A 49,844-nucleotide genomic window follows, 5' to 3' on the forward strand; every position below is an offset into this window, starting at 1 on the left:
GGCGCGCAGCGGCAGCACGGGGTCGCGCTCGGGGCGGGCGGCACGGGCGAGCACGGCCTCGCCCTCCTGCTCGACCACGCCCTCGGCGAGCGGCGAGCGCTCGGCGACCGGCTTCCCGCCGCCCAACATGGCGCGCAGCCGCGGCCGCACGGCCCGCGCCTTGAGCACCCGCCCCACCTCGCGCCAGGTGACATCGCTGGCGTACGCGATGACGCGTGCCGCCTCGTACACCTCCCGCAGCAGGGTGTCGGCGTCGAGCAGGCCGAGCTCGGCGGCGACCTGGTCCTGCTCCTGGAGGGCGAGCCGGTCGGTGGCGCGGCCCGTCGCCAGATGCAGCGCGTCGCGTACGTCGAGCAGCCGGCGCCGGGCCTCGGTCAGGCCCTCGCGGGGGGCGTCGGCCAGCCAGGAGGCGGCGACGGCGCGCAGGATGGTGGCGTCCCGCAGCCCGCCGCGGGCCTCCTTGAGGTCCGGCTCCAGCAGGTACTGCAGCTCGCCCTGGCGCTCGGCGCGCTCGGCGCCCAGCTCCTTCAGCTCGGGCAGCCGTTTGGGTGCCTGGTTGCGCCAGTCGGCGAGCACCGCGGTGCGCAGCGCGGCGGTGAGGCCGCGGTCGCCCGCGATGTGCCGGGCGTCGAGCAGGCCGAGCTGGACCTTGAGGTCCTCGCCGGCCGTTCTGCGGGCCTCGGCGGGGGTGCGGACCGAGTGGTCGAGGGCGAGGCCGAGGTCCCAGACGGGGTACCAGATGCGGTCGGCCAGCGCGGCGACCGTCTTGGTGTCGCCGCCGTCGTGCAGCAGGAGCAGGTCCAGGTCGCTGCGCGGGGAGAGCTCACCGCGGCCGTAGCCGCCGACGGCGACCAGGGAGACGCCCCGCGATCCCTCGGCGCCCGCGTCGAAGAGCCCCGAGAGCCAGTCGTCCGTGAGCCGGGACAGGGCCTCACGGCGCGGCGGCCCGGACTGCTTCCCCTCGGTGAGGAGATGCAGCCGGGCCGCCGCGTAGCCGCTGGGTCCCGAGTCCTCTGCTTCCTTGCGCACGTCCGTACCCGTCACCCAGCGACTCCTGTTCTTCCTCGGTCAGAGCGCGTCCGGGCCGCGCTCGCCGGTCCGGACCCGGACGGCCGTCTCCACCGGGAGCGACCAGACCTTGCCGTCACCGATCTTGCCGGTCCGGGCCGCCTTGACGATGACGTCGATCAACTGCTCGGCGTCGTCGTCCTCGGCGAGGACCTCGATACGGATCTTGGGCACCAGGTCGACGGTGTACTCGGCACCGCGGTAGACCTCGGTGTGGCCCCGCTGACGACCGTAACCGCTCGCCTCGGTGACCGTCAGGCCGTGGACTCCGAAGGCCTGCAGGGCCTCCTTGATCTCGTCGAGCCGGTGCGGCTTGACGACGGCGGTGATGAGCTTCATGCGTCCACCTTCTTGCTCTGGGCGGCTGCTGCACCGGCGGGCACGGTGCTGCGGGCGGCGCCGCCGCCCGCGCCGCTGAAGTCGTACGCGGTCTCGGCGTGTTCGGCCTGGTCGATGCCGGAGATCTCCTCGTCCTCGCTGACCCGCATCCCGATGGTCCGGTCGAGCAGGAAGGCGAGGATCGCGGAGGCGATCAGGGAGTAGGCGAGGACGGCGAAGACACCGGCGCACTGCTTCCAGAACTGGTCCAGGCCGCCGCCGTAGAACAGGCCCTTCACATCGGACTGGCCCTTGCCGCTGGCGAAGAAGCCGATCAGCAGGGAGCCGAGGATGCCGCCGACCATGTGGACGCCGACGACGTCGAGGGAGTCGTCGTAGCCGAACCGGTACTTCAGGCCGACGGCCGCGGCGCAGCCGACACCGGCGATGGCACCGACCGCCATCGCGCCCAGCGGGGAGACCGCGCCGCCGGACGGGGTGATGGCGACCAGGCCCGCTACGGCGCCGGAGGCGGCGCCCAGCGTGGTGAACGCGCCGTGGCGGATCTTCTCGTAGGCGAGCCAGGCGCACATGGCGGCGGCGGTGGCGATCTGGGTGTTGACGAACATCAGCGGGCCGACGCCGTCGTCGTTGCCGAGCCAGGAGCCGGCGTTGAAGCCGAACCAGCCGAACCACAGCAGACCGGCGCCGAGCATCACCAGCGGCAGGCTGTGCGGGCGCATCGGGTCCTTCTTGAAGCCGACGCGCTTGCCGATGACCAGGATCACGCCGAGCGCCGCGGCACCCGCGTTGATGTGGACGGCCGTACCGCCGGCGAAGTCGATCACGCCCAGTTCGTAGGCCCAGCCGCCGGTGCCCCAGACCCAGTGGGCGACCGGGAAGTACACGACCGTGGCCCACAGGATGAGGAACAGCGTCCAGGCCGTGAACTTGACGCGGTCCGCGATGGCGCCGCTTATCAGCGCGGGCGTGATGATCGCGAACATCATCTGGAAGACGGCGAACACGAAGACCGGGATCGTGTAGCCGGACCAGATGTCCATCTTGTCGATGCCGGCCCAGCCGACGTAGTCGCCGGTCCAGCCGATCAGCGAGCCGTGGTCCGTACCGAATGCCATGGAGAAGCCGTACAGCACCCACAGGATGGTGATGACGCCCATGCTGATGAAGCTCATCATCAGCATGTTGAGGGTGCTCTTGACCCGGACCATGCCTCCGTAGAAGAAGGCGAGGCCGGGGGTCATGATCAGCACCAGAGCGGAAGCAATGAGCATGAAGCCTGTGTTGGCGGCAGACAGCTTGTCTGCGGCAAGCGTGATGGCTGGTGCCATCGGCGTCTCCTCGTCGTTGGTACGGCCCCGTGCGGGCGAAGCCTGAAGCGGGCATGAGGGGTGGGCCGGTTATGCGCCATGAGATTGGCGCAGCACGGTTTCGGTGGAAGCCCCTCGTTGTTTCGCCGCCGTGACGAAGGCGCTGTGTGTGTTACGCCTCGATGAACTGCCGGATGCCGGACAGGTAGATCGTTATCCTGGCGCAACCTTCGAAGAAGGAAAGGAACCGGCCGCGGACGGCCTTCCGATGACCTGGCATGGGGGAGCCGAGTCGGGCAGTTCGGGAGGGCCGGCCGCGGCCGGGGTCTTGGGGTTCAGACCGCCTCGGCGGTCTCCGGGAGTTCGATCGCGAGCTTCTCGGTGAGGTCCACGACCTCGGCCAGCCCGCCGAAGTCCCGTACGGCGGTGTCGACGGTCTTTCGGATACGGGTGTTGACCCGCTCGGAGCGGACCTTCTTGGCGATGTGCATCGCCCGCTCGGCCAGCACCGCGCTCTGTTCGGGCTCGCGCTGCAGCAGGTGCACGGTGGCCAGGCCGATCAGGTTCAGTGCGTACGAACGCTGGTGCTCGGTGTCCTTGGAGAACAGCTCGACGGCCCGCTGCATCACGGGGTCGGCCAGCGAGGCGTAGGTCGGGCTGCGGCCGGCGACATAGGCGAGGTCGCGGTAGGAGTGGCTGTTCTCGCCGTGCAGTTCGGCCTCGGAGAAGAAGCGGATCCAGTCGGGGTCCGGCTCGTCCCACTCGTCGACGTCGGCGAAGGTGTCCTCGGCCATCCGCACCGCGCGCTTGCACTTGCCGGGCTGGCCCATGTTGGCGTAGGCGCGGGCCTCCATCGCATACAGCATCGACTGGGTGCGCGGGCTCGCGCAGTCCCGGCTGCCGTACTGCGCGAGGTGGATCAGCTCCAGGGCGTCCTCGGGCCGGCCGAGGTGGATCATCTGGCGGCTCATGCTGGACAGGACGTACGAACCGAGCGGCTTGTCGCCGGCCTCCTTGGCGGCGTGCAGGGCGAGGACGAAGTACTTCTGGGCAGTGGGCTGGAGCCCCACGTCGTACGACATCCAGCCGGCGAGCTCGGCCAGTTCGGCGGCGACCTTGAACAGCTTTCTGGTGGTCTCCTCGGGCTGGGGCTCCTGGAGGAGGTCGGTCACCTCGTGCAGCTGGCCGACGACCGCCTTGCGGCGCAGGCCGCCGCCGCACTGGGCGTCCCACTGGCGGAACATGACCGTCGTCGACTCCAGGAGGTCCAGCTCGGGCCGGGAGAGCCGGCCGGGGCGGCGGGACGCGGCCGACGGCTCGGGCTGGGGCTGTGCCGCCTGGGAGGAGGGCACCAGCCAGCGCTGCATGGGCTCGATGAGGGACGGGCCCGCGGACAGGACCAGCGAGGTCCCGAGGAAGCCGCGCCGCGCCAGCATCAGGTCGCTGCGCGAGAACTCGCTCAGCAGCGCCACCGTCTGCGGGCCCGTCCAGGGCAGGTCGACGCCGGTCGCGGAGGGTGACTGGCGTGCGGTGCGCAAACCGAGGTCGTCGACGGAGACCACACAGCCGAAGCGCTCGGAGAACAGCTCGGAGAGGATCTTGGGGATGGGCTCGCGGGGGTTCTCGCCGTCCAGCCAGCGGCGCACCCGGGAGGTGTCCGTGGAGATGTGGTTGGCCCCCAACTGGCGGGCCCTGCGGTTGACTTGACGGGCCAGCTCGCCCTTCGACCAGCCGCTGCGGACGAACCACGAGGTGAGCAGCTCATTGGGGCGCTTGTCCGTGCACGTCGCGGTCGTCCCGCTTCCGTCGCTGCCGCTCACTGGAACGCCCCCATCCCTGAGACCACTTGTCGCCGAGTGCGCCAAGCCCTATCAGAATGCCGGTAAATACGGTCCTCCGTCCGCCAGTTCTCACCCTTCGAACGGGATACCGACTTGCCCCCGGCATACCCACGAGTGCATGTGCCCCCAGGACTCGTGCACTCAAAGTAATCCTACGATCACCCGTCCAGCCATGGCGATCCCGGAAACGCCACCATTCGCCACCCCTTCGAATGAACTCACGGTGGCCTCCACGCGATTCACTTGACATAGACCGATCGGGAGTAGGCGGAGCGATGCACACAGGGGCGCGCGCCGTCGAGTTCACCACCCGGGGCACCTCCGGCGCCGCCCGGGACAGGCGGAGGGGATGGCTCCGCGGACACACAGGGTCACGATCCGCATCCGCGTCGTAACCACCGACGCGTCGGACCCGTTGGAGGGGGTATGGGCTTCACGATCGGCGGCATCCGCGAGATCCGCTCCGGCTCGCGTCGGCGCGGCCGCTCCTCGGAGTGCACCGCCGTCGCCGAGTTCACCGGGCTCTGGGGCTGGGACGTCGTAGCAGGCGCACGGGCCGCGCAAGGAGCCTGTTCGTGCGGCCGGGTGGACTGCGGCGAACCGGGGGCGCATCCGCTGGAGTTCGCGCCCAGGGTCGGGGCGGGCGCCACGCTCGACGAGGTGGTCAGGACGTGGAGCGGGTGCCCCGGCGCCTCGATCATGCTCGCCGTCGGCCGCACCTTCGACGTCATCGACGTGGCCGGGCCCACCGGCCGCCGGGCGCTGGTCCGCCTGGAGCGCATGGGGCTGCCGCTCGGCCCGGTCAGCGCGATCCCCGAGGGCCGCGTCCAGTTCTTCGTCGCCCCCGGCGCCGCCGCCGAACTGCCCGAGCTGCTCTACCGCATGGGCTGGGACGACCCGGACGCACTCGACCTGCGCGGCCTCGGCCCCGGCGCGTACATCACGGCCCCGCCGTCCGACCGGGGCGGCCTCGGCCCGGCCCGCTGGCTGCGCCCGCCCGCCCTCGACTCGGCCTCGAAGCCACCGGCGGCCCGGCTGCTGCTGGGGACACTGGCCTACGTCGCCCATCGGTCACGGCCGTAGACCCGCGCCGCAGCCGCGCACAGCGAAGCGCCCGCTCCCAACTGCACCTTGGAGGCGGGCGCTTCTTCGAGCACGTACCAGGACCGGGGGTCGGCCCTACTCTCCGATAAGGGCGTCAACGAACGCCTCCGGCTCGAACGGCGCCAGATCGTCCGCGCCCTCCCCGAGGCCGACCAGCTTGACCGGCACGCCCAGTTCCCGCTGGACCGCGACCACGATGCCGCCCTTGGCCGTGCCGTCCAGCTTGGTGAGCACGATGCCGGTGATGTCGACGACCTCGGCGAACACCCGCGCCTGCACCAGGCCGTTCTGCCCGGTCGTGGCGTCCAGGACGAGCAGGACCTCGTCCAGCGGGGCGTGCTTCTCGACGACGCGCTTGACCTTGCCGAGCTCGTCCATCAGCCCGGTCTTGGTGTGCAGGCGTCCGGCGGTGTCGATGAGGACGACGTCGGTGCCCATCTCCTTGCCCTCCTTCACCGCGTCGAAGGCGACGGAGGCGGGGTCGCCGCCCTCGGGCCCGCGCACGGTGTAGGCGCCCACGCGCTCGCCCCAGGTCTGCAGCTGGTCGGCGGCGGCGGCACGGAAGGTGTCGGCGGCGCCCAGGACGACGGTGCGGCCGTCGGCCACCAGGACACGGGCGAGCTTGCCGGTGGTGGTGGTCTTTCCGGTGCCGTTGACACCGACGACCATCACGATGCCGGGCTTGCTGGTCTCGGGCTCGGTCCTGACCGTGCGGTCGAGATCGGCGCCGACCAGCTTCAGCAGCTCCTCGCGCAGCAGGTTGCGCAGCTCGGCGGGGGTGCGGGTGCCGAGGACCTTGACGCGCTCGCGCAGGTTGTCGACCAGCTCCTGGGTGGGGGCCACCCCGACGTCGGCGGTGAGCAGCGTGTCCTCGATCTCCTCCCAGGTGTCGTCGTCCAGGTGCTCGCGCGACAGGAGCGTGAGCAGCCCCTTGCCCAGCGCGTTCTGGGAGCGGGAGAGGCGGGCACGGAGGCGTACGAGGCGGCCGGCGGCCGGCTCGGGGACCTCGATCTCGGGGACTTCGAGGGAGGGCGGCTCCTCGACGGTGACGGGCGCCGAGCCGTCCGGAAGATCCACCTCCTCTATCGTCCGGCGTGGTTCGTCGCGGGGCGTCTCGGCCTCGTCGCCGATGTGCGGCTCGGCGGGAGGGGTGGTGATGTCGGGCGCGGCGGGCGGGGGCGGGGGCAGCGGCTTCTTGCGCCGGGTGCCGATGACGAGCCCGCCGATCGCGCCGAGCACGACCACGGCGATGACTACAGCAAGGATGACGGTTTCCATAACCCGTCCAGTATCAGTCATGGAGTCCGGCGACACCCCTCTGGATGTCTGACACTCCGTCAGCTAACGTCCCCCTCCACACCCGCCCGGTGGAGGGGAGCCCCCATGCCCGTCTCGGTCGTCCGCTTCAACCTCGTCGAACCCGACGCCACCCCCGCCTCCCTCGGCGCCCGCTACCGGGCGGCCCTGGAGATGGCGGCCTACGCCGATGAGCACGGCATCACCACCGTGCAGACCGAGGAGCACCACGGAGTCGCCAACAACTGGCTGCCCTCACCCTTCGCCTTCGCGGGCGCCGTCTTCGGCGCGACCAGCCAGGTCGCGGTGACCGTCTCGGCGGTGATCGGCCCGCTGCACGACCCGCTGCGGCTGGCCGAGGAGATCGCCGTGCTGGACCTGCTCAGCGGCGGGCGGCTGGTGACGGTCGCGGGGATCGGGTACCGGCCCGAGGAGTACGAGATCTTCGACGTGGAGTGGAAGCGGCGCGGGAAGCTGCAGGACGAGGTGCTGGAGACGCTGCTGAAGGCCTGGACGGGCGAGCCCTTCGAGTACCGGGGCCGCACGGTCCGCATCACCCCGCGCCCGCAGACCGAGCCGCATCCGCTGCTGCTGGTCGGCGGCTCCTCCAAGGCCGCCGCCCGCCGCGCCGCCCGCCTCGGCCTGCCCTTCTTCCCCAGCGCCCACCTGCCGGAGCTGGAGGCGTACTACAAGGAGCGGCTCGTCGAGTACGGCACCGAGGGCTGGACCATGATGCCGGGTGCCGAGACCCCGCTGCTGCACATCGCCGAGGACCCGGACCGCACCTGGGCCGAGCACGGCCGGCACTTCCTGCACGAGGCCCGCACCTACGCCTCCTGGCAGTCCGGCGACATCCGCTCCGCCGTGAAGTCGACCGCGACAACCGTGCCCGAACTACGCGCCGAGGGCATCTACCGCATCCTCACCCCCGACCAGTGCGTACAGCAGGGCCTCGACAACCTCGTACTGCACCCCCTGGCCGGAGGAATGCCCCTCGACGAGGGCTGGCGCAGCCTGCGCTTGTTCGCGGAACAGGTACTCCCTCAACTGCCCGCCTGAGCCAGCGCCCCAAAGGGGCGCGGGGAACGGCGCGACCAGCCACAACACCGCCGCACACAACCACGGACCGCAGCACCCCAAAGGGGCGCGGGGAACGGCGCGCCCAGCCACGACGCCGCTGCAGACGACCCACGACCACGAACGCGCCCCCTGCGGAGCAGCTACCCCATCTCCTCCAACGCCTTCCCCTTCGTCTCCTTCACGAACTTCAGCACGAACGGGATGGAGAGCGCCGCGAACGCCGTGTAGATCACGTAGGTCGCGGACAGGTTCCAGTCGGACAGCGACGGGAAGCTCGCGGTGATCGCCCAGTTGGCGATCCACTGCGCGGAGGCGGCCACACCCAGGGCGGCGGCGCGGATCTTGTTCGGGAACATCTCACCGAGCATGACCCAGACGACCACACCCCAGGACAGGGCGAAGAAGAGGACGAAGATGTGCGCGGCGATCAGGGCGGTCCAGCCCTGCGCGGCAGGAAGCTTCCCGTCGACGAGGTGGTACGAGAACGCCCACGCCTCCAGCGCGAGACCGACGACCATGCCGACCGAGCCGATCAGGGCCAGCGGCTTACGGCCGATGCGGTCCACGAAGACCATGGCGATCACGGTGCCGACGATGTTGATGATCGACGTCGTGAAGGAGTAGAAGAACGAGTCCGACGGGTCGACGCCGACCGACTGCCACAGCGTCGAGGAGTAGTAGAACGCGACGTTGATGCCGACGAACTGCTGGAAGACCGACAGGCCGATGCCGACCCAGACGATCGGCTTGAAGAAGAAGCCGCCGCCGAGCAGGTCCTTGAAGGAGGACTTCTCTTCGCTCCTCATCGCGTGCTCGATCTCGCCGACGCGGGCGTCCAGGCGCTCGGCGCCGCCGCCCTCGACCTGGCCGAGGATCTCGCGGGCATGCTCGCGCCTGCCGACGGAGATGAGGAAGCGCGGGGACTCGGGGATGGCGAAGGAGAGCAGGCCGTAGACGATGGCCGGGATCACCATCACGCCGAGCATGACCTGCCAGGCCTCCAGGCCCAGCAGGGTGCCGCGCTGGTCGCCGCCCGCGGCGTTGAGCAGACCCCAGTTGACCAGCTGCGACACGGCGATGCCGACGACGATCGCGGCCTGCTGGAAGGAGCCGAGCCGGCCCCGGTACGCCGGCGGGGCGACCTCGGCGATGTAGGCCGGGCCGATGACCGAGGCCATGCCGATGGCGAAGCCGCCGACGATGCGCCAGAAGGCGAGGTCCCACAGGGCGAAGGGCAGCGCCGAGCCGACGGCGCTGATGGTGAAGAGCACGGCGGAGATCTGCATGCACCGGATGCGGCCGATGCGGTCGGCTATCCGGCCCGCGGTCGCGGCGCCGATGGCGCAGCCGATCAGGGCGACGGCGATGACCTGCGCGAGGGCGGCGGAGCCGATGTCGTAGCGGCTCCGGATCGCTTCGACGGCGCCGTTGATCACGGAGCTGTCGTAGCCGAAGAGGAAACCGCCCATGGCGGCTGCCGCCGCGATGAAGACGACGCGCCCGAGGTGCTCGGGATGAGCCGAACCGGCTCCTGACTTGGGTGCCTGCTCAGTGCTGGTCACGTGGGAACTCCTCGGGCCACCGGCGTCGCTGCCGGAGTGGGGGGCGCCTGTCAGGTTCAAGTGGCGCACAGGTACGCGCCACTCACACCTGAAGGTCAAAAGCAACTTTCCCGAGACTATGCCTTCAAGTTTCGAAGTCAATAGGGGGTCGAGTGTGAGCTTCTAGATACCTGCCAGGCACGGCCGTGTTCACTTCTTGAAGAAAACGTGACGGCGTCCGTGACCTCGTCAGCGGAGCCGCTGCGAGATGACCTTGGACACGCCGTCGCCCTGCATGGAGACGCCGTAGAGCGCGTCCGCGACCTCCATGGTCCGCTTCTGGTGCGTGATCACGATGAGCTGCGAGGCTTCCTGCAGCTCCTGCATGATGCGGATCAGCCGCTGGAGGTTGGTGTCGTCGAGGGCGGCCTCGACCTCGTCCATGACGTAGAACGGGCTCGGCCGGGCCTTGAAGATCGACACCAGCAGCGCGACGGCCGTCAGCGACCGCTCGCCGCCCGAGAGCAGCGACAGCCGCTTGACCTTCTTGCCCGGAGGACGCGCCTCGACGTCGACACCCGTGGTGAGCATGTTGTCGGGGTCGGTGAGGATCAGCCGTCCGTCGCCGCCGGGGAAGAGCCGGCTGAAGACTCCCTCGAACTCCCGGGCGGTGTCCCGGTAGGCGTCCGTGAAGACCTGCTCGACACGCTCGTCGACCTCCTTGACGACCTGCAGCAGATCGGCGCGCGTCTTCTTCAGGTCCTCCAGCTGCTCGCTGAGGAACTTGTGGCGCTCCTCCAGCGCCGCGAACTCCTCCAGCGCCAGCGGGTTGACCTTGCCGAGCTGCTGGTACGCACGCTCGGCGGCCTTGAGCCGCCTCTCCTGCTCGGCGCGGTGGAAGGTCTTCGGCCGGTTGCGCGGGTGCTCCGGGTCCTCCGGCAGCTCCTCGCCCTCGGCGGGGGGCGAGGGCGGCACCAGCTGGTGCGGGCCGTACTCGGACACGAGTCCCGCGGGTTCCACACCGAGTTCCTCCAGCGCCTTGGTCTCCAGCTGCTCGATGCGCAGCCGCTTCTCGGCGCCGAGTACCTCACCCCGGTGGACTGAATCCGTCAACTTGTCGAGCTCGGCCTTCAGGTCGCGGCCCGTGGTGCGGGCGGCCGTCAGCTCCTGCTCGCGCCGGGCCTTGGCGGCCTCGGCGGCGGTGCGCTCCTCGTCGGCCCGGGCGAGCGAGACCTCGACGTGCGCGAGGAGTTGCCGGGCAGCGGAGGCGACGGCCTCCGCCACGGCAGCCTCGTGCCTCAGACGCGCCCGGCGCTGTTCGGCACGCGCGCGTGCCTCGCGTTCCGCGCGCGCGGCCCGGTCCAGCGAATCGGCCCGTCCGGCCAGTCCCTTGACCCGCTCCTCGTGCGTACGGACCTGGAGCCGGGCCTCCATCTCGGTCTGGCGGGCGTTGGCGCCGTCCGCGGCGAGCCGGTCCCGTACCGAGGTGTCGGGCTCCTCCTCGACCGGCATCTCCTCGGCGACGGCGAGGCGTTCCGCGAGTTCCTCGACCTCCTGCAGCGCCTTGTCGAGCGACTCCTGCGCCCGGGCGGCGGCCGCGACGGAACGTTCCGCTTCTCCTGCCGCGCCCCGCGCCTGACCCGCGAGCCGCCCGAGCTGCTGGGCGACGGTCGACTTCTCCCGGTCGGCGGCGCGGCGGCGCTCCCCCAGCTCCTCGACACTCGCGGCGCATGCCCTACGGCGCTCCTGTGCCGTCTGCTGCGCCTGCGTCAGCTCCTCGCACCGCACCGCCAGCTCCTCCAGCTCGGCGGCGGCCTCGTCCACGGAGGCCTGCACCTCCAGCAGGCTGGGGGCGCCCGCGGAACCGCCGTGGGCGAAGTGGGCGCCGAGGAGGTCGCCTTCGGCGGTCACCGCTGTGAGCTGGGGGTGGGTGTAGACGAGGTCCTCTGCGTCTTCGAGGGTGTTGACCACGACGATGCCGTGGAGGATGCGGCGGATGGCGGGGAGGAGGTCGGAGGGGGCGCGGACGAAGTCTGCGGCTTGTGGGAGTTCGGCGGCTGCGGGTTCGTTGTGGCTGGGCGCGCCGTTCCCCGCGCCCCTGGGGTCGGCTGCCGCACCGGTGTCTTCAGGAGTTCCCGCCAAGAGCAGTGCCGCCCGGCCGCCGTCCTGTTTGCGGAGCATGCGGATGGCGTCGGCCGCCGACGATGGGGAGGTGACCGCCAGGGCGTCCGCCGCCGCGCCGAAGGCGGCGGCCAGCGGGACCTCGTAGCCGGGCGTGATCGTCAGCAGCTCGGCGGCCGGGCCCAGCAGGCCGGTGAGGCGGTCCTTGGCGCCGAGCAGTATGCCCGTGCCGTCCTTGCGGCGCAGTCCCAGCGCCAGCGCCTCGTGCCGTGCCTGGGTCGCCGCGCGCTTGCGTTCCGCCGCCGTGGTCGCCTCCCGGGCCGCCGTCAACGCGGCCTCGGCGTCGGCCAGTTGGCGTTTCGCCTCCTCGTGCCGCTCGCCGAGTTCGGCGTCGCCGGCGTCCAGGCCGTCGACCTCGGCCTGCAGCGCCTCGTACTCCTCCTGGGCGGCGACCGCACGCTCCTGCGCCTCGTCACGGGCGGCGGCCAGGCGGTCGATCTCGGCCTGGGCGGAGGCGGCGCGCGAACGGGCGGCGTTGACCTGGCCGTTCAGCCGGGCAAGCCCCTCACGGCGGTCGGCGATGGCACGGGCGACGTCCTTCAGGCGCCGTTCCTCGTGGGCGAGTTCGCGCTCCAGCTCGGCCCGGTGCGCAACGGTGTCCTCCAGGGCCCGCTCGGCCGCCTCCAGGGCCGCTTCGAGTTCGGCCTCCTGCTCCCGGACCCGCGCGGCCTCGCGCTCCATGTCCTCGGGGTCACGGCCGCGCCGCTCCTCGGGCGGCACCGAGGTCGCGCTCTTCACGCGCGCGTCCGCCAGCGAGATCGTGCCGCGCACCCGCTCGGCCAGCTGCGAGAGTTCGTACCAGGTCTGCTGGGCGCGCTGGAGCCGCGGGGTGAGCCGGCGTACCTCGTCCTCCAGGAGCGCCTCGCGCTGCTGGGCCCTCTTCAGCTCCTGCTCGGCGGATTCCTTGCGCTCCTTCAGTGCGGCCTCGTCGGCGACCTCGGCGTTCAGGGCCTCCCGCAGCCGTACGAGGTCGTCGGCGAGCAGGCGCAGGCGGGCGTCGCGCAGGTCGGCCTGGATGACGGCGGCCCGGCGCGCGACGGCGGCCTGGCGGCCCAGCGGCTTGAGCTGGCGGCGCAGTTCGTCGGTCAGGTCCTGCACGCGTGCGAGGTTGGCCTGCATCGCGTCGAGCTTGCGGAGGGCCTTCTCCTTGCGCTTCCTGTGCTTGAGGACACCGGCCGCCTCCTCGATGAAGGCGCGGCGGCCCATCGGGTCGGCGTGCAGGACGGAGTCGAGCTGGCCCTGGCCGACGATGACGTGCATCTCGCGGCCGATGCCGGAGTCCGAGAGGAGTTCCTGGATGTCGAGGAGGCGGCAGGTGTCGCCGTTGATCTGGTACTCGCTGCCGCCGTTGCGGAACATGATCCGCGTGATGGTGACCTCGGCGTACTCGATGGGCAGGGCACCGTCGGAGTTGTCGATGGTCAGGGACACCTCGGCGCGGCCCAGCGGGGGGCGCCCTGTGGTGCCGGCGAAGATGACGTCCTCCATCTTGCCGCCGCGCAGGGACTTGGCGCCCTGCTCACCCATGACCCAGCTCAGGGCGTCCACCACATTGGACTTGCCCGAGCCGTTCGGTCCCACGACACACGTGATGCCCGGCTCGAACCGGAGCGTGGTCGCCGAGGCGAACGACTTGAACCCGCGGAGGGTCAGGGCCTTGAGGTGCACGCCGCCGGACTCTACCTTCCGGCGCCGTCCCGCACGATGAACCCGGGCCACCTCGCGGTTTCACGCAGGTTTGTGCAGGGCACACCAGATGTTGAAGAGAGTGAAAGGATGCGCGGGGGAAAGAAAGAAGGGACGCCGAAGCGTCCCTTGCAAACTCTGACAACTTAGCGGTTGATACGGGCGGCCCAACCACTGCTGTCGCGGTTCGATGCAGTGATCAGGTGAGCGCAGGCTCCGCCTGGTGTGCGTCGATGCTCTCCATGATCCTGTCGTGAGAAGCGGCAGCCGCGAGCGCGTCGTTCTCCGCCTGGATCCGTACGAGCTCGGATTCCAGGTCCTGGACACGCTGCTGGAGCCGTCGCATCTCGGCGAGGAGTCGAGGGTCGGAGCCGCCGACGTAACCGAGAAGCGCCTTTGCCATGATGGATGGTCCTCCACACTGAGTGACCGACCGAAGCGGTGTGGGTCGTGAGGGAATCGCACCCGCGGTGCTTGACACTCTTGAGTTCGTGCTGCCGTTCATCCATGCCAAACAGCTAAGGTGCGCGGGGTGCTTTCAGCGTCTCACCAAAAAGTTTGACGGTCAACACGATCACGCCCCGTATTGGCGGGCAACCGGGGGTGCGCGGCCGGAAAGCGGCGGCGCTACGACTCCTGCGGGGCCCTCGGGGCGTGGCGATCTCTCTTACGTGCGGAGCCTGCCACGACAAGTGGTTCTTGGCAACCACCAGGCAGTTTCTGCTCCCGGCAGCTGCTGTTGGCACGTTCCGGCGCCCCCGCCTGGGCCGATTTACACAATGGGGTCAGCGGATGGCGAAGCCGTCGTAGCCCCCGCGGGGTGTGTCCCAGATCTCGGTGACACCGTCGACCCGGCCGGGCGTGTCGTCGCCCCGGAGCCAGCCGAGCAGTCCTTCGCACCGCTCCCGGGGGCCCTCCGCGACCACCTGGACCCGTCCGTCCCCCAAATTGAGAGCAAAACCACTCAGGCCCCCGAGTTCGAGGGCCTTGGCCCGGGTGAACCAGCGGAAACCCACACCTTGGACGCGTCCCCGCACCCAGGCGACCAGTCGCACATCCTCGCTCATGAGTGCAACCTAACCGGCCAATGTCTCTCCGGACACTTCCTCCTCTTGCGCCATGCGGTACCGTCCCCACCCAGTGAATCTCATATGAAACTCACTCGATCGAGTGAGTTGGGTCACTCGCGGGCCTGTTGGGGCGCGAGACGGCCACGGAACGAGGAAGGCCAGAACATGGGACGCCACCGACGCTCAGCCGCCGGCCGCGCCGCCACGGGACGCGCCACGGGGGTCACGGGAAGGGACGGCTCGTACTCGAGCGGCTACGACCCCCGGAAGTACTCGTACAGCTACGAACCGCCGGAGACCTACGCGGGTGAGGCGGAGCCGACCATCGGCATCGCCCCGTATCTGCGCTCCGACGAGTACGCCACCGAGGCCGGCAGCGACGCCCCCGCGGAGGTCGCCGCCGGGGTCGCCACCGACAGCTACGGCGAGATACGCACCGAGCAGTACGCGGAGGCCGAGGCGCGCAGTGCCGCCTACCTCTTCGCCTCCGAGGAGGACTTCACCACCGTCTTCCCGGAGCACGGGCTCGCGCCCCGCAAGGGCTCGGGGCGCGGTGGGTCGCGGCGCAAGAAGAAGGCCGTGACGCCGGTGCGCAGCGGACTGCTCGGCGTCTCCGCCGCGGTCGCCATCGGCACCGTCGCGGTCGCCACGGGTGCCATGCCCGGCCTCGACAACTACAGGCTCGGCGGCGGGGGTGGCGGCGGCGACAAGGTGCAGGCCGCCGGCACGCCGACCAACTCGGCGGCCGAGCAGGGCGGCACCTCCGGCCATGTCCAGGGCCGCGACGACCAGGGGTCCTCGACGAGCCGCGGCGCCGACCGTTCGGCCTCGCCGTCGCCGGCCCCGTCCACCTCGTCGGCGGCGCCCACCGAGGCGCCGACGAAGAAGCCGAAGGCGCCCGCCACGAAGCCGACGACCGCGCCGCCGAAGAAGGAGACCCAGCCGCCCGCGGAAACGACCGCGCCGGTGACGGTCTCCGCGGAGTCCGCCGCCGAGGCGGAGGTGCTCAAGCTGGTCAACGAGGAGCGCGCCAAGGTCGGCTGCAGCGCGGTGTCCGCCAACAGCACGCTCACGGAGCTGGCCGAGACCTTCAGCGCGGCCATGGCCGCGGAGGGCTTCTTCGACCACACGGACCCCACCGGGGCCACTCCGTGGGACCGGGCGTCCGCGCTCGGCATCAGCACCCTCGGCGGCGAGAACATAGCGCGGGGCCAGGCCGACGCGGCCGCGGTGATGGACGCCTGGATGAACAGCCCCGGCCACCGGGCGAACATACTGAACTGCGACTTCAAGACCCTCGGGGTCGGTGTGCACTTCGGGTCGGGCGGCCCGTGGTGGACCCAGGACTTCGGCTACTGAGGACGAGCGGGGCGACCGGAGGGGCGACCCGAGCAGCACTGTCTCCTGGTTAGCGCTGCCTGCTGGGCAGCGCTGTGTTCGCGTACGCTTGGGGGATGGAGACCTCGCAGGAGTTCACGCAGGCGCGTGAGTTCTCGTACGACGTGTTCGCCAGGGCCTGTCCCTCGCGCGGCACGCTGGAGCATGTCACGGGCCGCTGGGGCGGGCTGACCCTGTGCGCGCTGCACGAGCGCACCCTGCGCTTCAACGAACTGCGCCGCCGGGTCGACGGTGTCAGCGAGAAGATGCTCTCCCAGACGCTGCACGCGCTGGAGCGCGACGGCCTGGTGCACCGCGAGGCGCAGCCGACGAACCCGCCCCGCGTGGACTACGAGCTGACCCCGCTCGGCCATGACGTCGCCGAACGGCTGATGAGCCTGGTCTGTCTGGTGGAGGGCCGCATGGACGAGGTCCTCGCCGCCCGCGAGCGTTACGACGCGGTCCGCGGCGCCCGCTGACACTTCGGGCAGAAATAGCTGGAGCGGTTCATCCAGGGGCGCCGGCGCATCGGCGTGCCGCACCTCTTGCAGGGCAGCCCCTCCCGGCCGTACGCGTCCAGCGACCGGTCGAAGTAGCCCGACTCCCCGTTGACGTTGACGTAGAGGCTGTCGAAGCTGGTGCCGCCGACGGCGAGCGCCTCGTTCATCACGTCCCGTACGTGGCCGAGGAGTTCGGCCGTGCGCGGGCGTGTGAAGCCGGACGTGGGGCGCTCGTAGTGGACGCGGGCGCGCCAAAGGGCCTCGTCCGCATAGATGTTGCCGACGCCGCTGATCAACGACTGGTCCAGAAGAGCCCGTTTGACGGTGGTGCGCTTGCGGCGCAGCGCCTGGTGGAAGGCCTCGTCGTCGAAGAGCGGGTCGAGCGGGTCGCGGGCGATGTGCGCGATGACGTCCGGCAGCCCCTCGGGGGTGTTGTCGTGCAACGACAGTCCGCCGAAGGTGCGTTGGTCGACGAAGCGCAGCTGCGTGGCGAGGTCGTCGGCGAAGCGGACGCGGATCCTGAGGTGCTTCTCGTCGGGGGCCGCATCCGGCTGGACCAGGAGCTGGCCGCTCATGCCGAGGTGGGCCAGGACCGACTGGTGGGTGTCCTCCAGGGGCAGCCACAGATACTTGCCGCGGCGGCTGGGCACGCCGACGCGGTGCCCCTTGAGGCGGTGCGTGAAGTCGTCGGCACCGGCCACATGGCGCCGTACGGCACGCGGGTGCAGCACCTCGGCGTCGGCGACGACACGGTGGGCGACCCACCGCTCCAGGCCGCGCCGGACGACCTCGACCTCGGGCAACTCGGGCATGACGGCTCCCGTACCGGACTGTGGACGATCCGAGCGCCCGCCCCGGGCGGGGCGGGCGCTCAGGTTGCGCTGTTCGTCGGACAGGGGCCACGGCGGGCCAGAACCCCTGTCAGGCGGAGACGGACGACGGACCTTGACCGTCCTCGGCGGCCTTCTCGGCCGCCGCCTTTTCGGCTCGCTCGTCCGCCGCGGCCCGGATGGACCTCCAGGCGGACTCGGCGGCCTGCTGTTCCGCCTCCTTCTTGCTGCGGCCGGTGCCGGTGCCGTACGAGACGCCTCCGACGCGGGCGGCAGCAGTGAAGGTCTTCTCGTGGTCGGGGCCGGTCTCCGTGACCAGGTACTCGGGCACGCCGAGCCCCTCGGTCGCGGTGAGCTCCTGGAGGGATGTCTTCCAGTCCAGGCCGGCTCCGAGGTTCGAGGACTTCTCGATCAGCGGGTCGAACAGGCGGTGCACCAGTTCGGAGGCCGCATCGAGGCCCTGGTCGAGATAGACCGCGCCGATCACCGCTTCCAGGGTGTCGGCGAGGATGGACGCCTTGTCCCGGCCTCCCGTGCCCTCTTCGCCCCGGCCGAGCCGGATGAAGGAGCCGAGTTCCAGACCGCGACCGACCTCCGCCAGCGCACGAGAATTGACCACCGCGGCCCGCAGCTTGGCCAGTTGGCCCTCGGGCAGGTCGGGGTGGGTGGTGTACAGCGTGTCCGTGACCACGAGGCCGAGCACGGAGTCCCCGAGGAACTCCAGCCGCTCGTTGGTCGGCAGACCGCCGTTCTCGTACGCGTACGAACGGTGGGTCAGCGCACGCACCAGAAGGGCGGACTCGAGCTTGTACCCGAGCCGCCCTTCCAGAAGCGTGTGGGACGAGGCCGTGTTGTCCGCCTTCTTCTTGGCGGGTGGATCCGCCTTGGCGTCATCCGCCTTCTTGGCAGTGGACACGATGCCTCTCACCAGCCGCTCAGACCTCGAGGACCTGGCGCTTGTTGTAAGTGCCGCAAGACGGGCACGCGATGTGCTGCTGCTTGGGCTCGTGGCAGCGCTCACACGCAACCAGGGTGGGGACCGCAGCCTTCCACTGCGACCGGCGGTGGCGCGTGTTGCTGCGCGACATCTTCCGCTTCGGAACAGCCACGGCTACTTCTCCTGCTTCTCGTCGACGCCCGCTTCCGCGTCAGCGCCGCTCATCTCGTCCTTCTCGCCGTCTTCGAGTGAACCGGCGAGTCCCTGCAGTGCCGCCCAACGGATGTCGACGGCGTCGTGGTGGTGGTCCGGGTCGTCCGCCAGCCGGGCTCCGCACTCGGAGCACAGACCTGGGCAGTCGTCCTGGCACACCGGCTGCATCGGCAGTGCGAGCACCACCGCATCACGCAGCACGGGCTCGAGGTCGAACAAGCCGTCCTCGATGAAGAGCCTGTCCTCGTCTTCCTCGGCGTCGTCGGCCGGCTCCGCCTTGGGGCGGCCCCGGTCATCGGCGTCAGGGTACGAGAACATCTCCTGGAATTCCGCTTCGACGTCGAGTCGAAGAGGCTCCAGACACCTTACGCACTCCCCCTCGGCCTGTGCACGGGCGGTGCCTGTGACAAGCACCCCTTCCATGACCGACTCGAGACGGAGGTCTAGCTCCACCGGGGCGCCTTCCGGCACTCCGACGACCCCCACGAGACCGAGGTCCTTGGGGGCGTCGATCGTGCGGGACAGCCGCTGCAGCGCACCGGGACGCCGTCCCAGCTCGTGCGTGTCGAACACGAGGGGGTTTCGGTGGTCGAGGCGAGCGTTGGGGGCCATTCCTGCTTTCGATCTTCAGAGCTCAGAGGGACGCCGCCCTCCGGTGCCGGTGGGCAGCGCTGATCGCGGACGTGCACGCGACCGAAGAGCCAGGATACCGGTCCTTTCGCTCACGGCCCAATCCGCGGGTTCTTACTGGCCGCGCCCCTGCTCGTACGCCCTCAGCTGCTCGGGCGTGATCATGCCCGTGTCGAAGAGGCTGGTCTCGTCGAGGGCGTAGGCGTCGTGCCCCTGCGGGACCTGGTGGCCCTGCTGCATCTGGCTCTGCTGCAGCTGGCTCTGGTCGTACGCCGCCTGCTGGGGGTCGTAGCCCTGGTATCCGTACGGATCCGCCTGCTGGTAGCCGTAGACGTCCTGCTGGCCGTAGCCCTGCTGCTGGTAGGCGCCGGCGTACGGGTCGGCCTGCTGCTGGTAGCCGTAGGCCGGCTGGGCCTGTGCGTAGTCCTGCTGCTGGACGGGCTGCGGCTGCTCGGCCGGGGCGGTGGCCGCGGCGTCCTGCTCGGCGAGGGCCGTGAGGTCGGCCAGGTAGTCGGCGTCGCTGGAGTGCTGGAAGGACGTGGCGTCGTCGGCGAGGGCGCTGAGGTCGTCGCTGGCGATCCGGCCGTGCAGCTTCTGCCGGCCGCGGCCGACGGCCTCCAGGGTCTTGGCGAGGACCGCCTCGAAGGCGCCGAGCTTGACGTCCACATAGGCGTCGGCGTCCTTGCGGAGGGTCTCCGGGTCGTGGCTGCGCTCGGGGGCGTCCTCGTCCTCGTAGCCCTGTTCGTCGAGGCCCGGGCCGGTGCCGAGGAGCTTCTCGCGGCCGCGGCCGACGGAGCCGAGGGTCTTGGTGAGGACGACCTCGAAGTTGGCGAGCTTGGAGTCGACGTAGTCGTCGGCCTCGGCGCGGATCTCCTCGGCCTCCTGGCGGGCCTCGGCGATGATCCGGTCGGCCTCGTTCTGCGAGCGGCGGGCGACCTCGGTGTCGGAGATCAGCGAGCCGCGCTCGGCGTGCGCCGTCTGGATGATCCGCTCGGCCTCCTGGCGGGCCTGCTCGACCATCTGCTCACGGTCGCCGATCAGCTCCTGCGCCTGCGCGAGGGAACCGGGCAGCGCCGCGCGGACCTCTTCCAACTGGGCGAGCAGCTCCGCGCGGTTGACCACGCACGAGGCCGACATGGGCATGGCCCGGGCACTGGAGACCGCCGCGACGATCTCGTCGAGCTTCTTCTGCACGTCCACCGTGTGCTCGCCACTCTCTACCGATGTGTTGGAGACGGACGGGACGACTGTAGCCCCATCGGTCCGCCGGTCTCATCAGTCCTTGCGCAGGCGCTTGTTGAGGGCCTCCAGGACCACCGGCGGCACCAGGTGCGCAACGTCTCCGCCCCAGGTGGCGACCTCCTTGACGAGGGAGGAGGAAAGGAAGCTGTAGGTGGGGTTGGTCGGCACGAACAGCGTCTCCACGCCCGACAGGCCGTTGTTCATCTGGGCCATCTGCAGCTCGTAGTCGAAGTCGCTGACCGCGCGCAGGCCCTTGACGATGGCGGGGATGTCGCGCTGCTTGCAGTAGTCGACGAGGAGGCCGTGGAACGCCTCGATCCGCACGTTCTCGTACTCGGCGGTGACCTCGCGGATCAGCTCGATCCGCTCGTCGATCTCGAACAGGCCCTTCTTGGCCTTGTTGATCATCACCGCGACGTAGACCTCGTCGTACAGACGGGAGGCGCGGGAAATGATGTCTAGGTGTCCGTTGGTGATCGGGTCGAACGACCCGGGACATACGGCGCGGCGCACTGGTGATCCCTCGCTCTCCGGTCCGGTCATCGTGCGTTTTCGCACGTAGAGGCGGCGCGACCGTACCAAAACGTTCCCTCGCCGTAGCGACGGGACCGGATGGCCTCGAAGCCGTCCGGCCACCCGAATTCGCCGCCTCGGGTGCTGCGCTCCACGGTGACGATCGCCTCCGGCGCGAGCCAGCCCCCCGAGCGGAGTGTGAGCAGGATCTCCCGAAGATCGTGATCCGTGACACGGTACGGAGGGTCCAGGAACACGATGTCGTACGGGTCCGCCGGCGCCGGTGACTGGATGATCTGTTCGGCTTTGCCCGATCTGACCTCGGCGCCCGGGAGGCCGAGGCTCTTGACGTTCTCCCGGATCGTGCGGGCGGCGCGGGCGTCCGCCTCGACCAGGAGGGTGTGGCTCGCGCCGCGTGAGAGGGCTTCCAGGCCGACTGCGCCGGAGCCGGCGTAGAGGTCGAGGACGCGCTCGCCGTCCAGGGGGGCGCCTAGGAGGGACTGCCAGGTGGAGAGGAGGGCCTCTCGGGCGCGGTCCGAGGTGGGGCGGGTGTTGTTGCCTGGGGGCACCTGGAGGCGTCGTCCGCCGGCTTCGCCGGCGATCACGCGGGTCATCTGGGGTCCTTGGATTGTGGGCGGCTTCAGGTTCATTGTGGCTGGTCGCGCCCGCGCGGCGGTAGCCGCAGATGGACTACAGCCCCGCGCCCCTAAAGACACCTCCCCCTCAGCCCTTTTCCAGGTACCCCTCTCTTTCGTCGTCCAAGAGGGCGTTCAGAGCTGTTCGGAGGCCCGGGAGTGAGGTCAGGTCGGGGTCCTGCGCCACCAGGCGGGCTGCCTCCTCTCGGGCTTCTGTGATGACGTCCTCGTCCTCGATGACGGCCAGGACGCGGAGGCTGGAGCGGGCGCCGGACTGGGCCTGGCCCAGGACGTCGCCCTCGCGGCGTTGTTCGAGGTCGATGCGGGAGAGTTCGAAGCCGTCGGTGGTGGAGGCGACGGCGCCCAGGCGCTGGCGGGCGGGGGTGGCCTCGGGCATCTCGGTGACCAGGAGGCAGAGGCCGGGGGCGGAGCCTCGGCCCACGCGGCCGCGGAGCTGGTGGAGCTGGGAGACGCCGAAGCGGTCGGCGTCCATGACGACCATCGCCGTGGCGTTCGGGACGTTGACGCCGACCTCGATGACCGTCGTCGCGACCAGGACGTCGGTGTCGCCGGCGGCGAAGCGGCGCATGACGGCGTCCTTGTCGTCGGGGTGCATCCTGCCGTGCAGCACCTCGACGGCGAGGCCCTGCAGGGGGCCCTTGGCGAGCTGGGCCGCCACATCGAGGACGGCGAGCGGGGGGCGCTTCTCCGCCTCGTCCTCCGGGGACTGCTTCTTGCCGGACTTCTTCGCGTCGGCCTGGTCGATGTCGTCGCCGATGCGGGGGCAGACGACGTACGCCTGATGGCCGTTCTCCACCTCCTCGCGCACGCGCTCCCAGGCGCGGGAGAGGAAGTGCGGCTTGTCGGCGGCCGGGACCACATGGGAGGCGATGGGTGAGCGGCCCGCGGGGAGCTGGTCGAGGACGGAGGTCTCCAGGTCGCCGAAGACGGTCATGGCGACCGTGCGGGGGATGGGGGTGGCCGTCATGACCAGGAGGTGCGGGGGCTGCTTGCCCTTGCCGCGCAGGGCGTCGCGCTGCTCGACCCCGAAGCGGTGCTGTTCGTCCACGACGACGAGTCCGAGGTCGTGGAACTGGACCTTGTCCTCGATCAGTGCGTGGGTGCCGATCACGATGCCGGCCTCGCCGGTGGCCAGGTCCAGCATCGCCTGGCGGCGCGCGGCGGTGCCCATCGAACCGGTGAGCAGCACGACCTTGGTGGCGTGCTCGGAGCCGCCGAGCATGCCGCCCTCTGCAAGCTCGCCCATCATCTCGACGACGGAGCGGTGGTGCTGCTGGGCGAGGACCTCGGTGGGGGCGAGCATGGCGGCCTGTCCGCCGGCGTCGACGGTGGCGAGCATGGCGCGCAGCGCCACCATCGTGTTGTGGGTCACCGTGAAGTTGTCGGTGATGTAGGCATGGCTCGGGTGCGCGACGCTGATGCACTGGACAGGCTTTCGCCCCACATACTCGACCGCCCGGATCCCTCGCCGGAAGGTGTTGTATTTGGGCCGCGAGCGTACGCGTTCTGCCTTACGGGTGAGCCTGAAGGGGGCGTATTCGTCAGGCAGCGCCACCGAGACGTTGAAGGCGGCCTTCTTCGGCAGAACACGCGCCCGACCGCCGAGCGAACGCACCAGCCAAGCTACGTCGTCCGCGAGCCTGCGCGAGGCTGAGCAGAGTGAAATGCTCCAGCCGTCGGCGTCGACGGTGCCATCGGTATCCAGAAGCCCCTGCAACAGCGCGAGACGGTTCTTGATCGAGGTGTTCTTGAACTCGTCGGGAACGAATTTACCGTGCGAAGTCACGCCCCACAGATTCAAGTCCCGCAGAGTTTGGATCACAGGATTGCGGACGCCTCCGGCTCGCCGCGTCAGTTGGATCGTGAAGTCACAGCGCGAACCCCTCACCGGGGCCAGTTGACATTCAGGCGCCACAGTTGTTGCCACAGCGTCGCGGATCTCGTCGTCGATGATGGAAAGGCGCAGGTTGTGACGAAATGAGCCGTCTCCGAGGAGTAGACCGAACAGATACGGATCGAGAGGCAGTCCCGAGTCGCTCCCGAGATCAACCGGCGTGGCCGCCGGGAGGTACCACTTCGAGGACCCGTTGGCCTTGAACGTGTCCAGGCGGATCTCGCGAGTGGTCATGACCTTGGGAGCCTGTCCACGATGCCATCCGCAACTCGTGCCGACGATCCACAGATGCTCGTCGTCGCACTCGACCGAGCTCCCGTCAGACAGAACCAGCCGCCAGACGTCACGCTCTCCTTGCGGAAAGACACCGTCGATCAGCGCGAGCTCGCCGTCCGGCACGACGACTTCGTCCCGCACCTTCAGGTCTCCCATACGGCGGAACCCGGCAGGTGTGAGCACGAGCGAGTCGAGCGGCTGGGCCTTGCCCGAGCCGACCTCGCCCTGCAGCAGCCGGTGCATCGGGTGTTCCGTCGCGAGGTCGTCGAAGATCTCCCGGGAGACCTTCTGCTGGCCCTCGGTGAGGGTGAAGGGGAGGCGGTCGTCGAAGGCGGTGAGCAGGCCGTCGGGCTTGGGTCTGCGGGCCACGGCCGGGAGTTGGGCGTCGGCGTGGCGGCGGCGGGCGAGGGCGACCTGGAGGACGAAGGCCTCGTCCCACTTCAGGCGGGAGCGGGCGTCCTCGATGTCCGCCTTGGTGTGCGGGCGGTGGATCTTGAGGAGGGCCTCGGGGAGGGTGACCAGGCCCCGGCCCTCGCGGAGCGCGGGAGGGAGGGGGTCCACCGCGTCCTGGGCGGCCGGCAGGACCGTCTGGACGGCCTTGCCGATCTTCCAGGACTCCAGTTTGGCCGTGGCCGGGTACAGCGGGATCAGGGCGCCGGCCCAGGTCTCGACGGATTCGGAGGGGTCGTCGCCGCGGAGCAGTTCGTAGGCCGGATGGGCCAGTTGCAGGCGGCGGTTGAAGACCGAGACCTTGCCCGCGAACATCGCGCGGGTGCCCGGCAGGAGTTCCTTGTGGGGTTTGTGAACGCCGTTGCCGAAGAAGACCAGTTGGAGCCGGCCGCTGCCGTCGGTGATCGTGACCTCCAGCCGCTGGCCCTTGCCGCGGGGGGCCCTGGCCGAGGCGAAGGTGTGCAGCCGGGCGTCGGCGACCATCGCGACCACCGTGACGTGCTCGTCCATGGGGAGGTCGGCGAGGTGGGTGAGCTGGCCGCGCTCCTCGTATCTGCGCGGGTAGTGGTGCAGGAGGTCGCCGACGGTGTGCAGGCCGAGGTGCTCGGCCATCACCTTCGCGGTGGCGGGGCCGAGCACCGACTTCAGCGGCTGTTGCAGTGGTTCTTGCAGTGCGGGCACGAGATCCATTGCACACCACGCCACTGACATTGCCGTATACGTCCCGGGAAACCCCTGGTCAGACGGCTGGTTCCGGCCGTAGGATGGCGCGCTCCGGCCATGCCCGCGGTCACCGCCCCACCTGGGACCGCCCGACCCCGCGCCGTGCTACGTCCCCCCACCGGCGCTGCGACGATGGACTTCCAGACCTCACAGTCATCCCAGCCGTCCCAGTCACCTCACACCTTCCAGGTCGATCTGCGCGGCCTGGTGGACCTGCTCTCCCATCACCTCTACTCCAGTCCCCGGGTCTATCTGCGGGAGTTGCTGCAGAACGCCGTGGACGCCATCACGGCCCGCCGTGCGGAGCAGCCCGACGCCCCCGCGCGGGTGCGGCTGCACGTGGACTCCCAGGACGGCGCCGCCCTGCGGGTCGAGGACACGGGCGTGGGCCTCACCGAGGCCGATGTGCACAGCCTGCTGGCCACCATCGGGCGCAGCTCCAAGCGGGCCGACCCGACCGCCGCCGGGATCCAGGAGGTCCGCTCCGACTTCCTCGGGCAGTTCGGCATCGGCCTGTTGGCCTGCTTCGTGGTCGCCGAGCGGATCCGGGTGGTCAGCCGCAGCGCCCGTACGCCGGACGCGGCGCCCGTCGAGTGGACGGCGAGCGACGACGGTTCGTACACGGTGCGGACGCTGCCGCACGACGCGCGGCCCGAACCGGGCACCACCGTGCATCTGACGGCGCGGGCGGGCGCGGGCGAGTGGCTCACGCCCGAGCGAGTGCTCACGCTGGCACGGGACTTCGGCTCACTGCTGCCGTACGACGTCCGGGTCGGCGACGAGGCGGTCACCGATCTGCCGGCGCCCTGGGACCGCCCGTACCCCTCCCCCGCCACCCGGCGGGTGGCCCTGGCCCGGCACTGCCACGACCTGTTCGGCTTCACGCCGCTGGACTCGATCGAGCTGGACGTGCCGCTGGCCGGGATCCGCGGGGTGGCGTACGTGCTGCCGTCGGCGGTCAGCCCGGCACAGCGGGCGACGCACCGTGTGCACCTCAAGGGCATGCTGCTGACCGAGCGGGCCGAACAGCTGCTGCCCGACTGGGCGTTCTTCGTGCGCTGCGTCCTGGACACGGACAGCCTGCGGCCCACGGCCTCGCGCGAGTCGCTGTACGAGGACGAGACGCTGGCGGCCGTGCGGGAGGCGCTGGGCGAGCGGATCCGGTCCTGGCTGACCGGGCTCGCGGCCGGTGATCCGGAGCGGCTCGCGGCCTTCCTGTCCGTGCACCACCTGGGGGTGAAGTCCCTGGCGCGGCACGACCGGGAGATGCTGCGCACGATGCTGCCGTGGCTGCCCTTCGAGACGACCGACGGGCGGCTGTCCCTGGAGGAGTTCGCCCAGCGGCACCCGGTGGTGCACTTCACGCGGACCGTCGAGGAGTACCGGCAGGTCGCGCCGATCGCCTCCGCGCAGGGCGTCGGGGTGGTCAACGGCGGCTACACGTACGACAGCGAGCTGGTCGAGGCGCTGCCGTCGGTGCGGCCCGGGACGGTGGTCGCCGAGCTGGACGCGGACACCGTGACGGCGCATCTGGACGCGGTGGATCCGGCGGAGGAGCTGGCGCTGTCGGAGTTCCTGGCGGTCGCGCGGGCCCGGCTGGACGCTCTGCAATGTGACATTGCACTGAGGTCCTTCCACCCGCTCTCCGTCCCCGCCCTGCACCTCGACGACCGGGCCGCCCGGCACGAGCAGGCCCGCGCCGAGGCCGAGGCACAGGCGGACGACCTGTGGGCCGGGATCCTGGGCTCGCTGCGCGGCGGTGCGCCCCGCGCGCGTCTGGTGCTCAACCATCTCAACCCGCTGATCCGCAGGATCAGTTCGCTGCGCGACGCGGAACTGATCGGCACGGCCACGGAGTCCCTCTACGGGCAGGCGCTGCTGATGGCGCAGCGCCCGCTGCGGCCGGCGGACACGGCGCTGCTGAACCGCGCGTTCATCGGCCTGCTGGAATGGGCCACCCATGGCGCATCCGATACGACGGGCGACTCCGATACGACGGACGACTCCGGTGCGACCGGCGACTCCTCGGGGGGCGGTTTCTGATGAGCGGGATCACCGACTTCGACTCCCTGCGCCGGGCGATGGCGGAGAACGGCGAACAGCCGGAGGGCCCGGCGCGCAACGCGCGCGCGGAGCAACTGCTCGCCGAGGCCGAGAAACTGGGCATACCGCTCGCCGTGATCGAGGCGCTCGGGCACCAGCTGAAGGTCTACAACTACAGCTCCGAGAAGGACAAGATGTTCGTCCCCTTCGCGCGCCTGCTGCGCATGTGGGACGAACGGCCCGAGGACTTCGACGAGTACGAGGTGCACACGCTGCACTGGGTCTTCAAGTGGATGTCGTCCGGCATGATCCAGCAGCCGCACATCCCGCTCGCCTCGATCGAGAAGTGGCTCGGCGAGATGGAGCACCGCTACCGTCTCGCCGGGCACTCCGAACGGGCCGTGCGCAACGCCGAGTTCAGCGTGGCCGCACACCTCGGGGACGTCCCGCGCGCGGAGCGGGCGTACGCCGCGTGGCTGGCCGCCGACCGCGACAGCATGGCCGACTGCCATGCGTGCGAGCTGCACGAGCAGGGCTGGTGGCAGGCGGAGCAGGGGCGCGACGCCGAGGCGCTGGCGCTGTGGGCGCCGGTGCTGGGCGGGGAGTTCACCTGCGCCCACGAGCCGCACGCCGTCCTCGCGTCCTCCCTGGCGCCGCTGCTGCGGCTGGGCCGCACGGACGAGGCACGCGCGCACCATCTGCGCGGCTTCCGGCTGGTGCGGGGCATGGAGAGCATGCGGAGCGCCTACGCCGACCACGTGGAGTTCTGCGCCCTGAGCGGCAATGAGGCACGCGGCCTGGAGCTGCTCGCGGAGCGGCCGGCGTACTTCACCGACACCGGGCACCCGCGCAGCAGGCTGGACTTTTTGAGCGTGGTGGCGCTGCTCATGGAGCGTCTGGAGGCAGCGGGGCTGGGCGACCGGCAGGTGCCGGGTCCGGCCGGCCGGACGTGGACGGCGCGTGAACTCGCCGCGCACGCGCGTGCGGAGGCGCTCGCCCTGGCCGGGCGTTTCGACGAGCGCAACGGCACCTCGCACGTGAGCGAACGGGCACGCGCGCGCATGGCGCAGCCCCAACTGGTGGAACGGCTGCCGCTCGGCGTGCGTACGGCGCATCCCGTCACCGCGCACCGGGCCCCCGCGCCCGCGGCACCCGCCGCGGCACCCGGGCAGGAGCCGGACCTCGCGGCCCTGCTGGCCGAGGCACGCCGGATGTCGGACACCCTGCAGCCGAACGCGATGGAGGCCTGGGCGGCGGTCTCGCGCGCGGCGGCGGACGTCGAGCTGGACGCCCGCGACCGTGCGGAGATCGCCGACCACGAGGCGATGGACCGGGGGCCCGAGGGCGCCGAGCTCTTCGAGCGGGCGGCCGCGCTGTACGAGGAGGCGGGCGACCCGGGGGAGGCACTGGCGGCACGCACGCGTGCCGCGTACGTACGCGCGCTGACGGGCCGCGTGGACGAGGCGCTGGCCGCGGTCGCCGAGCCGTACGACCGGATTCTGGCGCTCTACGCCGAGGACGCCACGGGCGTACGGCAGACGGCGTCCGTGCTGGTGGGGCGGGCGCGGGTGCTGATGCGGCGGGTGCTGGACGCCGGGGAGACAGCGGACGGGACGCCGGGCGGGGCGCCTGACGAAACGGTTCTCGGGGCGGCCGAGTCCGCCGTGCGCGAGCTGCTCGCGCTGGTCGGCGGGCATGCCGGGGACGACGTGCGGATCGCGTCGCGGTACGCCGAGGCGCAGGCCATGCTCGCGGAGCTGGCGGTGCGCCGGGGCGACCTGGAGAAGGCCGTGGAACTGTTCGGGCGGGCCTCGGCCGCCTTCGTCGAGGCGGGGCTGCCGTGGTTCGCGGTGGAGTACGAGGCACGACTGGCCGGCCTGTCGCACCACCTGGGCGACGCCGCGGGGGCGGAGCGGGCGCTGCGGGCGGCCCTGGAGCACGGCGGAGCGCATCTGGAGGCGGTCGGGCGGGCCCAGCTGCACCTCCAGCTCGCCGAGGTGCTGGGTGGGCGCGGGCTGGCAGTGGAGGCCGCCGAGCACGCCCTGGAGTCGGCGCACTGGGCCGACGAGGCGGGCGAGGGGCCGACGTTCGGGGCCTGGGCGCGGCATCAGCTGGGCGGGTTCCTGCTGCGGCAGGGGCGGTTCGCCGAGGCCGCGGAGGTGCTGGAGTCGGCGCTGCCGGACCTGAGCGAGGAGACGCACGGCGACGGGGTGGTCGTACAGACGCAGTGGTGGCTCGGCGACTGCCTGAGCGAGCTGGGCGAGCACCGGGCGGCGGCCGAACGGCGGTTGCAGGCCGCCGAGATCGCCCGCCACTGGCCCGAGCAGCGCGACCATGCCACGCTCGCGCATCTCGCCGCCGAGTCCCTCGGGGCGGCCGGGCTGTCCGCCGACGCCGACCGGGCGTACGCACGCGCGGGCGAGCTGTGGCGCTCGCTCGGCGACGTCCACGGCCTGGTGCGTTCGCTGCGCGCACGCGCGTGGTTGGCGCTCCGCGAGGAGGACGGGGCGGGCGCGGCACGGGAGTTGATGGCGCGGGCGGTCCGGGAGTGCGAGTCGGCACTCGACGCGGACGGCTCCGCCGAGGAGGCCCGCGAGCGCCTGGTCGCCGAACTCGGCCACACCCACCGCCAGTTCGGCGACCTGCTCGCCCGCTCCGCCGCCGAGGACGCCGACGACGACGCGATCCGGACCACACTCGAGGCCGCCCTCACCCACGTCACCGAGGCGATCACGGTCTTCACGTCCCTCGGCGACAACGCCCTGCACCACCGCACCGCCGCCGAACTGGCCGCAGCCTGGCTGGAAGCCGACCTCAGCCGCCCCACCCAAGCGACCGCACGCGCGCGTGCGGTCCTCGCGGCGTACGACGAGTCGGCTACGGAGGACGAGACGGCCCAGGGACGGCTGAAGGAGGCTGAGCAGGTGTTGCGGGTGGTGCAGGGGTAGGGGGCGGGGCGATGGGGGTGGCGGGGCCGCGGCGCGTCGGCGGTTGGGCCCGACGCGGCGCTACTCGACCCCGATCAGCAGCAAGGCGCCCTGGCGGCCGCCCCGGTACACCACTGTGTCGACGGCGAGGTACGACTCGCGTACGCGGGCTTCCAGGTGGTCGGCCACGGACTGGGGGGCGTCGTCGCCCAGGACGAGGGTGACCAGTTCGCCGCCGGCCTGGAGCATGCGGTCGAGGACGCTTTCGGCGGTGGTGGTGACGTCGGAGCCGATCACGGCCACGTCGCCCTCGACGAGGCCGAGGACGTCGCCGGCCTGGCAGATGCCCGCCATGGTCCAGGACTCGCGCTCGGCGACGACGACCTCGGCGTACCGGGTGGCGCCCGCCGCCGAGGTCATCGACACGACGTCCTCGTCGAAGCGGCGCTCCGGCTCGTGCACGGCCAGCGCCGCGATCCCCTGGACCGCGGAGCGGGTGGGGATGAGGGCCACGCGGATGCCCTCGGTGCGGGCCTGCTCGGCCGCCGCGGCAGCGGTGTGCCGCAGGTCGGCGTCGTTGGGCAGCAGTACGACCTCGTGCGCGTGCGCCCGCCGTACGGCGTCGACGAGCTCGCCGCTGGCGGGCCGCTCCCCCGGGCGGGCGAGCACGGCGGTCGCACCGGCCTCGGAGTACAGCCCGGCCAGCCCCTCCCCTGGCACGACGGCGACCACGGCCCGCTGCACCCGCTCACGCGGCGGCCGCCCGCCACCGGTGGTGTGCACGTCGCCGAGCCCGAAGTGGGTGATCCGGATGCGGTACGGCCGCCCGGCCTCGACGCCCGCCTCCACCGCGGCGCCCGCGTCGTCCACGTGCACATGCACGTTCCACAGGCCGTCGCCGCCGACCACGACCAGCGAGTCCCCGAGGGCGTCGAGACGGGACCGCAGCCGCCGCACGGACGCGTCGTCCGCCTCCAGGAGGTAGATCACCTCGAAGGCGGGGCCGTCCGCCCGGGGTACGGAGCAGTCCTCACCGGCGGGGGCGTGATCGGCCGTACCGGTATCCGTGTCTACATGTACGTCGGCATCCACGTCCGCGTCAGTGCCCGGCGGCACGTACGCCTGCTCCCCGGAGCTCGCGACCGGCCCCGGCGCCTGACCGGTGAACGTCTCCACCAGTGCCGCGAGCACCGCCACCAGGCCCCGTCCCCCGGCGTCCACCACCCCGGCGCGGCCGAGCACGGCCAGCTGTCCCGGGGTCGCGGCCAGTGCGGCGCGTGCTCCTTCGTAGGCCGCCCGTGCCACCGCCCCGCAGTCGCCCTCGGCGCCCTCGGCCGCGTCCGCGGCGGCCGAGGCGACCGTCAGGACCGTTCCCTCGACGGGGTGTGCGACGGCCTGGCGGGCGGAGTCGGCCGCGTGCCGCAGGGCGGTCCGGAGGCCGGAGCCGTCGGTGTGAGGCGTCTCACCGTCGGCGGTGAGCACCTGCGCCATGCCGCGCAGCAGCTGGGCAACGATCGTCCCGGAGTTCCCCTGGGCGCCTATCAGCGCGCCGTGCGCCATCGCGCCCGCCGCATCGGCCAGCGTCGGCTTCCCAGGGGCGCCGGATCCCACCTCATGAGCTGCGAAGACGGCCTCCACGGCCGCCACGGCGGACTCCACGGTCAGATAGAGATTGGTGCCCGTGTCCCCGTCGGCCACGGGGTAGACGTTGATCGCGTCGATCTCCTCGCGCGCGCGTCCCAGCGTCTCCAGCGCGAGGCCGCACCAGGTGCGCACCGCCAGAGCATCGAAGAATGTCTGCGGCACCTGCGCCACCTGCGCCTCCTTGAGCTGCCGGCCTGGACGCAGCGTAGACCCCGGGGGGCCCTCGGCCGTAGGAGGGCCGGAGCGGGGCCCTGAGCAGCCATGGTAGTTTCGTTGTACTGGCGCAGTCGTTGTATGCTGCTCCGGTTGCCCGACACCGATCGGGCTCGCCACCTGGCACCGCCACTCAGATCTCTGATCCTGCGATCACGATCCCGGCATGCCGGGAACCAACCGTAAGTGCATCTGAAGTCTTTGGAGTGACCCGTGGCTGCCAACTGCGACGTCTGCGGCAAGGGCCCGGGCTTCGGCAACAACATCTCGCACTCGCACCGCCGTACGCCGCGCCGCTGGAACCCGAACATCCAGCGCGTTCGTACTGTGGTCGGCGGGACGCCGAAGCGCGTGAACGCCTGCACCTCGTGCATCAAGGCCGGCAAGGTCTCGCGCTGACGCCCACAGCTGAGCGCGCGGCCACTGCTGGTTCGCCGCAATGAGCCGGTCCACCTCGTGTGGACCGGCTTTTTGCTGCCCTGAGAACGCCGCACCGGGACGCTGAGAAGCTGTACCCATGCGCTTCGGCATCCTGGGTCCCCTGGACGTACGCACCGACGACGGCACCCCACTGGACCCCGGCGGACCCCGCCCCCGTGCGCTGCTCTCGCTGCTGCTCCTCGACGCCGGCCACCCGGTGTCCACCCAGCGGCTGACCGAGGGTCTGTACGGCGCCGAGGCGCCCGCCGGTGCCGCCAACGCCCTTCAGTCGCAGATCTCGCGCCTGCGCAGGCGGCTGGCCCCGCACACGGACATCGAGGCGGTCGCCGCCGGCTATCGCCTCGCCGCCCCGCCCGACTCCGTGGACGCGCACCGTTTCGAGCACCTGACGCGGGAGGGCCGGGCCGCTCTCGCCGCCGGCGACCACGCGCGCGCGGCGACCCTGCTGCGGGATGCGCTCGCCCTGTGGCGCGGCCCGGCCCTGCCCGACCTCCCGGACGCGCACTCCGACACCACACGGCTCGACGAGCTCAGGCTGGCCGCCGCGGCGGACCGGATCGAGGCGGACCTGGCGCTCGGCGGCGGCCCCGAACTCGTACCCGAACTGCGGTCGCTGCTCGCGGACCACCCGCTGAGCGAGCGGCTGTACGGGCAGCTGATGCGGGCCCTGCACGCGAGCGGGCGACCCGCCGAGGCACTCAGGGCGTACGAGCAGGCCCGGCGCACACTCGCGGACGAACTGGGCGCCGACCCCTCGCCCGAACTGGCCGCGCTGCACCTGGAGCTGCTCCGGGGCGGCGGACCCGAACGGCAGCGCCTCCCCGTCCAGCTGACCCGCTTCGTCGGCCGGGAGAGCGAACTGGCCCGCATCGCCTCCCTGCTGGCGGACGGCGCCCGCCTGGTCACGCTCACCGGGCCGGGCGGCGCGGGCAAGACCCGGCTGGCGATCGAGGCGGCCGGGCAGCACACCGGTGTCTGTTTCGTCGAGCTGGCCCCGCTCTCCGACGGCACGCAGGTCCCGTACGCCGTCCTGACCGCCCTCGGTGTGCGTGAGGGTCTGCGTACGCCCGCGACCGACAGCACGGACCGGCTGCTGGCCGCCCTGGAGGACCGCGAGCTGCTGCTCGTCCTCGACAACTGCGAGCACCTGGTGGAGGCGGCCGCCAGAACCGCCTCGCTGCTGCTCGGCACCTGCCCCGGTGTGCGCGTCCTCGCCACCAGCCGGGAGTCCCTCCAGATCACCGGCGAGGTGCTGGTGCCCGTGCCGCCGCTGCCACCGGAACCGGCGGAGCGGCTCTTCCTCGACCGCGCCCGCGCCGTACGCCCCGGGTTCGAGGGCCACGCGCGCGTGCCGGGCATCTGTGCCGCCCTCGACGGGCTCCCGCTCGCCATCGAACTGGCCGCGGCCCGGCTGCGCACCCTGACCCCGGACGAGTTGGCGGACCGCCTGGACGACCGGTTCCGGCTGCTGTCGCGCGGCGACCGCTCCAAGACACCGCGGCACCGCACCCTGCGCGCGGTCGTGGAGTGGAGCTGGGACCTGCTGGACGAGGAGGAGCGGGAGCTGGCCCGGCGGCTGACGGTGTTCTCCGGGGGCGCGACCCTGGAAGCGGTCGAGGCGGTGTGCGAACTGCCGTACCCGGAGGACGTGCTGGCCTCCCTGGTCGAGAAGTCGTTCCTGGAGGTGTCCGAGGGGCGCTACCGGATGCTGGAGACGATCAGGGCCTTCGCGGCGGAGGACGCAGAGCGTGCGGAGGGCGCGGAGAGCGCGAGGGACGCGGAACACATCAGGAACGCCCACGCCTCCTACTTCCTCCGCCTCGCCGAGGAGGCCGAGCCGCAGTTGCGGGGCGGTGGGCAGTTGGCCTGGCTCGAACGGCTGGCTGCCGAGCAGGGCAATCTGGACGCGGCCCTCCGCCATCTGATGCACCGCGACACCGGCCGGGCCCTGCGCCTCATGGCGCCCCTGTCCTGGTTCTGGCGGCTGCGCGGGGTGCACGGTGAACGGGTGGCGACGGCACGGGAGTTGCTGGCCGCCGCAGGAGACGCGCCGCCGCCCGGGCTGGAGGAGGAGTACGTCCTGTGCGTCATCAACGCGCTCTCCGGGACGGGCGACGAACCCGGGCTCGTCGCGCGCGCGGAGGGCGTGCTGTGCGCGTTCCGGGGGCCGTTGCGGCTGCCGTACATCCTCGTGATGTGGTCGGTCGCGACCGGTCCGTGGCCCGCCACGGAGGAGCACGCTCTCGCGCTGGCCGGCGACTCCCAGTGGGCGCGCGCCCTGCTCGACGTGGGCCTCGGCTTCAGGACGCAGTTCGAGGGCCGGCCGGCAGAGGCCGAGGAGCACTTCACCCGGGCGCTGGCGGGATTCCGGGCCACCGGTGACCGCTGGGGCGAGGCCAACTGCCTCGACCCGCTCGGAATGTTCGCCCACGCGCGCGGTGACTCCGAGCGCGCCCTGGAACTGCTCGACGAGGGACTGGCGTACGTGCGGGAGCTGGCCGCGCCGGAGGAGACCGCCGATCTGCTGCGCACCCGGGCCACCGTGCTGATGCACAGGGGCGACACGGCGGCCGCGGTGGCCCACTTCGAACAGGCGGTCACGCTCGCGCGGGGCGCCGGGCTCCCCGACAAGGCGGCGGCCGCCCGGCGTGGTCTCGGTGACGCGGCCCGGCTGTCCGGGGACACGGCACGCGCGCGCGTGCACTACGAGAACGCCCTTCAGGAGTGTGCCGCCAACTGGTTCAGCGTGGGCGAGACCGTCCGCAGCCTCATCGGGCTCGGCCGTACGGCCGCAGCCGAGGGGGACACCGAGGAGGCCCTCGACTGCTTCCGGCAGGCCGCCGAGCTGGCCGTGGAGGGGCCGGGCGACCTGGAACTGGCCGACACCGCCGAGGCACTGGCCTCCACCGCCGACTCCGCCGAGCAGACCGCGGTACTGCTGGGCGCGGCGACGGGCCTACGGGGCGGCCGCATCGAGGGCGACCCCGACGTCGCACCCGTCGAGGCGAAGGCACGCGCGGAACTCTCCCCCGAAGCCTTCGCCCAGGCCTTCGAACAGGGCCGAAAGCTGCGGTCAGCGGCGGTCAGCGGGCGGTAGGAAAGCGGTAAGCGGCGCCCCCCACGCTGCCGTACATGACGAACAAGACGCACGACCTCGCCCACCTCACCGTCCTGATCTCCGGCGCCAGTGTCGCCGGCCCCGCGCTCGCCCTGAACCTCGCCCGGCTCGGAGCCCGTGTCACCGTTGTCGAGAAGGCGGACGGGCTGCGCGGCGGTGGCTTCGCGGTCGACTTCCGTGGGCATGTCCATCGCACGGTCCTGACGTCCATGGGCATCTGGGACGAGATCCATGCCCGCCAGACCCATATGGGCCGCCAGACCGTCGTCGACGCCGACGGCAGCCCGCGCATCGACCTGCCCGCCGACATGATGAGCGGCGACGTGGAGATCTTCCGCGGCGATCTCGCGCGGATCATGTACGAGCGCACCAGGGACGACGTCGAGTACGTCTTCGGCGATTCGATCGCCTCCCTCACCGAGGACGCCGACGGCGTCGACGTCACCTTCGACAAGGGCGCTCCCCGCCGCTTCGACCTGGTCGTCGGCGCCGACGGGCTGCACTCGAACACCCGCCGCCTCGTCTTCGGCGACGAGTCGCGCTACCTGCGCTTCTTCGACCACTACGTGGCCGGCTTCGACGTACCCAACCACCTGGGCCTGGACCGCACGGGCCGCGTCTACAGCGAGCCCGGCCGCGCGTTCGTCATCGGCAACTACGACGGCGATCCCGACCGCGCGGGCGCGCTGCTGGTCTTCCGGTCCGAGGAGTTGTCGTACGACCGCAGGGACGTCGCGGCGGTGAAGGAGATCCTCCGGGAACGCTTCGCCGGAATGGGCTGGGAGGCGCCCGCCGTTCTGAAGGCCCTCGAAGAGGCCGACGACCTCTACTTCGACGCGATCGCCCAGATCCACGTCGACCGCCTCACCAAGGGACGGGTGGTGCTGCTCGGGGACGCCGGGTACGGGGCGACCATGGGCGGCATGGGGACGGGTGTGGCCGTCGTCGGCGCCTATGTCCTCGCCGGTGAACTCGCCCTGGCGGGCGGGGACTTCCGTACCGCCTTCGCCGAGTACGAGACGCGCATCCGGGACTTCGCCAAGGGCTGCCAGAAGATCTCCGGGAACGCGGGCCCGTTCTTCGCCCCGCCGACCGAGCGGCGCATCCGCATGCGGGACCGGATGTACCGCATCCTGGCCTCGCGCCCGCTGGCCCGGTTCTTCAAGCGGATGACCGAGAAGGCGGCCACGGACATCAGGCTGCGGGAGTACCCGGCCCTGACGTCCCCGGCCCGGTCCTGAGCGCCCAGCCGTGGTCCACGGGCCCGATCCCGCCGCCGAGCGCGAACCCGGCCGCGATCGCCCCGGTGACGTAACTCTTGGCCGTCGCCACCGCCTCCGGCACGGACTGCCCCTTCGCGAGCTGCGACGCGATCGCCGACGCGAGGGTGCAGCCCGTGCCGTGCGTGTGCCGGTTGTCGAGGCGGGGAGCGCGCAGCCAGTGCTCCTCGGCGCCGTCGGTGAGCAGGTCGACGGCCTCACCGCTGAGATGGCCGCCCTTGACGAGCACCCACCTCGGTCCGTACGCCAGCACGGCTGCCGCCGCCTCGCGCAGGTCCTGCTCCGACTCGACCCGTACGCCGGTGAGTTGGGCCACCTCGTCGAGGTTCGGCGTCGCGACGGTGGCGCGGGGCAGCAGCTTCGTCCGTACGGAGTCCAGGGCGGAGGCCGCCAGCAGCGGGTCGCCGTGCTTGGAGACGCCCACCGGGTCGACGACCGCCGGAGCGTCCGTCGCGCCGATCAACTCGGCCACCACCTCGACGAGTTCGGCCGAGGAGAGCATCCCGGTCTTGACCGCCCGCACACCGATGTCGTCGACGACGCTGCGGTACTGCGCCCGCACCGCCGCCACCGGCAGCTCCCAAGCCCCTTGCACGCCCAGCGAGTTCTGCGCCGTGACGGCCGTGACGACGCTCATGCCGTGCACGCCGAGCGCCAGCATCGTCTTCAGGTCGGCCTGGATTCCCGCCCCTCCGCCGGAGTCGGAGCCCGCGACGGTCAGCACCCGGGGCGGCGCGCTCATGACTCGATGTCCCCGCCGAAGTGGTCCCAGCCGCCCTTGCTGGTCCACGGCGCCCCGTCGACCGTCACCTGGGGCAGCGCCGAGGGGTTGAGCACCTCGCCGATCACCTTCCAGCGGGCGGGCAGCTTCACGTCCGGCGGGAAGGTCGCCACGATCGCGTGGTCCTCTCCCCCGGTCAGCACCCACTGCATCGGGTCGACGCCGACGGCCTGCCCGATGTCGTTCATCTGCGAGGGGATGTCGATGGCGCCGGAGCGGATGTCGATACGGACCTTGCTGGCCTCGGCGATGTGCCCGAGGTCGGCGATGAGTCCGTCGCTGACGTCGCACATCGCGGTCGCGCCGAGCCCCGCGGCGGCCGGACCCGCGTGGTACGGCGGTTCGGGGCGGCGATGCGCCTCCACGAAGGCGCGCGGCGAGCGGAAACCGCGCGAGAGCACGGCGTATCCGGCGGCCGACCAGCCCAGCCAGCCGGTGACGGCGACGCGGTCGCCGGGCTGGGCGCCGCCCCGGGTGATCGGCTCCTGGTTGCGCAGATCGCCGAGCGCGGTGATCGACACCGTGATCGTGTCGCCCCGTACGACGTCTCCGCCGACCACCGAGGCGCCCGCGACCTGGCACTCGTCGCGCAGCCCGTCCATCAGCTCGCTCGGCCAGGTGACCGGGAGTTCGGCCGGCACGACCAGGCCGAGCAGCAGCGCGGTCGGTACGGCGCCCATGGCGGCGATGTCCGCGAGGTTCTGCGCGGCCGCCTTCCGGCCTACGTCGTAGGCGGTCGACCAGTCGCGGCGGAAGTGCCGCCCCTCCAGGAGGATGTCGGTGCTGGCCACGACCCTGCGGTCGGGTGCGGCGACCACCGCGGCGTCGTCGCCGGGGCCGACCCGGACCGCCGGGGTGGTGGTGAGACGGGAGGTGAGCTCCCTGATGAGCCCGAACTCCCCGAGCTCACCAACAGTGCCCTTCATTACCCTTGCTCCCCTTCTGTCCCTTGCCGTTCCCGGTCGCGCGTCATCTGTGTCCTCGCTACGGTCGAGATGTCCGTCAACGTGTGCCGTGCATGCACCCCGGCGCGGCGACCCCGGCCTGCGCGGGTCTCCCCGTGGTGTGCGGCGACGCGATACCGTGGCGTTCCTTTTCCCCACATGATCCTCGTGGCCGCCCTGGAGGTTCCGTGGTACAGGCGTACATCCTGATCCAGACGGAGGTCGGCAAGGCGTCGACCGTCGCCGAGACGATCAGCAAGATCCCTGGAGTCATCCAGGCCGAGGACGTGACAGGACCCTATGACGTGATTGTGCGGGCGCAGGCCGACACCGTGGACGACCTGGGGCGCATGGTGGTCGCCAGAGTCCAGCAAGTGGAGGGCATCACCCGCACCCTGACCTGCCCGGTCGTCCATCTGTAGCCCCCGTTTACCCTTGGCCGGTGAACTCCATCCGTCACCGGCACCGAACTGTCCCCGCTGTTGCCGGGGTGCCCGCTCTCGCCGTCGTGCTGATCACGGCAACGGGCTGCTCCTCAGCAGACGACAGCGCCCGGGCTGCGGTTCCGGATCCGGGCGCGAAGGTCACCGAGCTGTGTCAGAACCTGGACAAGCTGCTGCCGTCCAGGGCCGACGGCCAGGATCGCCGGGACCCCGAGCCCGCCTCCGCGCTGACCGCGGGCTGGGGCGACCCGGCGATCATACTGCGCTGCGGTGTCGACCGGCCCGCCAAGATGAACGATCCGGAGGCGGACGGCGTCGAGGTGGACGGGGTGGGCTGGCTGCTGCAGAAGCGGGACGACGGGTCCTTCCGCTTCACCACGACCCTGCGCAGGGCGTATGTGGAGGTCACCGTCCCGAAGGACCGTACGGGAGACGGAATGGCCCCTCTGGTCGATCTGGCCCCGGCCGTGAAGAAGGCGATCCCCAAGGGGATCGCCGACTGACACGGGCCGCGGTTCAGCGCAGGCCGGTGGACCTGCGCAGGGCCGCCTGAATCAGCTTCTCCACCAGTTCCGGATAGCTGATGCCGCTGGCCTGCCACATCTGCGGGTACATCGAGATCGGCGTCATGCCGGGCATGGTGTTGATCTCGTTGATGACGAAGCCCTCGTCCGTGAGGAAGAAGTCCGCGCGCACCAGTCCTTCGCAGGACACGGCCTCGAAGGCGTCCACCGCGAGCCGCTGGACCTCCGCGGTCTCCTCGGGCGTCAGCGGCGCCGGCACGATCCCCGGGGTCGAGTCGATGTACTTGGCCTCGAAGTCGTAGTACGCGTGCGCGTCCGGCGGCGGGATCTCCGAGGGCAGGCTCGCGCGCGGGCCGTCCTCGAACTCCAGCACCCCGCACTCGATCTCGCGGCCGTGCAGGGCCGCCTCCACGAGGACCTTCGGGTCGTGCCGCTGGGCCTCGGCGATCGCCTCGTCCAGGCCGGACAGGTCGTTGACCTTGGTAATGCCGATCGAGGAGCCCGCGCGGGCGGGCTTCACGAACAGCGGCCAGCCGTGCTCGCCCGCGAAGTCGACGATCCTCTTGCGGGCCGCCGCCTCGTCGCGCTCCCACTCGCGCGGCCGGATCACCACGTACGGGCCGACCTTGAGGCCGAAGGAGGTGAACACCCGCTTCATGTACTCCTTGTCCTGGCCGACGGCCGAGGCGAGCACACCCGCGCCCACGTACGGGACACCGGACAGCTCCAGCAGGCCCTGCAGGGTGCCGTCCTCGCCGTAGGGGCCGTGCAGGACGGGGAAGACGACGTCGACCTCGCCGAGCGCCTTGGGCACCGATCCGGGCTCGCTGTAGACGACTTCGCGGTTCTTGGGGTCGATGGGGAGCACCACACCGCCCTGGTCCGACTCGGCGAGCTCCTCGACGTCGGGCGTACGGCGCTCGGTGATCGCCATGCGGTCCGGTTCGTCGGCGGTGAGCGCCCAACGGCCGTCCCTGGTGATGCCGATCGGCAGGACGTCGTACACGGTCCGGTCGATGGCTCGCAGGACGGCGCCGGCGGTGACCACGGAGATCCCGTGTTCGGAGCTGCGCCCGCCGAACACGACGGCCACGCGCGGCTTGCGAGGCGGCTGCTCAGGGCTCTGGGGGAGGTTCTCGGTGCTCATATCGCGTTGAGAGTACCCGCCCGTAGGCCCCGAGTCAGCGCGCCACCGGCGGCGTCGCTCAGCGTCGTTCGGGCTTCGCGCTGCGCGACATCAGCTCCTTGACGGCGACCACCGGGGACTTGCCCTCGTGCACGATGGCCACGACCGTCTCGGTGATCGGCATGTCGACGCCGTGCCTGCGCGCCAGATCCAGCACGGACTCACAGGACTTGACGCCCTCGGCGGTCTGCTTGGTGACCGCGATGGTCTCCTGCAGGGTCATGCCCTTGCCGAGGTTGGTGCCGAAGGTGTGGTTGCGCGACAGCGGCGAGGAGCAGGTCGCCACCAGGTCGCCGAGGCCGGCGAGTCCGGAGAAGGTCAGCGGGTCGGCGCCGAGCGCCATGCCGAGCCGGGTGGTCTCGGCGAGCCCGCGCGTGATCAGCGAGCCCTTGGCGTTGTCGCCGAGACCCATGCCGTCCGCGATGCCGACGGCGAGCCCGATGACGTTCTTCACCGCGCCGCCCAGTTCGCACCCCACCACGTCGGTGTTGGTGTACGGCCGGAAGTACGGCGTGTGGCAGGCGGCCTGGAGTCGCCGGGCGACGGCCTCGTCGGTGCAGGCGACCACGGCGGCGGCCGGCATGCGGGCGGCGATCTCCCGCGCGAGGTTGGGCCCGGTGACGACGGCGATCCGGTCGGCGCCCACCTTGGCGACGTCCTCGATCACCTCGCTCATCCGCATGGCGGAGCCGAGTTCGACGCCCTTCATCAGCGAGACGAGGACCGTGTCGGAGGAGAGCAGCGGGGCCCAGTCGGCGAGGTTGCCGCGCAGGGTCTGCGAAGGGATCGCGAGGACCGCGAAGTCGGCGCCGCGCGCGGCCTCGGCGGCGTCGGTCGTCGCCCGCACGTTGCCGGGGAGTTCGACGCCGGGGAGGTAGTCGGGGTTCGTACGCGTGGAGTTGACGGCGTCCGCGAGTTCGGGGCGCCGTCCCCACAGCACGACCTCGCACCCCGCGTCGGCGAGCACCGTCGCGAACGCGGTGCCCCATGAACCGGTGCCGAAGACGGCCGCCTTGACGGGCTTGCTCACGTGCCCTGCCCCTCTTCCTGCGCGGCCTTGTGCTGCACCTGCGTCTGCGCCTGCGTCCTGCGCCGCTGCTCGATCCGCTCCTGGCGCGGGTCGTAGCGCGTCGCCGGTGCCTTCTCGCCGCGGATCTGCTCCAGCTGCCGGGTGACGGCGGTCATGATGACCTCCGTCGCCTCCTTCAGCAGCTCCGGAGTCATCTCCTTGTCGTAGAAGCGGTCGAGGTCGACGGGCGGCCCGGCGAGCACGTGATGGGTCTTGCGCGGGCGGAGGTTGGGCTTCTTCGCGTACGGCGGAAGCAGTTCGTTGGCTCCCCACTGGGCGACCGGGATCACCGGGCACTTGGTGGTCAGGGCGACGCGCGCGGCGCCCGTCTTGCCGACCATCGGCCACTGGTCGGGGTCCCGGGTGATGGTGCCCTCGGGGTAGAACGCGACGCATTCACCGCGTTCCACGGCGTCGATCGCGGCCCGGAAGGCGCTGAGCGCGTCGGTGGTCTCGCGGTAGACGGGGATCTGTCCGGTGCCGCGCATCGCGGCTCCGACGAATCCCTTCTTGAAAAGGCCGCTCTTCGCCAGGAATCGCGGAACCCGTCCGGTGTTGTACTGATAGTGCGCGTACGCGAAGGGGTCCACATGGGAATTGTGGTTCACCGCGGTGATAAATCCACCCTCGGCCGGAATGTTCTCCATTCCGCGCCAGTCCCGCTTGATCAGAACCACCAGCGGCGGTTTGCAGAGCACCGCGGCGAAGCGGTACCAGAAGCCGATTCTGCGGCGGGGCACGCGCGCACCTTCCTCTAGGGGCCGAGGGACATCGGGTCCATGGGGCCGCACAAGTGTCGCCCCGGGCCGACGGTCTGTCGAGAACACGGTACGCCCCGACGGCCCGACCGCCAGATGGCCGAGGTGACGGCTGAGTGACAATGGCCGCGACAAGAGAGGGACGAATCACCGGTGCTGTGGACCTTGGTCATACCCCTGAAACCCCTGGCGCGGGCCAAGAGCAGGCTGTCGGACACCGCTGCCGGCGGACTGCGCCCGGGGCTCGCCCTCGCCTTCGCCCAGGACACCGTGGCGGCGGCGCTGGCCTGCCCCGCGGTGCGCGATGTGGCAGTAGTCACGGACGACGCCCTGGCCGGCCGCGAGCTTTCCGCGCTGGGCGCCCGCATCGTGCCGGACGAACCGCAGGGCGGCCTCAACGCGGCACTGGCGCACGGAACGGACGCGGTACGCGCCACACACCCCCGAAGTCCCGTCGCGGCCCTGAACGCCGATCTCCCGGCGCTGCGCACCCCGGAATTGCTCCGGGTCCTGGAGGCGGCCGCTGAATTCCCCCGTGCTTTTCTCGCCGATGCGGCCGCAATCGGTACGACTCTGCTGGCCGCCGGTCCCGGTCAGGAATTGCTCCCGGCATTCGGCCCGGATTCCCGTGCCCGCCATGCCGCGTCCGGCGCCGTGGAACTGGCCCTCGACGGCGTGGATTCCGTACGCCAGGACGTGGACACGGGCGCCGACCTGCGCACGGCGCTGGCCCTGGGCGTGGGGCCACACACGGCGACGGTGGCCGCGGGGCTGCTGACTCCGGGTTCCTGGACGCCGGGTTCCTGGACTCCCGGTTCCTGAGGGGCTCGGGGAGCGGCGGCCCCCACGACGGGCCCCGGACCCGGCCGCACATTAGGCTGGCCGTCATGCAGGCCACGGCATACACCTACGACGCCAACACCCGCACCGGCAGCGTGCTCCTCGACGACGGCACCCCCCTCTCCTTCGACGCCGCCGCCTTCGACGCCGGGGGCCTCAGGCTGCTGCGGCCGGGACAGCGCGTGCGCATCGAGGTGGAGAACGCCGAGGACAGCTCCCGCATCACGCTCGTGACGCTGCAGACGATGTGAACGCTGCGACACCCTTGACCGCCGCAGAGCCTGTGAACACGCCGCGGGCCGGGCTCCGATACGGAGTCCGGCCCGGCGCGTGAGTGCCCCTGTGCCCCTTACCTCTTGCGGGCGGTGGCCTTCTTGGCGGTGGTCGTGCGAGCCGTCGACTTCTTGGCGGGGGCCTTCTTGGCCGTCGCCTTCTTCGCCGGGGCCTTCTTCGCGGTCGCCTTCTTGGCCGTCGTCTTCTTCGCCGCGGACGTCTTGGCGGCGCCCGTCGCCTTCTTCGCCGTGGTCTTCTTCGCGGCGGAGGTCTTGGCGGCGCCCGTGGTCTTCCTGGCCGTCGTCTTCTTCGCCGTGGTCTTCTTCGCGGTGGCCTTCTTGGCGGTGGTCTTCTTCGCCGCGGCCTTCTTGACGGTCGCGGAAGCCCCGCCGCTCAGGCTGCCCTTGGGCGCCTTCTTGACGGCGACCTCGCCGCCGCGCGGGAGCTTCTTCGAGCCGCTCACCAGGTCCTTGAAGCCCTGGCCCGCGCGGAAGCGCGGCACGGAGGTCTTCTTGACCCGAACCCGCTCGCCCGTCTGGGGGTTGCGGGCGTAGCGGGCCGGACGGTCGACCTTCTCGAACGAACCGAAGCCGGTGACCGAGACCCGGTCCCCCGCGACGGTCGCGCGGACGATGGCGTCCAGGACCGCGTCGACGGCCTCGGCCGCCTGCTGACGGCCTCCGACCTTGTCGGCAATCGCTTCTACGAGCTGCGCCTTGTTCACGTCTTCCCCTTCGGAGACATTGCCAGAACGAAACTGTTCAAGCTTTTTCGCACGTTAGGCAGATATATACCGCAAATCAAACACGAAACGGGCTAATCACCCGTGCGCCGCAACGAACTCGACTGCCCCGGCTGCGTTCAGCGGTCCTCTTCGGGGATTCGACCCTCGTCCAGGTCCACGGTGAACGCCTCCAGACGCCTTGCCGCGTCGGCGAGATCGTGCTTGGCCGCGGCCGTAATGACCAGCAGCTTCCGGGTCAGCGCCATCCGTACGCCCTCCGGGACTTGCAGTGCGCGCACTCTTGTGTGCGCTTCCTTCAGTTGGTCCGCGACTGCCGCGTAGAGCTCGAGTTGGCCGTCGTGTTCCATGCACAGATTGTGCCATCTGGGGCGAGTTGTCGCCTGCGGGGGTAGCAACTGATACCTCAAACGGCCTTCTCCGGTGCGGTGGAAGTCCCTTCCACAGGTGTCGGCTACCCCGGTAACAGCCGTCGTAACGTGGGAAGTTGGCGAAAATCGCGACGGCCCCCGCCACCGCGCGGGCCCGGACACAGCTGTACCCCCGATCGGGGCGATCGGGGGTACAGCGGGGATGTTCCGGTGGCCCGAAACCCGTCGAGTTGCGGGTTCGCGGCCGGACCGGGTCAGACCTTGAGCGTCTGCGGCTTGTACGAGGGGCGCTTGGCCTCGTACGCGGCGATGTCCGCCTCGTTCTGCAGGGTGATGGAGATGTCGTCCAGCCCGTTCAGCAGCCGCCAGCGGGAGTTCTCGTCCAGCTCGAAGGAGGCGGTGATGCCTTCGGCGCGCACCTCGCGGGCCTCGAGGTCGACGGTGATCTCCGCCTGCGGGTCCTGCTCCGTGAGTTCCTGCAGCGCCTCCACGACCTTCTGCTCCAGGACGACCGTGAGCAGGCCGTTCTTCAGCGAGTTGCCGCGGAAGATGTCGGCGAAGCGGGAGGAGATCACGGCCTTGAAGCCGTAGTTCTGCAGCGCCCACACCGCGTGCTCGCGGGAGGAGCCGGTGCCGAAGTCGGGGCCGGCGACCAGGACCGTGGCGCCCTTGCGCTCGGGCCGGTTGAGGATGAAGTTCTCGTCCTTGCGCCAGGCCTCGAACAGCCCGTCCTCGAAACCGTCCCGGGTCACCTTCTTGAGCCAGTGAGCAGGGATGATCTGGTCGGTGTCGACGTTGGAGCGGCGCAGCGGGACTGCCCGCCCGGTGTGCGTGGTGAATGCTTCCATGATCCTCAGACTCCAGCGGGCGCGGCGGCGGTTGCGTCGGTCAGGTCGGCGGGCGAGGCCAGGTGGCCCGTCACCGCGGTCGCGGCCGCGACCTGCGGGGACACCAGGTGCGTACGACCGCCCTTGCCCTGCCTGCCCTCGAAGTTGCGGTTGGAGGTGGACGCGGAGCGCTCGCCCGGGGCCAGCTGGTCGGGGTTCATGCCCAGACACATCGAGCAGCCCGCGTGCCGCCACTCGGCGCCGGCCTCCTTGAAGACGACGTCCAGGCCCTCGGAGACGGCCTGCAGACCCACGCGCGCGGAGCCCGGGACGACCAGCATCCGTACGCCGTCGGCGACTTTGCGGCCCTTGACGATCTCGGCCGCGGCACGCAGGTCCTCGATGCGGCCGTTGGTGCACGAGCCTACGAAGACGGTGTCCACCTTGATGGCGCGCAGCGGCTGCCCGGCCTCCAACCCCATGTATTCCAGGGCCTTTTCGGCGGCGAGGCGCTCCGAAGCGTCTTCGTACGAAGCCGGGTCGGGGACGGAGGACGAAAGCGGCGCGCCCTGGCCGGGGTTGGTGCCCCAGGTGACGAACGGCGCCAGTTCGCTCGCGTCGATGACCACCTCGGCGTCGAACTCGGCGTCGTCGTCGGTGCGCAGCGTCTTCCAGTACTCGACCGCGGCGTCCCAGTCGGCGCCCTCGGGCGCGTGCGGGCGGCCCTTGAGGTACGCGAAGGTGGTCTCGTCGGGGGCGATCATGCCCGCGCGGGCACCGGCCTCGATCGACATGTTGCAGATGGTCATGCGGGCCTCCATCGAGAGCTTCTCGATGGCGGAGCCGCGGTACTCCAGGATGTAGCCCTGGCCGCCGCCCGTGCCGATCCGGGCGATGATCGCCAGGATCAGGTCCTTGGCCGTGACGCCGTCGGGCAGTTCGCCGTCGACCGTGATGGCCATGGTCTTCGGGCGGGCCAGCGGCAGCGTCTGGGTGGCGAGCACATGCTCCACCTGGGAGGTGCCGATGCCGAACGCCAGCGCGCCGAAGGCACCGTGCGTGGAGGTGTGGGAGTCGCCGCAGACGACCGTCGTACCGGGCTGGGTCAGACCCAGCTGCGGGCCGACCACGTGCACGACGCCCTGCTCGACGTCGCCCAGCGGGTGCAGGCGCACACCGAAGTCGGCGCAGTTCTTGCGCAGCGTCTCCAGCTGGGCGCGCGAGACCGGGTCGGCGATGGGCTTGTCGATGTCGAGCGTCGGGGTGTTGTGGTCCTCGGTCGCGATGGTGAGGTCGAGACGGCGCACCGGGCGGCCGCTGAGACGCAGGCCGTCGAAGGCCTGCGGACTGGTCACCTCGTGCAGGAGGTGGAGATCGATGAAGAGGAGGTCGGGCTCGCCCTCGGCGCGCCGGACGACATGGTCGTCCCAGACCTTCTCCGCGAGTGTCCTACCCATCGCTTTCCCTCCGGCCGGCAAAGGTGCACCGGCCCAACTAGAGATCTTCAGGAGACGACGCCCGGCCCCAGTTCACGGGCGCCCGTCGCCAGGCCCGTTCGGTCTGCGGGCCGCTGTGCGTACCAGGGTTGCGCGTCTCACGGAAAAATGAACTTGCGTTTCACAGAGTGAGACGCGAGTATCGTTTCATGGACAACAGTAGCGGCGTCGGCGTTCTGGACAAGGCGGCCCTTGTCCTGAGCGCCCTGGAGTCCGGGCCGGCCACCCTCGCGGGACTGGTGGCGGCAACCGGACTGGCACGACCCACGGCCCACCGCCTGGCCGTGGCTCTGGAGCACCACCGCATGGTGGCGCGCGACATGCAGGGCCGGTTCATTCTCGGCCCACGCCTTTCGGAGCTGGCCGCGGCGGCCGGCGAGGACCGTCTCCTCGCGACCGCGGGGCCGGTGCTGACCCACCTGCGGGACGTCACGGGCGAGAGCGCCCAGCTCTACCGCCGCCAGGGCGACATGCGCATCTGCGTCGCCGCGGCGGAGCGGCTCTCGGGCCTTCGGGACACGGTCCCGGTCGGCTCGACGCTCACGATGAAGGCCGGCTCCTCGGCGCAGATCCTGATGGCCTGGGAGGAGCCGGAGCGGCTGCACCGTGGCCTGCAGGGCGCCCGCTTCACCGCCACCGCGCTCTCGGGCGTACGGCGCCGCGGCTGGGCCCAGTCCATCGGCGAGCGCGAGCCGGGCGTCGCCTCGGTCTCCGCCCCAGTGCGGGGCCCGTCCAACCGCGTGGTGGCCGCCGTCTCGGTCTCCGGCCCCATCGAGCGCCTGACGCGCCACCCGGGCCGTATGCACGCCCAGGCGGTCATCGACGCCGCCGCCCGCCTCTCCGAGGCCCTGCGCCGCACCGGCTGACCAGGAGACGTACGGGAGGTCGACGGGGAGGGCCGGCCTCAACGCCGCGGCAGGTCCTCCCCGTTCCCCCGAACCCCCCTGGCTCCCGACCGGTGCGCGAACCGGTCGCGTGCGTACCGCCCCCGCTTCTCCACGGGCACCTGGCCGTGCGCCCGCGCGAGGCCGAAGGCCGGCATGTCGAAGTAGATCGACTCGTACGACCCCTCGGGCACCACGTACGCCTCGTGCCACAGCCCCACGTGCCCGCGCACCTTCCCCGCCCGCTCCTTGCGGTTGACGATCCCCCACACCCGGTGGTGGAGCATCTGCGGCGAGCTCGCGTACGCGTAGAGCTTGTCCTTGGACTCCCAGTACTGGACGACGTAGTACGTGCGTGGCGAGGCGGTCAGCAGTATGTGCCCCAGCAGCCCCCGGTCGCCGTCCCGCGCAAGCTCCCCCAGCATGCGGAACATCGACAGCAGAACCGGGAGCCACTGGTGCACCGCCCAGAAGCGGTTGACCCGCATCCCGATGAGCAGGACCACCACATCGCCCTCGGTGTCCGCGGTCGTACGGCCCAGCACCGGCTTCGCGAACATGGCAGCCCCCACTCCGGTCGGATAGCAGCACTATCCTTCTGGTCGATGCTTGGATAGTGGCACTTACCAAGGAAAGGCGCAAGAGATGCGGCTGGCCCGGCTCAGCGAGCGCAGTGGGGTGTCCACCGCGACGATCAAGTACTACCTGCGCGAAGGGCTGTTGCGGCCCGGCCGCCAGATCAACGCGACGACCGCCGAGTACGACGAGGAGCATCTGCGCCGGCTGCGGCTGGTGCGGGCGATGATCCAGGTCGGCGGGCTGCCCGTGGCGACGGTCCGCGAGGTGCTCGGGCACGTCGACGACGAGTCGCTGGGCCGCACGATGCGGATGGGCGCGGCCCTGTGGGCGCTGCCGCAGGTGCCGGAACCGGACGCGCAGGACGAGTACGTGCAGGCCGCGCGCGGCGAGGTGGCGGAGCTGCTGGAGCGGCTCGGCTGGACGAACGCGCAGGCCCTGTCGACCATCTCGCCCGCGTACCGCTCGCTCGTCGTCGCGGTGGCCGCGTTCCGCCGGCTCGGCTACGACTGGACGGCCGAACGCCTGGCGTCCTACGCCGAGTTGATGCACCGGGCGGCGGTCCTCGACCTGGACTTCGTGGAGACGCACCCCTCACAGACCGAGCAGGCGGAGGTGGTGCTGGTCGGGGCGGTGCTCACCGAGCCGATGCTCCAGGCGCTGCGCCGGCTGGCCCAGGAGGAGGAGTCGGCGCGGCGGTACGGCTTCGAGTGACCCCGTGCACGGCGAAGGCCCCCCGCCTGAGCGGAGGGCCTTCGTGTCGTACCCCCGACCGGATTCGAACCGGCGCTACCGCCTTGAGAGGGCGGCGTGCTAGGCCGCTACACAACGGGGGCGAGGATCGTGCGAGCGTTCAAAACCGAAGCGCCGCAGATCCGAGCTGGTCTACCTGGACTCGAACCAAGACTAACTGAACCAGAATCAGTCGTGCTCCCAATTACACCATAGACCAATGTGGTTTAGACCAGTTTGTACCCCCGACCGGATTCGAACCGGCGCTACCGCCTTGAGAGGGCGGCGTGCTAGGCCGCTACACAACGGGGGCGAGGATCGTGCGAGCGTTCAAAACCGAAGCGCCGCAGATCCGAGCTGGTCTACCTGGACTCGAACCAAGACTAACTGAACCAGAATCAGTCGTGCTGCCAATTACACCATAGACCAATGTGGTTTAGACCAGTTTGTACCCCCGACCGGATTCGAACCGGCGCTACCGCCTTGAGAGGGCGGCGTGCTAGGCCGCTACACAACGGGGGCCCTAGCGATCCTGCATCGAAGTCGGCGGGAGCTACCCGGTACCGTCCTCGCGGGAAGGATCTGTACCCCCGACCGGATTCGAACCGGCGCTACTGCCTTGAGAGGGCAGCGTGCTAGGCCGCTACACAACGGGGGCCCTAGCGATCCTGCATCGAAGTCGGCGGGAGCTACCCGGTACCGTCCTCGCGGGAAGGATCTGTACCCCCGACCGGATTCGAACCGGCGCTACTGCCTTGAGAGGGCAGCGTGCTAGGCCGCTACACAACGGGGGCGATGCAGATGAGCTCTGCGAGCTGGCCTACCTGGACTCGAACCAAGACTAACTGAACCAGAATCAGTCGTGCTGCCAATTACACCATAGGCCACTGGAACGCAAGCCCCTGTGGGGATCTTGTTCTAGTTTGCTCCTCCGGCTCCGGCCTTTCGGCCCGTTCCCCGGCGGCGCAGGAAGAA

The 49,844-nt window shown here is 71.0% G+C and carries 43 protein-coding genes and 8 tRNA genes; 15 read left to right on the plus strand and 36 right to left on the minus strand.

From position 1 onward, the window contains the following. The 4 genes from JYK17_RS32575 to nsdA all read right to left on the minus strand — a co-directional run. On the minus strand, positions 1-1,044 hold a 1,044-nt coding region (locus JYK17_RS32575), incomplete at its 3' end, for a [protein-PII] uridylyltransferase family protein (protein WP_222811780.1). 24 nt (positions 1,045-1,068) lie between these two features. Beyond that, positions 1,069-1,407 (minus strand): P-II family nitrogen regulator, encoded by a 339-nt coding sequence (locus JYK17_RS32580; protein ID WP_003997576.1) that lies wholly within the window; start codon positions 1,405-1,407, stop codon positions 1,069-1,071. Then, complete coding sequence (locus tag JYK17_RS32585) at positions 1,404-2,738, minus strand: ammonium transporter (protein WP_108015366.1); 1,335 nt, start codon at positions 2,736-2,738, stop codon at positions 1,404-1,406. Before JYK17_RS32585 ends, JYK17_RS32580 begins: the two co-directional genes overlap by 4 nt. 314 nt (positions 2,739-3,052) lie before the next feature. Further along, positions 3,053-4,537, minus strand: coding sequence for a transcriptional repressor NsdA (gene nsdA, locus JYK17_RS32590; protein ID WP_108015365.1), 1,485 nt, complete (start codon positions 4,535-4,537; stop codon positions 3,053-3,055). A gap of 447 nt (positions 4,538-4,984) precedes the next feature. On the opposite strand from nsdA, the gene JYK17_RS32595 reads away from it, so the two are divergent. Then, positions 4,985-5,641 carry a bifunctional DNA primase/polymerase gene (locus JYK17_RS32595; protein ID WP_108015364.1) on the plus strand — a complete coding sequence of 219 codons (657 nt, stop codon included), beginning with the start codon at positions 4,985-4,987 and terminating at the stop codon, positions 5,639-5,641. A 96-nt stretch (positions 5,642-5,737) separates the two neighbouring features. Here the strand turns inward: JYK17_RS32595 and ftsY are convergent, their stop codons facing one another. Continuing rightward, entirely contained in the window at positions 5,738-6,940 is a 1,203-nt protein-coding gene (ftsY, locus tag JYK17_RS32600; protein ID WP_108015363.1) for a signal recognition particle-docking protein FtsY, read from the minus strand. Positions 6,941-7,045: 105 nt separating this feature from the next. On the opposite strand from ftsY, the gene JYK17_RS32605 reads away from it, so the two are divergent. Then, entirely contained in the window at positions 7,046-8,017 is a 972-nt protein-coding gene (locus JYK17_RS32605) for an LLM class flavin-dependent oxidoreductase (protein ID WP_222811781.1), read from the plus strand. A gap of 161 nt (positions 8,018-8,178) precedes the next feature. On the opposite strand, the gene JYK17_RS32610 is transcribed toward JYK17_RS32605, so the two are convergent. From JYK17_RS32610 to JYK17_RS32625, 4 genes are all read right to left on the minus strand, one after another. Further along, the gene (locus JYK17_RS32610) at positions 8,179-9,600 is read right to left on the minus strand and encodes a sugar porter family MFS transporter (RefSeq protein ID WP_222811782.1); all 1,422 of its coding nucleotides are present in this window, start codon (positions 9,598-9,600) and stop codon (positions 8,179-8,181) included. 228 nt (positions 9,601-9,828) lie between these two features. Continuing rightward, on the minus strand, positions 9,829-13,428 hold the full coding sequence (gene smc, locus JYK17_RS32615; protein WP_222811783.1) for a chromosome segregation protein SMC: 3,600 nt from the start codon (positions 13,426-13,428) through the stop codon (positions 9,829-9,831). A 217-nt stretch (positions 13,429-13,645) separates the two neighbouring features. After that, the gene (locus JYK17_RS32620) at positions 13,646-13,849 is read right to left on the minus strand and encodes a hypothetical protein (protein ID WP_016432419.1); all 204 of its coding nucleotides are present in this window, start codon (positions 13,847-13,849) and stop codon (positions 13,646-13,648) included. Between the two features lie 382 nt (positions 13,850-14,231). Further along, positions 14,232-14,513 carry an acylphosphatase gene (locus tag JYK17_RS32625; RefSeq protein ID WP_016432420.1) on the minus strand — a complete coding sequence of 94 codons (282 nt, stop codon included), beginning with the start codon at positions 14,511-14,513 and terminating at the stop codon, positions 14,232-14,234. A 168-nt stretch (positions 14,514-14,681) separates the two neighbouring features. Here JYK17_RS32625 and JYK17_RS32630 point away from each other — a divergent pair, with 168 nt between their 5' ends. Next, on the plus strand, positions 14,682-15,875 hold the full coding sequence (locus JYK17_RS32630; RefSeq protein ID WP_222811784.1) for a CAP domain-containing protein: 1,194 nt from the start codon (positions 14,682-14,684) through the stop codon (positions 15,873-15,875). 95 nt (positions 15,876-15,970) lie between these two features. Further along, positions 15,971-16,372 carry a winged helix-turn-helix transcriptional regulator gene (locus tag JYK17_RS32635; protein WP_164932153.1) on the plus strand — a complete coding sequence of 134 codons (402 nt, stop codon included), beginning with the start codon at positions 15,971-15,973 and terminating at the stop codon, positions 16,370-16,372. On the opposite strand, the gene mutM is transcribed toward JYK17_RS32635, so the two are convergent. From mutM to JYK17_RS32675, 8 genes are all read right to left on the minus strand, one after another. Next, positions 16,345-17,205 (minus strand): bifunctional DNA-formamidopyrimidine glycosylase/DNA-(apurinic or apyrimidinic site) lyase, encoded by an 861-nt coding sequence (gene mutM, locus JYK17_RS32640; protein WP_222811785.1) that lies wholly within the window; start codon positions 17,203-17,205, stop codon positions 16,345-16,347. The two genes, JYK17_RS32635 and mutM, sit on opposite strands and share 28 nt — an antisense overlap. Before the next feature lie 109 nt (positions 17,206-17,314). Beyond that, positions 17,315-18,151, minus strand: coding sequence for a ribonuclease III (rnc, locus tag JYK17_RS32645; protein ID WP_164932154.1), 837 nt, complete (start codon positions 18,149-18,151; stop codon positions 17,315-17,317). Between the two features lie 7 nt (positions 18,152-18,158). Continuing rightward, positions 18,159-18,332 (minus strand): 50S ribosomal protein L32, encoded by a 174-nt coding sequence (gene rpmF / locus JYK17_RS32650; RefSeq protein ID WP_003951102.1) that lies wholly within the window; start codon positions 18,330-18,332, stop codon positions 18,159-18,161. A gap of 2 nt (positions 18,333-18,334) precedes the next feature. Beyond that, positions 18,335-18,985 carry a YceD family protein gene (locus JYK17_RS32655; protein ID WP_222811786.1) on the minus strand — a complete coding sequence of 217 codons (651 nt, stop codon included), beginning with the start codon at positions 18,983-18,985 and terminating at the stop codon, positions 18,335-18,337. Between the two features lie 132 nt (positions 18,986-19,117). Further along, positions 19,118-20,203 (minus strand): DivIVA domain-containing protein, encoded by a 1,086-nt coding sequence (locus JYK17_RS32660; RefSeq protein WP_222811787.1) that lies wholly within the window; start codon positions 20,201-20,203, stop codon positions 19,118-19,120. A 75-nt stretch (positions 20,204-20,278) separates the two neighbouring features. Further along, positions 20,279-20,758: a pantetheine-phosphate adenylyltransferase gene (gene coaD, locus JYK17_RS32665; protein WP_181362641.1), complete on the minus strand. Its 480-nt coding sequence runs from the start codon at positions 20,756-20,758 to the stop codon at positions 20,279-20,281. 26 nt (positions 20,759-20,784) lie between these two features. Next, on the minus strand, positions 20,785-21,408 hold the full coding sequence (gene rsmD, locus JYK17_RS32670) for a 16S rRNA (guanine(966)-N(2))-methyltransferase RsmD (protein ID WP_108015351.1): 624 nt from the start codon (positions 21,406-21,408) through the stop codon (positions 20,785-20,787). Between the two features lie 73 nt (positions 21,409-21,481). Beyond that, entirely contained in the window at positions 21,482-24,724 is a 3,243-nt protein-coding gene (locus JYK17_RS32675) for a helicase-related protein (protein ID WP_128801833.1), read from the minus strand. Positions 24,725-24,889: 165 nt separating this feature from the next. Here JYK17_RS32675 and JYK17_RS32680 point away from each other — a divergent pair, with 165 nt between their 5' ends. Beyond that, positions 24,890-26,800 carry an HSP90 family protein gene (locus tag JYK17_RS32680; RefSeq protein WP_108015349.1) on the plus strand — a complete coding sequence of 637 codons (1,911 nt, stop codon included), beginning with the start codon at positions 24,890-24,892 and terminating at the stop codon, positions 26,798-26,800. Beyond that, complete coding sequence (locus JYK17_RS32685) at positions 26,800-29,748, plus strand: tetratricopeptide repeat protein (RefSeq protein WP_128801834.1); 2,949 nt, start codon at positions 26,800-26,802, stop codon at positions 29,746-29,748. The genes JYK17_RS32680 and JYK17_RS32685 overlap by 1 nt, the downstream gene beginning before the upstream one ends. Positions 29,749-29,808: 60 nt before the next feature. On the opposite strand, the gene JYK17_RS32690 is transcribed toward JYK17_RS32685, so the two are convergent. After that, the gene (locus tag JYK17_RS32690) at positions 29,809-31,542 is read right to left on the minus strand and encodes a DAK2 domain-containing protein (protein WP_108015347.1); all 1,734 of its coding nucleotides are present in this window, start codon (positions 31,540-31,542) and stop codon (positions 29,809-29,811) included. A gap of 255 nt (positions 31,543-31,797) precedes the next feature. Here JYK17_RS32690 and rpmB point away from each other — a divergent pair, with 255 nt between their 5' ends. The 3 genes from rpmB to JYK17_RS32705 all read left to right on the plus strand — a co-directional run bounded on the left by rpmB (position 31,798) and on the right by JYK17_RS32705 (position 36,384). Next, positions 31,798-31,983, plus strand: a complete 186-nt coding sequence (rpmB, locus tag JYK17_RS32695; protein WP_004924906.1) for a 50S ribosomal protein L28 — start codon at positions 31,798-31,800, stop codon at positions 31,981-31,983. A 118-nt stretch (positions 31,984-32,101) separates the two neighbouring features. Then, entirely contained in the window at positions 32,102-35,122 is a 3,021-nt protein-coding gene (locus tag JYK17_RS32700) for an ATP-binding protein (protein ID WP_222811788.1), read from the plus strand. A gap of 35 nt (positions 35,123-35,157) precedes the next feature. Beyond that, the gene (locus JYK17_RS32705) at positions 35,158-36,384 is read left to right on the plus strand and encodes an FAD-dependent monooxygenase (protein ID WP_108015345.1); all 1,227 of its coding nucleotides are present in this window, start codon (positions 35,158-35,160) and stop codon (positions 36,382-36,384) included. On the opposite strand, the gene thiD is transcribed toward JYK17_RS32705, so the two are convergent. Further along, complete coding sequence (gene thiD, locus JYK17_RS32710; protein WP_222811789.1) at positions 36,338-37,165, minus strand: bifunctional hydroxymethylpyrimidine kinase/phosphomethylpyrimidine kinase; 828 nt, start codon at positions 37,163-37,165, stop codon at positions 36,338-36,340. The genes JYK17_RS32705 and thiD overlap by 47 nt on opposite strands. Further along, a complete protein-coding gene (locus tag JYK17_RS32715; RefSeq protein ID WP_108015343.1) occupies positions 37,162-38,130 on the minus strand; it encodes a thiamine-phosphate kinase in 969 nt (322 codons plus the stop codon). Before JYK17_RS32715 ends, thiD begins: the two co-directional genes overlap by 4 nt. A gap of 206 nt (positions 38,131-38,336) precedes the next feature. On the opposite strand from JYK17_RS32715, the gene JYK17_RS32720 reads away from it, so the two are divergent. Both JYK17_RS32720 and JYK17_RS32725 read left to right on the plus strand, forming a co-directional pair. Further along, positions 38,337-38,570: an Lrp/AsnC family transcriptional regulator gene (locus JYK17_RS32720; protein WP_108015342.1), complete on the plus strand. Its 234-nt coding sequence runs from the start codon at positions 38,337-38,339 to the stop codon at positions 38,568-38,570. A 20-nt stretch (positions 38,571-38,590) separates the two neighbouring features. Then, a complete protein-coding gene (locus JYK17_RS32725) occupies positions 38,591-39,094 on the plus strand; it encodes a DUF3515 domain-containing protein (RefSeq protein ID WP_108015341.1) in 504 nt (167 codons plus the stop codon). 13 nt (positions 39,095-39,107) lie between these two features. Here the strand turns inward: JYK17_RS32725 and JYK17_RS32730 are convergent, their stop codons facing one another. From JYK17_RS32730 to JYK17_RS32740, 3 genes are read right to left on the minus strand one after another with little or no spacing between them, the layout of a single operon-like run. Beyond that, positions 39,108-40,262: a D-alanine--D-alanine ligase family protein gene (locus tag JYK17_RS32730; protein ID WP_222811790.1), complete on the minus strand. Its 1,155-nt coding sequence runs from the start codon at positions 40,260-40,262 to the stop codon at positions 39,108-39,110. Between the two features lie 58 nt (positions 40,263-40,320). After that, complete coding sequence (locus JYK17_RS32735; protein ID WP_108015339.1) at positions 40,321-41,331, minus strand: NAD(P)H-dependent glycerol-3-phosphate dehydrogenase; 1,011 nt, start codon at positions 41,329-41,331, stop codon at positions 40,321-40,323. After that, positions 41,328-42,110: a lysophospholipid acyltransferase family protein gene (locus JYK17_RS32740; RefSeq protein WP_108015338.1), complete on the minus strand. Its 783-nt coding sequence runs from the start codon at positions 42,108-42,110 to the stop codon at positions 41,328-41,330. The genes JYK17_RS32735 and JYK17_RS32740 overlap by 4 nt, the downstream gene beginning before the upstream one ends. Before the next feature lie 171 nt (positions 42,111-42,281). On the opposite strand from JYK17_RS32740, the gene cofC reads away from it, so the two are divergent. Then, positions 42,282-42,950, plus strand: a complete 669-nt coding sequence (gene cofC, locus JYK17_RS32745) for a 2-phospho-L-lactate guanylyltransferase (protein ID WP_108015337.1) — start codon at positions 42,282-42,284, stop codon at positions 42,948-42,950. A 65-nt stretch (positions 42,951-43,015) separates the two neighbouring features. Beyond that, positions 43,016-43,219 (plus strand): hypothetical protein, encoded by a 204-nt coding sequence (locus tag JYK17_RS32750; protein ID WP_108015336.1) that lies wholly within the window; start codon positions 43,016-43,018, stop codon positions 43,217-43,219. Positions 43,220-43,317: 98 nt separating this feature from the next. Here the strand turns inward: JYK17_RS32750 and JYK17_RS32755 are convergent, their stop codons facing one another. The 4 genes from JYK17_RS32755 to leuC all read right to left on the minus strand — a co-directional run bounded on the left by JYK17_RS32755 (position 43,318) and on the right by leuC (position 46,638). Next, the gene (locus JYK17_RS32755) at positions 43,318-43,965 is read right to left on the minus strand and encodes an HU family DNA-binding protein (RefSeq protein WP_108015335.1); all 648 of its coding nucleotides are present in this window, start codon (positions 43,963-43,965) and stop codon (positions 43,318-43,320) included. A 137-nt stretch (positions 43,966-44,102) separates the two neighbouring features. After that, the gene (locus JYK17_RS32760) at positions 44,103-44,333 is read right to left on the minus strand and encodes an SCO5555 family protein (RefSeq protein WP_016432445.1); all 231 of its coding nucleotides are present in this window, start codon (positions 44,331-44,333) and stop codon (positions 44,103-44,105) included. Between the two features lie 275 nt (positions 44,334-44,608). Beyond that, positions 44,609-45,202, minus strand: a complete 594-nt coding sequence (leuD, locus tag JYK17_RS32765) for a 3-isopropylmalate dehydratase small subunit (RefSeq protein WP_108015334.1) — start codon at positions 45,200-45,202, stop codon at positions 44,609-44,611. A 5-nt stretch (positions 45,203-45,207) separates the two neighbouring features. Further along, positions 45,208-46,638, minus strand: coding sequence for a 3-isopropylmalate dehydratase large subunit (gene leuC, locus JYK17_RS32770; RefSeq protein ID WP_108015333.1), 1,431 nt, complete (start codon positions 46,636-46,638; stop codon positions 45,208-45,210). Between the two features lie 188 nt (positions 46,639-46,826). On the opposite strand from leuC, the gene ndgR reads away from it, so the two are divergent. Then, positions 46,827-47,543, plus strand: a complete 717-nt coding sequence (ndgR, locus tag JYK17_RS32775) for an IclR family transcriptional regulator NdgR (protein WP_016432448.1) — start codon at positions 46,827-46,829, stop codon at positions 47,541-47,543. Between the two features lie 38 nt (positions 47,544-47,581). On the opposite strand, the gene JYK17_RS32780 is transcribed toward ndgR, so the two are convergent. Continuing rightward, positions 47,582-48,121, minus strand: coding sequence for a DUF4188 domain-containing protein (locus tag JYK17_RS32780; RefSeq protein WP_108015332.1), 540 nt, complete (start codon positions 48,119-48,121; stop codon positions 47,582-47,584). An 85-nt stretch (positions 48,122-48,206) separates the two neighbouring features. On the opposite strand from JYK17_RS32780, the gene JYK17_RS32785 reads away from it, so the two are divergent. Then, positions 48,207-48,851, plus strand: a complete 645-nt coding sequence (locus JYK17_RS32785; protein WP_108015331.1) for a MerR family transcriptional regulator — start codon at positions 48,207-48,209, stop codon at positions 48,849-48,851. Positions 48,852-48,900: 49 nt separating this feature from the next. On the opposite strand, the gene JYK17_RS32790 is transcribed toward JYK17_RS32785, so the two are convergent. The 8 genes from JYK17_RS32790 to JYK17_RS32825 form a co-directional block, all read right to left on the minus strand. After that, positions 48,901-48,973, minus strand: a tRNA-Glu gene (locus tag JYK17_RS32790). A 44-nt stretch (positions 48,974-49,017) separates the two neighbouring features. Beyond that, a tRNA-Gln gene (locus JYK17_RS32795) sits at positions 49,018-49,089 on the minus strand. Between the two features lie 20 nt (positions 49,090-49,109). Further along, positions 49,110-49,182, minus strand: a tRNA-Glu gene (locus JYK17_RS32800). A 44-nt stretch (positions 49,183-49,226) separates the two neighbouring features. After that, a tRNA-Gln gene (locus tag JYK17_RS32805) sits at positions 49,227-49,298 on the minus strand. A gap of 20 nt (positions 49,299-49,318) precedes the next feature. Beyond that, positions 49,319-49,391: transfer RNA gene (locus tag JYK17_RS32810), tRNA-Glu, on the minus strand. A gap of 63 nt (positions 49,392-49,454) precedes the next feature. After that, a tRNA-Glu gene (locus JYK17_RS32815) sits at positions 49,455-49,527 on the minus strand. Positions 49,528-49,590: 63 nt separating this feature from the next. Continuing rightward, positions 49,591-49,663, minus strand: a tRNA-Glu gene (locus JYK17_RS32820). Between the two features lie 21 nt (positions 49,664-49,684). Next, a tRNA-Gln gene (locus tag JYK17_RS32825) sits at positions 49,685-49,756 on the minus strand. Positions 49,757-49,844 lie beyond the last annotated feature (88 nt).

The sequence above is a fragment of the Streptomyces plumbidurans genome, assembly GCF_019857225.1.
Lineage (GTDB): Bacteria > Actinomycetota > Actinomycetes > Streptomycetales > Streptomycetaceae > Streptomyces > Streptomyces plumbidurans.

Bases quoted from the DNA above. Each gene is read 5' to 3' on its own strand.
- JYK17_RS32580 (WP_003997576.1), bottom strand. From the start codon at position 1,407: ATGAAGCTCATCACCGCCGTCGTCAAGCCGCACCGGCTCGACGAGATC.
- JYK17_RS32585 (WP_108015366.1), bottom strand. From the start codon at position 2,738: ATGGCACCAGCCATCACGCTTGCCGCAGACAAGCTGTCTGCCGCCAAC.
- JYK17_RS32595 (WP_108015364.1), top strand. From the start codon at position 4,985: ATGGGCTTCACGATCGGCGGCATCCGCGAGATCCGCTCCGGCTCGCGT.
- ftsY (WP_108015363.1), bottom strand. From the start codon at position 6,940: ATGGAAACCGTCATCCTTGCTGTAGTCATCGCCGTGGTCGTGCTCGGC.
- JYK17_RS32605 (WP_222811781.1), top strand. From the start codon at position 7,046: ATGCCCGTCTCGGTCGTCCGCTTCAACCTCGTCGAACCCGACGCCACC.
- JYK17_RS32620 (WP_016432419.1), bottom strand. From the start codon at position 13,849: ATGGCAAAGGCGCTTCTCGGTTACGTCGGCGGCTCCGACCCTCGACTC.
- JYK17_RS32625 (WP_016432420.1), bottom strand. From the start codon at position 14,513: ATGAGCGAGGATGTGCGACTGGTCGCCTGGGTGCGGGGACGCGTCCAA.
- JYK17_RS32630 (WP_222811784.1), top strand. From the start codon at position 14,682: ATGGGACGCCACCGACGCTCAGCCGCCGGCCGCGCCGCCACGGGACGC.
- JYK17_RS32635 (WP_164932153.1), top strand. From the start codon at position 15,971: ATGGAGACCTCGCAGGAGTTCACGCAGGCGCGTGAGTTCTCGTACGAC.
- mutM (WP_222811785.1), bottom strand. From the start codon at position 17,205: ATGCCCGAGTTGCCCGAGGTCGAGGTCGTCCGGCGCGGCCTGGAGCGG.
- JYK17_RS32655 (WP_222811786.1), bottom strand. From the start codon at position 18,985: ATGGCCCCCAACGCTCGCCTCGACCACCGAAACCCCCTCGTGTTCGAC.
- rsmD (WP_108015351.1), bottom strand. From the start codon at position 21,408: ATGAACCTGAAGCCGCCCACAATCCAAGGACCCCAGATGACCCGCGTG.
- JYK17_RS32675 (WP_128801833.1), bottom strand. From the start codon at position 24,724: ATGGATCTCGTGCCCGCACTGCAAGAACCACTGCAACAGCCGCTGAAG.
- JYK17_RS32680 (WP_108015349.1), top strand. From the start codon at position 24,890: ATGGACTTCCAGACCTCACAGTCATCCCAGCCGTCCCAGTCACCTCAC.
- JYK17_RS32685 (WP_128801834.1), top strand. From the start codon at position 26,800: ATGAGCGGGATCACCGACTTCGACTCCCTGCGCCGGGCGATGGCGGAG.
- JYK17_RS32700 (WP_222811788.1), top strand. From the start codon at position 32,102: ATGCGCTTCGGCATCCTGGGTCCCCTGGACGTACGCACCGACGACGGC.
- JYK17_RS32705 (WP_108015345.1), top strand. From the start codon at position 35,158: ATGACGAACAAGACGCACGACCTCGCCCACCTCACCGTCCTGATCTCC.
- thiD (WP_222811789.1), bottom strand. From the start codon at position 37,165: ATGAGCGCGCCGCCCCGGGTGCTGACCGTCGCGGGCTCCGACTCCGGC.
- JYK17_RS32715 (WP_108015343.1), bottom strand. From the start codon at position 38,130: ATGAAGGGCACTGTTGGTGAGCTCGGGGAGTTCGGGCTCATCAGGGAG.
- JYK17_RS32730 (WP_222811790.1), bottom strand. From the start codon at position 40,262: ATGAGCACCGAGAACCTCCCCCAGAGCCCTGAGCAGCCGCCTCGCAAG.
- JYK17_RS32750 (WP_108015336.1), top strand. From the start codon at position 43,016: ATGCAGGCCACGGCATACACCTACGACGCCAACACCCGCACCGGCAGC.
- JYK17_RS32760 (WP_016432445.1), bottom strand. From the start codon at position 44,333: ATGGAACACGACGGCCAACTCGAGCTCTACGCGGCAGTCGCGGACCAA.
- leuD (WP_108015334.1), bottom strand. From the start codon at position 45,202: ATGGAAGCATTCACCACGCACACCGGGCGGGCAGTCCCGCTGCGCCGC.
- leuC (WP_108015333.1), bottom strand. From the start codon at position 46,638: ATGGGTAGGACACTCGCGGAGAAGGTCTGGGACGACCATGTCGTCCGG.
- ndgR (WP_016432448.1), top strand. From the start codon at position 46,827: ATGGACAACAGTAGCGGCGTCGGCGTTCTGGACAAGGCGGCCCTTGTC.
- JYK17_RS32780 (WP_108015332.1), bottom strand. From the start codon at position 48,121: ATGTTCGCGAAGCCGGTGCTGGGCCGTACGACCGCGGACACCGAGGGC.
- JYK17_RS32785 (WP_108015331.1), top strand. From the start codon at position 48,207: ATGCGGCTGGCCCGGCTCAGCGAGCGCAGTGGGGTGTCCACCGCGACG.